Origin of the sequence: Agrobacterium sp. CFBP 3001 (assembly GCF_027871605.1) — a bacterium.
Lineage (GTDB): Bacteria > Pseudomonadota > Alphaproteobacteria > Rhizobiales > Rhizobiaceae > Agrobacterium > Agrobacterium leguminum.
On record NZ_JAQAHD010000022.1, the window covers coordinates 1 to 56576 of the forward strand.

Annotated in this window: 55 protein-coding genes and 1 pseudogene (1 of these 56 running past the window's edge); 25 read left to right on the top strand and 31 right to left on the bottom strand. The window is 61.7% G+C overall.

Annotated features, from left to right (window positions below):
- Positions 1-163, top strand: a pseudogene (locus tag PH605_RS21185) (IS4 family transposase); the annotation flags it as partial.
- A gap of 79 nt (positions 164-242) precedes the next feature.
- Here PH605_RS21185 and PH605_RS21190 read toward each other — a convergent pair.
- Entirely contained in the window at positions 243-1589 is a 1347-nt protein-coding gene (locus tag PH605_RS21190; RefSeq protein ID WP_142845991.1) for a condensation domain-containing protein, read from the bottom strand.
- A gap of 60 nt (positions 1590-1649) precedes the next feature.
- A complete protein-coding gene (locus PH605_RS21195; RefSeq protein ID WP_142845990.1) occupies positions 1650-6098 on the bottom strand; it encodes an amino acid adenylation domain-containing protein in 4449 nt (1482 codons plus the stop codon).
- Positions 6099-6179: 81 nt separating this feature from the next.
- Between PH605_RS21195 and PH605_RS21200 the strand changes: the two genes are divergently transcribed.
- The 6 genes from PH605_RS21200 to PH605_RS21225 all read left to right on the top strand — a co-directional run bounded on the left by PH605_RS21200 (position 6180) and on the right by PH605_RS21225 (position 13549).
- Positions 6180-7355, top strand: coding sequence for an isochorismate synthase (locus tag PH605_RS21200; RefSeq protein ID WP_142845989.1), 1176 nt, complete (start codon positions 6180-6182; stop codon positions 7353-7355).
- An 18-nt stretch (positions 7356-7373) separates the two neighbouring features.
- Positions 7374-8999: a (2,3-dihydroxybenzoyl)adenylate synthase gene (locus PH605_RS21205; RefSeq protein ID WP_078053265.1), complete on the top strand. Its 1626-nt coding sequence runs from the start codon at positions 7374-7376 to the stop codon at positions 8997-8999.
- Positions 9000-9095: 96 nt separating this feature from the next.
- Positions 9096-9965 (top strand): isochorismatase, encoded by an 870-nt coding sequence (locus tag PH605_RS21210; protein WP_078053266.1) that lies wholly within the window; start codon positions 9096-9098, stop codon positions 9963-9965.
- Positions 9966-9978: 13 nt separating this feature from the next.
- A complete protein-coding gene (gene dhbA, locus PH605_RS21215; protein WP_078053267.1) occupies positions 9979-10734 on the top strand; it encodes a 2,3-dihydro-2,3-dihydroxybenzoate dehydrogenase in 756 nt (251 codons plus the stop codon).
- A gap of 63 nt (positions 10735-10797) precedes the next feature.
- On the top strand, positions 10798-11508 hold the full coding sequence (locus tag PH605_RS21220; RefSeq protein ID WP_080858205.1) for a 4'-phosphopantetheinyl transferase family protein: 711 nt from the start codon (positions 10798-10800) through the stop codon (positions 11506-11508).
- Between the two features lie 127 nt (positions 11509-11635).
- Positions 11636-13549, top strand: coding sequence for a PhoX family protein (locus PH605_RS21225; RefSeq protein ID WP_142845988.1), 1914 nt, complete (start codon positions 11636-11638; stop codon positions 13547-13549).
- A 104-nt stretch (positions 13550-13653) separates the two neighbouring features.
- On the opposite strand, the gene PH605_RS21230 is transcribed toward PH605_RS21225, so the two are convergent.
- The 14 genes from PH605_RS21230 to ubiT all read right to left on the bottom strand — a co-directional run bounded on the left by PH605_RS21230 (position 13654) and on the right by ubiT (position 25153).
- Positions 13654-14349, bottom strand: a complete 696-nt coding sequence (locus PH605_RS21230) for a cytochrome c3 family protein (protein ID WP_271040160.1) — start codon at positions 14347-14349, stop codon at positions 13654-13656.
- Between the two features lie 2 nt (positions 14350-14351).
- A complete protein-coding gene (locus tag PH605_RS21235; protein ID WP_142845986.1) occupies positions 14352-14843 on the bottom strand; it encodes a nitrate reductase cytochrome c-type subunit in 492 nt (163 codons plus the stop codon).
- Positions 14813-17317: a periplasmic nitrate reductase subunit alpha gene (napA, locus tag PH605_RS21240; protein ID WP_142845985.1), complete on the bottom strand. Its 2505-nt coding sequence runs from the start codon at positions 17315-17317 to the stop codon at positions 14813-14815. The genes PH605_RS21235 and napA overlap by 31 nt, the downstream gene beginning before the upstream one ends.
- Entirely contained in the window at positions 17292-17579 is a 288-nt protein-coding gene (locus tag PH605_RS21245; protein ID WP_003520944.1) for a chaperone NapD, read from the bottom strand. Before PH605_RS21245 ends, napA begins: the two co-directional genes overlap by 26 nt.
- Positions 17572-18072: a ferredoxin-type protein NapF gene (locus PH605_RS21250; RefSeq protein WP_080857853.1), complete on the bottom strand. Its 501-nt coding sequence runs from the start codon at positions 18070-18072 to the stop codon at positions 17572-17574. Before PH605_RS21250 ends, PH605_RS21245 begins: the two co-directional genes overlap by 8 nt.
- A gap of 7 nt (positions 18073-18079) precedes the next feature.
- The gene (gene napE / locus PH605_RS21255; RefSeq protein WP_003585411.1) at positions 18080-18265 is read right to left on the bottom strand and encodes a periplasmic nitrate reductase, NapE protein; all 186 of its coding nucleotides are present in this window, start codon (positions 18263-18265) and stop codon (positions 18080-18082) included.
- 201 nt (positions 18266-18466) lie between these two features.
- Positions 18467-19654: an NnrS family protein gene (locus PH605_RS21260; RefSeq protein ID WP_142845984.1), complete on the bottom strand. Its 1188-nt coding sequence runs from the start codon at positions 19652-19654 to the stop codon at positions 18467-18469.
- Positions 19651-20403 (bottom strand): ATP-binding cassette domain-containing protein, encoded by a 753-nt coding sequence (locus PH605_RS21265; protein ID WP_142845983.1) that lies wholly within the window; start codon positions 20401-20403, stop codon positions 19651-19653. Before PH605_RS21265 ends, PH605_RS21260 begins: the two co-directional genes overlap by 4 nt.
- Complete coding sequence (locus PH605_RS21270) at positions 20400-21209, bottom strand: ABC transporter permease (RefSeq protein ID WP_142845982.1); 810 nt, start codon at positions 21207-21209, stop codon at positions 20400-20402. Before PH605_RS21270 ends, PH605_RS21265 begins: the two co-directional genes overlap by 4 nt.
- A 5-nt stretch (positions 21210-21214) precedes the next feature.
- The gene (locus PH605_RS21275; protein ID WP_142845981.1) at positions 21215-22198 is read right to left on the bottom strand and encodes an ABC transporter substrate-binding protein; all 984 of its coding nucleotides are present in this window, start codon (positions 22196-22198) and stop codon (positions 21215-21217) included.
- Between the two features lie 147 nt (positions 22199-22345).
- Positions 22346-22729, bottom strand: a complete 384-nt coding sequence (locus tag PH605_RS21280; RefSeq protein WP_125146447.1) for a hypothetical protein — start codon at positions 22727-22729, stop codon at positions 22346-22348.
- Entirely contained in the window at positions 22726-23664 is a 939-nt protein-coding gene (gene ubiV, locus PH605_RS21285) for a ubiquinone anaerobic biosynthesis protein UbiV (RefSeq protein ID WP_125146446.1), read from the bottom strand. Before ubiV ends, PH605_RS21280 begins: the two co-directional genes overlap by 4 nt.
- A 5-nt stretch (positions 23665-23669) precedes the next feature.
- Complete coding sequence (gene ubiU, locus PH605_RS21290) at positions 23670-24647, bottom strand: ubiquinone anaerobic biosynthesis protein UbiU (protein WP_065655256.1); 978 nt, start codon at positions 24645-24647, stop codon at positions 23670-23672.
- The gene (ubiT, locus tag PH605_RS21295; RefSeq protein WP_125146445.1) at positions 24638-25153 is read right to left on the bottom strand and encodes a ubiquinone anaerobic biosynthesis accessory factor UbiT; all 516 of its coding nucleotides are present in this window, start codon (positions 25151-25153) and stop codon (positions 24638-24640) included. Before ubiT ends, ubiU begins: the two co-directional genes overlap by 10 nt.
- A gap of 149 nt (positions 25154-25302) precedes the next feature.
- Between ubiT and PH605_RS21300 the strand changes: the two genes are divergently transcribed.
- Genes PH605_RS21300 through PH605_RS21310 form a run of 3 tightly spaced genes read left to right on the top strand, consistent with a single transcriptional unit; the run spans position 25303 to position 27810 of the window.
- On the top strand, positions 25303-25653 hold the full coding sequence (locus PH605_RS21300) for a DUF488 domain-containing protein (protein ID WP_125146444.1): 351 nt from the start codon (positions 25303-25305) through the stop codon (positions 25651-25653).
- Positions 25654-25708: 55 nt separating this feature from the next.
- The gene (locus PH605_RS21305; RefSeq protein ID WP_161987976.1) at positions 25709-27223 is read left to right on the top strand and encodes a UbiD family decarboxylase; all 1515 of its coding nucleotides are present in this window, start codon (positions 25709-25711) and stop codon (positions 27221-27223) included.
- On the top strand, positions 27220-27810 hold the full coding sequence (locus PH605_RS21310) for a UbiX family flavin prenyltransferase (protein ID WP_125146443.1): 591 nt from the start codon (positions 27220-27222) through the stop codon (positions 27808-27810). The genes PH605_RS21305 and PH605_RS21310 overlap by 4 nt, the downstream gene beginning before the upstream one ends.
- A 4-nt stretch (positions 27811-27814) precedes the next feature.
- Here PH605_RS21310 and PH605_RS21315 read toward each other — a convergent pair whose 3' ends face one another.
- Positions 27815-28492: an NnrU family protein gene (locus PH605_RS21315; RefSeq protein ID WP_142845980.1), complete on the bottom strand. Its 678-nt coding sequence runs from the start codon at positions 28490-28492 to the stop codon at positions 27815-27817.
- A gap of 12 nt (positions 28493-28504) precedes the next feature.
- A complete protein-coding gene (locus tag PH605_RS21320; RefSeq protein ID WP_003504656.1) occupies positions 28505-28660 on the bottom strand; it encodes a hypothetical protein in 156 nt (51 codons plus the stop codon).
- A 137-nt stretch (positions 28661-28797) separates the two neighbouring features.
- Between PH605_RS21320 and PH605_RS21325 the strand changes: the two genes are divergently transcribed.
- The 8 genes from PH605_RS21325 (at position 28798) to PH605_RS21360 (ending at position 35525) form a co-directional block, all read left to right on the top strand.
- Entirely contained in the window at positions 28798-29331 is a 534-nt protein-coding gene (locus PH605_RS21325; RefSeq protein WP_065655251.1) for a cytochrome c oxidase subunit 3, read from the top strand.
- A gap of 4 nt (positions 29332-29335) precedes the next feature.
- Positions 29336-29626: a hypothetical protein gene (locus PH605_RS21330; RefSeq protein ID WP_065655250.1), complete on the top strand. Its 291-nt coding sequence runs from the start codon at positions 29336-29338 to the stop codon at positions 29624-29626.
- 166 nt (positions 29627-29792) lie between these two features.
- On the top strand, positions 29793-30245 hold the full coding sequence (locus PH605_RS21335; protein ID WP_003520968.1) for a c-type cytochrome: 453 nt from the start codon (positions 29793-29795) through the stop codon (positions 30243-30245).
- A gap of 24 nt (positions 30246-30269) precedes the next feature.
- Positions 30270-31616, top strand: coding sequence for a nitric-oxide reductase large subunit (locus tag PH605_RS21340; RefSeq protein WP_020811069.1), 1347 nt, complete (start codon positions 30270-30272; stop codon positions 31614-31616).
- A 64-nt stretch (positions 31617-31680) separates the two neighbouring features.
- Positions 31681-32493 (top strand): CbbQ/NirQ/NorQ/GpvN family protein, encoded by an 813-nt coding sequence (locus PH605_RS21345; RefSeq protein WP_078053324.1) that lies wholly within the window; start codon positions 31681-31683, stop codon positions 32491-32493.
- A gap of 72 nt (positions 32494-32565) precedes the next feature.
- Positions 32566-34464, top strand: coding sequence for a nitric oxide reductase activation protein NorD (locus PH605_RS21350; protein ID WP_142845979.1), 1899 nt, complete (start codon positions 32566-32568; stop codon positions 34462-34464).
- A gap of 143 nt (positions 34465-34607) precedes the next feature.
- Positions 34608-34913, top strand: coding sequence for a DUF2249 domain-containing protein (locus PH605_RS21355; protein ID WP_035257647.1), 306 nt, complete (start codon positions 34608-34610; stop codon positions 34911-34913).
- 78 nt (positions 34914-34991) lie between these two features.
- Positions 34992-35525, top strand: coding sequence for a DUF2249 domain-containing protein (locus tag PH605_RS21360; RefSeq protein ID WP_142845978.1), 534 nt, complete (start codon positions 34992-34994; stop codon positions 35523-35525).
- An 88-nt stretch (positions 35526-35613) separates the two neighbouring features.
- Here PH605_RS21360 and PH605_RS21365 read toward each other — a convergent pair whose 3' ends face one another.
- A complete protein-coding gene (locus PH605_RS21365) occupies positions 35614-36846 on the bottom strand; it encodes an NnrS family protein (protein ID WP_142845977.1) in 1233 nt (410 codons plus the stop codon).
- 236 nt (positions 36847-37082) lie between these two features.
- Here PH605_RS21365 and nirK point away from each other — a divergent pair, with 236 nt between their 5' ends.
- The 3 genes from nirK (at position 37083) to PH605_RS21380 (ending at position 40100) form a co-directional block, all read left to right on the top strand.
- Positions 37083-38225 (top strand): copper-containing nitrite reductase, encoded by a 1143-nt coding sequence (nirK, locus tag PH605_RS21370; RefSeq protein WP_142845976.1) that lies wholly within the window; start codon positions 37083-37085, stop codon positions 38223-38225.
- Positions 38226-38331: 106 nt separating this feature from the next.
- The gene (locus tag PH605_RS21375; protein WP_142845975.1) at positions 38332-39249 is read left to right on the top strand and encodes an SUMF1/EgtB/PvdO family nonheme iron enzyme; all 918 of its coding nucleotides are present in this window, start codon (positions 38332-38334) and stop codon (positions 39247-39249) included.
- A 149-nt stretch (positions 39250-39398) separates the two neighbouring features.
- Complete coding sequence (locus tag PH605_RS21380; protein ID WP_065655244.1) at positions 39399-40100, top strand: Crp/Fnr family transcriptional regulator; 702 nt, start codon at positions 39399-39401, stop codon at positions 40098-40100.
- A 58-nt stretch (positions 40101-40158) separates the two neighbouring features.
- Here the strand turns inward: PH605_RS21380 and PH605_RS21385 are convergent, their stop codons facing one another.
- The 11 genes from PH605_RS21385 to PH605_RS21435 all read right to left on the bottom strand — a co-directional run bounded on the left by PH605_RS21385 (position 40159) and on the right by PH605_RS21435 (position 51823).
- The gene (locus PH605_RS21385; RefSeq protein ID WP_080857834.1) at positions 40159-40554 is read right to left on the bottom strand and encodes a c-type cytochrome; all 396 of its coding nucleotides are present in this window, start codon (positions 40552-40554) and stop codon (positions 40159-40161) included.
- 69 nt (positions 40555-40623) lie between these two features.
- Entirely contained in the window at positions 40624-41184 is a 561-nt protein-coding gene (locus tag PH605_RS21390; RefSeq protein ID WP_142845974.1) for a gluconate 2-dehydrogenase subunit 3 family protein, read from the bottom strand.
- Positions 41184-42869, bottom strand: coding sequence for a GMC oxidoreductase (locus PH605_RS21395; RefSeq protein WP_142845973.1), 1686 nt, complete (start codon positions 42867-42869; stop codon positions 41184-41186). Before PH605_RS21395 ends, PH605_RS21390 begins: the two co-directional genes overlap by 1 nt.
- A 149-nt stretch (positions 42870-43018) precedes the next feature.
- Complete coding sequence (locus PH605_RS21400) at positions 43019-43873, bottom strand: sugar phosphate isomerase/epimerase family protein (protein WP_161987975.1); 855 nt, start codon at positions 43871-43873, stop codon at positions 43019-43021.
- Positions 43874-44002: 129 nt separating this feature from the next.
- Positions 44003-45172: a Gfo/Idh/MocA family protein gene (locus PH605_RS21405; protein WP_142845971.1), complete on the bottom strand. Its 1170-nt coding sequence runs from the start codon at positions 45170-45172 to the stop codon at positions 44003-44005.
- An 11-nt stretch (positions 45173-45183) separates the two neighbouring features.
- Positions 45184-46233, bottom strand: a complete 1050-nt coding sequence (locus PH605_RS21410) for a sugar phosphate isomerase/epimerase family protein (RefSeq protein WP_142845970.1) — start codon at positions 46231-46233, stop codon at positions 45184-45186.
- Positions 46234-46266: 33 nt separating this feature from the next.
- Complete coding sequence (locus PH605_RS21415) at positions 46267-47289, bottom strand: LacI family DNA-binding transcriptional regulator (protein ID WP_142845969.1); 1023 nt, start codon at positions 47287-47289, stop codon at positions 46267-46269.
- A gap of 3 nt (positions 47290-47292) precedes the next feature.
- On the bottom strand, positions 47293-48261 hold the full coding sequence (locus tag PH605_RS21420) for an ABC transporter permease (protein ID WP_142845968.1): 969 nt from the start codon (positions 48259-48261) through the stop codon (positions 47293-47295).
- Position 48262: 1 nt separating this feature from the next.
- Positions 48263-49207 (bottom strand): ABC transporter permease, encoded by a 945-nt coding sequence (locus PH605_RS21425; protein ID WP_046800969.1) that lies wholly within the window; start codon positions 49205-49207, stop codon positions 48263-48265.
- Positions 49204-50697 (bottom strand): sugar ABC transporter ATP-binding protein, encoded by a 1494-nt coding sequence (locus PH605_RS21430; RefSeq protein WP_142845967.1) that lies wholly within the window; start codon positions 50695-50697, stop codon positions 49204-49206. Before PH605_RS21430 ends, PH605_RS21425 begins: the two co-directional genes overlap by 4 nt.
- 103 nt (positions 50698-50800) lie before the next feature.
- Entirely contained in the window at positions 50801-51823 is a 1023-nt protein-coding gene (locus PH605_RS21435) for a substrate-binding domain-containing protein (RefSeq protein ID WP_080857828.1), read from the bottom strand.
- Positions 51824-52127: 304 nt separating this feature from the next.
- Between PH605_RS21435 and PH605_RS21440 the strand changes: the two genes are divergently transcribed.
- On the top strand, positions 52128-52523 hold the full coding sequence (locus PH605_RS21440) for a (R)-mandelonitrile lyase (RefSeq protein ID WP_080857827.1): 396 nt from the start codon (positions 52128-52130) through the stop codon (positions 52521-52523).
- Positions 52524-52687: 164 nt separating this feature from the next.
- Positions 52688-53566, top strand: coding sequence for a hypothetical protein (locus PH605_RS21445; protein ID WP_080857826.1), 879 nt, complete (start codon positions 52688-52690; stop codon positions 53564-53566).
- Positions 53567-53581: 15 nt separating this feature from the next.
- On the opposite strand, the gene PH605_RS21450 is transcribed toward PH605_RS21445, so the two are convergent.
- Positions 53582-54610: a LacI family DNA-binding transcriptional regulator gene (locus PH605_RS21450; protein WP_080857825.1), complete on the bottom strand. Its 1029-nt coding sequence runs from the start codon at positions 54608-54610 to the stop codon at positions 53582-53584.
- A 139-nt stretch (positions 54611-54749) separates the two neighbouring features.
- Between PH605_RS21450 and PH605_RS21455 the strand changes: the two genes are divergently transcribed.
- Together PH605_RS21455 and PH605_RS21460 are read left to right on the top strand one after the other, a co-directional pair.
- Positions 54750-55784, top strand: a complete 1035-nt coding sequence (locus tag PH605_RS21455) for a Gfo/Idh/MocA family protein (protein WP_142845966.1) — start codon at positions 54750-54752, stop codon at positions 55782-55784.
- 12 nt (positions 55785-55796) lie between these two features.
- Positions 55797-56576 carry the 5' portion of a sugar phosphate isomerase/epimerase family protein gene (locus PH605_RS21460; RefSeq protein WP_065655230.1) on the top strand. It continues 123 nt past the right edge of the window, so the window shows 780 of its 903 coding nt (coding positions 1-780); it begins with the start codon at positions 55797-55799; its stop codon lies beyond the right edge, outside the window.

The window sequence follows — 56576 nt, forward strand, 5'->3', positions numbered from 1 at the left end:
CCTGCTCCTGCGATTGGCGCAGGCTGACCAGAAGACCGTGCCAAGCCCACTCGCCTTCGCCCGGCTGGTACGCGCAAACCTCATGCACCGGCGACGCACCGATCGGCTTCTCAACCCGCCACCAGACAAACCCACAAACCAAAACCAGATGGCCTTCCAATAGCCGCAAATTTAAACCGGACAGTAGTGGCACAAGGCCGAGGATGACGTGGAGTATAGGGGAAGCGTTATCGGCCTTCCCCTCAAACCGCCAGACGGAACGCCGTGGACGCCTCCTCCGCCGCAAGCGTCAGCGCCTCCTCGCGCAGCATGGCATCGAGGAACAATGGCAGTTCCTCGCGGTAACGGGCGAAATCCTCCGCTTGCGTCAGCGCCGAATCCGCATCGATATGCAGGTTCAGCTCGCTGCCGTCATCTTCGCCACGGAAGGTCAGGTTGAAACCGTCGCCGGGACCGTTGGCGAGGATGTGCCTGACAACGGTAAGCCCGGCAAAGACCGGCGCGCTGAAGGGCAGGACATTGATGAGCGGCGAGAAGAAGAAGCGCCGGCCCTTCGGGATTTCCCGGTCGGCGGCGATCTGCTCGATGCGGTAGCGGCCATGCAGGCGCTGCTTTCGCAGATTGGCGGCGTTGCGCGTGAGAAATGCGCCGAGGCTCTCTCCCGGCTCGATGGTGAGATGGAAGGGCAAAATATTGACGAGCATGGCCGGCATATGCGCGCCGACGCTGCCCCAACGGCTCATGAAGGGCAGCCACAAGGTCAGCACATCGCGATCCGGCCGCGGCAGGACACGGTGGAGATAAAGGCCGGATAGCAGCACCAGAAGGTCCGGCCAGCCTATCTCCGTTGCGCCGGCCACCTGTTGCAACCGCGTGCTGAAACCCTGCGGCAAGGCCGCGTCCGTATGCAGGCCACCGCCGCCATAGTCCTCGCAATCCTTGTCCAGCACCGGCAGATCGGCGGGTGCGGCAAGATAGGCCGCCCAGAAATCGCGGTCCTTTTCAAAACGCCTGCTTTGCTTGTAGGCATCCTCTTCGGCAAGGAAATCGCCGAAGGGGTGGAAATCCGGACCCGCTTCGCCTTTGCCGCAATAGTGCCCGTAAAGCTGGCCGCAGCGCTGCTCGACCAGCGTCAGGCCATAACCATCAACGACGATATGATGGGCGCGGATGTACCAGAGATAACGATCGTCGGCGATACGGTAGAGCAGCTGCGCCGAAAGCCTGTCGGTTCTGAGATCGAGCCTTGCTTCCACATCCGCGTTCATGCGCCGCAGCGCCTCTTCCAGAGGAGCGGAATCGCCGCGGAGATCGACAAGTTCCACCACCGGGGTACGGTTTGGGTCGCAGCATTGCTGCGGCGTCTCGCCGTCCTCGCCGATGCGGAAACGGATCGACAGGACTTCGGATTCGCGCATGGTGCGTTTGATCGCCTCGATGAGCGCGCTTTCATTCACCGCACCGGAAAGATCGATGTAATGGGCGACGGTGGAAACCGGTTCGTCGGGATGGAAGGAAAACTCCTCCCAGAAATCGAGTTGCGGCTGCGTCAGTGGAAGCCAGCCGCCGGCAGGATCGATATGCGCCATCTGTTTTTCCTTGCACAATTTCCGTTATCGGGCGCGAAGTGCCGCCCGAAATGATTGGGTTCACGCCGCCCGGGCGGCCAGGAGCGAAGTCACCTGTCTGGCGTTGCGGCACCGCAAAAGCTGCTGCGGTGTGAGCTCCACGCCGAAGGCAGTGCGGATTTCAGCCGAGACGGTTTTCAGATGCGAAGGCAGAAGACCGAGCGCCAGCAGGTCGCTGTTCGCATCCACATTAGCCGGTTTTTTACCCAGCACGCCGAGATAGATATCCAGCACCCGGCGGTCGCCCTGATCGACGGCGGGAGCCGCAGGGGCGGAGATTTTTGCCGCTTCCGCAGCACCGGTCAGCAATTCACGGGCGCGACGGCGATCCGGCTTGCCATTGGCCGAGAGCGGCAGATCGTCGACCTTGAGAAACCGGCCGGGCACATGCGATTCCGGCAGATGCTGGCGGGCAAAATTGCGCAGATCGGCGGTCGACAGATCAAGGCCCGGTGCAACGACGTAAAGCACGCCGATGGCCGCCTCGCCCTTTTGTTCGACGCCGTAATCCACCACCAGAACGCGCTGGATGGAAGGATGGCGGATAAGCTCGTTTTCCACATCCGGCAGAGAAACGCGCACGCCGCGCACCTTGACGTAACCATTGACGCGGCTGGCAAACATGATCTTGCCATCCGGCCGGTAACGGCCCCGGTCTCCGGTGCGGAAGGCCCGCACGGGGTTTCCTTCCGGATCGGCAACCGTCACGAAATCCGTCTGGGTAATCGCGCCATCTTCGAGATAACCGATGGCGACATTCACGCCGGCCGTATGGATGCGGCCAACGACACCGGCCGGGCAATGGCCGCCCTGATCGTTGAGGACGAAGTAACGATTGGCGGGCAGCGGTTGGCCATAGGGCACGGCCGCCACATCTTCCGCAACGATCTCGTGCCAGATGCTCCAGATCGTGGTTTCCGTCGGGCCGCCGAGCGATATCAGCCGCAGGCCGGGCTTCAGCCGGCGAAGTTCTTCGATAATCATCGGCTTGATGTAATCGCCGCCCTGCGCCACGAGCCGCAGCGACGCAAGCTGGTCGCCACGGCGGCAGGCGAGAAGCATTTCCAGGATGGCCGGCACCGAGCACCAGAGGGTGACGCCATGTTCGGCCACCAGCTCGTTCCAGCGCACAGCATCCTTTTCCTCGCCCGGTTCCGGCAGCACCAGCGTCGCTCCTGCGACGAGCGCACCGAAAACATCGAAGACGGACATGTCGTGATGAAGTGGCGTGACGGAGATGAACACATCGCTATCCGTCACCGCCCATTCCGCAAGCGTGCTGCCGATGACATTGGCCGTGGCGCGGTTGGAAAGCACGACGCATTTCGGTTTGCCTGTCGTGCCGGAGGTATAGAGATAGTAAGCAGGCTCCTCGCTTTGGGAGAGCGCCGCCACCTCCGCCATGGTAACGGGTGCGCCAGCCGGTGCGGGCGCGGACAGAAGCGCCGCCGGATCGACAGCGTCGAAACCCTGCGGAACGCTGCGGGCGACGATGATCGCCGGGCGGCAATTGGTCAGCAGATAGCGCAGGCGATCTTCCGGCGAGCCGGCATCGACCGGCACCCAGACCGCACCCATCAGCGCTACGGCGAGCGTGATGGCCGTATGTTCCGGGCTGCGCGGCAGGCACACGGCCACGACATCACCGCGGCCGATGCCGCGCGCCTTAAGGCCCGCCATCGCCCCTGCCACCATCTGACCGAGTTCGCCATAGGAGATACGTCGCTTGCCGCTGACGAGCGCCGTGCGCGACGGGTCGCCCTCGAAAAGATGGCCGGCGATCCGTTCCAGAAATGGCGGGCAGGCGAAGTTTCTCTCGTCGCCGTTCAGCCGGTAGTGGGACAGGTCGACAATATCGCGTGCGTTGAAGGAGAAAGCGCCGTTATTGGCGATCCAGGCAATCGCACGCTCGATGGCGGCGAGAATATCCGCCACCATCGCCGCATCGATCGCCTGCTCGGCATAGTCGATATCGAGCACGAGATCGCCCTGCGGATTCTGCGAAAAGCGGAAATCCAGCGCCACCTGTGGCGTCTGGGTAAGCCCGCCGGTCCATTGCATCGTCGATTCGGATGAAAGCGTCGGCCAGGTCAGACCGTTGGTGATCACCACCGGCAAGGCGAGCCCGCCCGGATTGGCATTGAGAAGTACACGATTGAGATCGATACCCGAAAAGGCGAGATGGTTCAGCCCTTCCAGCACATCCGTCTGGAGGCCCGCCGCCCGCTCCGCAAAGCTATTCCTGGCCGCATCCCATTGGACGGCGATGAAGCTGGAGCGGTTGGCGAAGGCGCCTTCCACCTGCGGCGCGACGGGAATGCCGACGACGAGCGCGCCTTCGTTGAGCCAGAGCGAGAGCACATCGAGGATAACGGCCGTCAGCGCCGAATTTTTGAACAGCCGCTCTTTCGCACCGATGCGTGAAAAGGCGGTGAAACGCTGTTTTTCGACAGTCAGGCTCTGGCGGCTGTAACGCGAGGTGGGAATGGTTTCGAGCGGTGCTTTCCACGGCAGTTGCGAGGGCACCTCGGCATCTTTCAACTTTTCAGCCCAATAGGCGGCATCCCCGGAACGGGCCGCCGAAATATCCTCCTTCGGCGTTTCGGCCGTTGCGGCGGCTTCCGGCGGCACGACGCCATCGAAGAGTTCCGCCGCGAGGCTGGCAATGGCCCGTCCATCAAGTATAAGCGCGTCGAAACGCAGGAAGACCACGATCTTATGCCCCGTCGGCCCTGCATCCGGCATAAGAAACACCGTGACTTGCCATGGCGAGGCTGCGAGATCGAAATGTGCATGGGAAAAATCCCGTCGCACCGTGTCGATCCTTGCCTCGGCTTGCGAAAGAGACAGGGCCGAAAGATCGACGAGATCGAGATTGATCTTCGGCTCATCGGCAACCATCTGCACCAGCCGTCGCTCATCGATGCGGGTGCGCAGGCTTTCATGTCTCGCGACCATCGCGGCAAGCCGCGACCGCAGCAGTTCCGGGTCGATATCGCCGCGATATTCGCGGAACTCCTGCATCGCCACGCCGCTCAGCGGCAGATGGGTGCCACGCCCGAGCAGATAGGCCTGTTGCAGGGGTGAGAGGGGACGTTCCATGGGTTTTCCTTTTGCCTCGGCTGCCGTTTCCGACCGCTGCGCGACCAATCGCTCCACGCTTTCGCAAGCGAGATCGGGGCTTTCCGCAATCCGGCGGAGAAGAGTGACGTAGGTTTCGAACAGGGCGCGCAGCCAGCGTTCCGGCAGCGCATCGAGCCGCACATCCCAGTTGATCAGCAACCCGCCATCCAACGCCGCCACCTGCGCATCCAGCGCCACCCCCGGCCCCTGCGAGACGGTGTGGACCATCGGACCGAACACCCGCCCGACCCGTTCCGAAAACAGCTCCCCGCCCGGAAGATCGACCCCGGCGGTGAAAACCACCGGCGAGGTCTGCAAACCACCGCGCTGGCGGGAGAGATCGCGCATCACGCTGACACCCGGATAGGACTGGTGTGCGAGAAGCCCGTTCATCTCATCGAACAGCCGACCAAGCAGCGCTTCAAGCATTTCTTCAGGCCTGATATCGACGCCGAGCACGAGCACGTTGGAAAACTCGCCGACGATCTCATCGACCCTTTCCACCAGCGGCGCGCGCCAGAAACCCGGCACGGAAAGCCGGAATTTTTCCGCGCCCGACGCCTGCGACAGCGCCAGTGCGAAAACACCGAGCAGAAGGGTCGACGTCGTCACGGAAAAACGCCGCGCTGTCCGCTCCAGACTGCCGCGCTCCGCCGCTGAAAGCAGCGTGGCGATCCGGTCCGTGTGAACGGCGCGCAAGGGGTCATCGGACAGAAACGGCAGCGGCGGCGCGTCCGGAACATCGGCAAGCCGTTGCCGCCACCACAGGCGGTCCCTTTCGCGCAGGCCCCTCAAGTCCGGATCGGACATTAGACGTTCCGCCCAGTCGAAAAACGACGGGGTTACCGGTTCGAAAGTCCGGGTTTCGGCTGCGCCTGACGCCGTCTCGTAAAAACGGGCAAGGTCTTCCATCACCATCCGCACGCTGGCCGGATCGACGGCCAGCATGTCTGTGTCCACATGCAGACGGCAACGTCCCCCCGGCAACAGGCTGAGCGAGATCGCCGCCGGTGCGGCAATGCGTAAATCGGCCCGGCGATGGCTCCATTCCTCGCGCTTCGCCTCAAGACGGCGTGCAAGCGCCTCCGAATCAAGCGCGGCCATGTCCTCCACATCGAGGCGGAGCGGCCGGCCGGCAGGATCGACGGACTGAAGCCCTTCAGCATCGATCCTGAGGCTCAGCATGGGGTGACGCCGGCAGAGCCTTTCCACGGCAACGGCCAGTTTTTCCGCATCCACCGCCTGCCCGTCGAATTCGAGGTAAAGATGCGGCGTAACTTTCCCGAGTATTCCATCCGCCTCGCGGCCGACCCAATAGGCCACCTGCATCGGGGTTAAATTTAGCATGTGAGTTTGTACCGGTTGACAAAACATGATTAGCATACTCAAGTATAAGCCATCGTCAACCACTCGCACAGGAGGCATCCCATGAAAACGGGAGCACTCAGGACGAATGACGTCGAATCCGACGAAATTACTGAATTTAATAGAGAATTTCTGTTTACGTCCGGCAACGGGCAATTGCGCGCCAAGGGCATTCGCGAAAAGATAGCGATTCCTGCCCGCGGCGGCGAAGACATTGCCAGCCCGCTGCAGCAGGCACTGGCCGGCGCGTTCGAGCGTGCGCAGCGGGAGGGACAGGAGAACCCAATCGCCATCGGCGCGATCCCCTTCGATGTCAGCGAACCCTCATGCCTATATATCCCATACAACTATGAATGGAATTCCAAGGATGCGGAGCCGATCGTCGCCGATTCGGCCATGCCTGCACTTGTCGGCCAGAACAGCCTGCCGGACGAGAGCGGTTTCAAGCATGCCGTCGAACATGCCATCGTCAATTTCCGCCGTTCCGAAGTCCGCAAGGCGGTGCTTTCCGTCATGCGTGAACTGACTTTCGCCTCCGAGGTCAATGTCGAAAGATTGCTGGCGAGTCTGGCCAAACAGAACCGCGAAGGTTACCAGTTCCGCATTCCGCTGCCCGATGGCGGCGACCTGATCGGCGTCAGCCCGGAACTTCTTATTCGCAAGCAGGGCGAGAAAATCACCTCGAACCCGCTGGCGGGATCGGCAAAACGCATGGTCGATCCGGCGGCGGACAAGGCCAATGCGCATCGGCTCTCGGCCTCGGAAAAGGATCATTACGAGCATAGCCTCGTCATCGAGGATATCCGCTCGCTGCTTTCGCCGGTCTGCGCGGAACTCGATGTTCCCGAAAAACCCTCCCTCATCAATACGGCGGCGCTCTGGCATCTTTCGACCCGCATCGAAGGCCGTCTCGCCGATCCGGAAACCAATGCGCTGCAGCTTGCCTGCCTGCTGCACCCGACGCCAGCCGTCTGCGGCTTCCCCACCGAGCGCGCCCATCGCCTCATCCGCTTCGTCGAGCCTTTCGAGCGCGGCCTCTTCACCGGCATGGTCGGCTGGACGGATTCGCAAGGGAATGGCGAATGGGTGGTGACGATCCGTTGCGGCACCGTGCAGCGGGAAACCGTGCGGCTCTTCGCCGGCGCGGGCATCGTGGAGGCCTCGGAGCCCGAATCCGAATGGGCCGAGGTGCAGACCAAGCTCAAGACCATGCTGAACGCCTGCGGTCTTGCGGCCTAATTTTTCCAGGGACAAACCATGACAATCGAATTCCAACGCTGGCCCGAGGATTTCGTTCGCCGATACCGCGAACGCGGCTACTGGATCGACCGGCCGCTGAGCGGCATTCTCGCCGAACAGGTGGAGCGCCGGCCGGACGCCACAGCGCTGATCTGCGGCGACCGTCGTTTCAGCTACGCCGACCTCGACCGGCAATCCTCCAATCTGGCCGGACATCTCTCCGCCGCAGGCATCGGCAGGGGTGATACGGCGCTGGTGCAATTGCCGAACATAGCCGAGTTCTATCTCGTCTTTTTCGCGCTCATCAAAATCGGCGCCGCCCCCGTCAATGCGCTTTTCAGCCATCGCCGACTGGAAATGACCTCCTATGCGGAGCAGATCGCGCCGAAGCTGGTGATCGCCTCACGCAGCCACGAGCTTTTCGCCGATGACACATTTGTGGAGGCGCTGAAGGCGGTCTCTCCAAAGCTTGCCGTGACCCTGCTGCTCGGCGAAACCGATCCGCAGCGCAGCCTGGAGCAGAAGCTGGCCGCCCCGGCCGAAAATCCACCGGCTTACGCCCCTTCCGCCGCCGATGAGGTGGCATTGTTCCAGCTTTCCGGCGGCAGCACCGGAACGCCGAAACTGATCCCCCGGACGCATAACGACTACGACTACAGCGCCCGGGCCAGCGCGGAGATTTGCGAACTGTCGCCGCAGACCCGCTTCCTCTGCGCCATTCCGGTGGCGCATAATTACCCGATGAGCTCACCCGGCGCGCTTGGGGTGTTCCACGCCGGCGGTGCCGTGGTCATGGCCGCCAATCCGGAGCCGCTTGCCTGCTTCGATCTGATCGAAAAACATCGCGTTGACATTGTGCCGCTGGTGCCGCCGGCGGTGGCGCTGTGGCTGCAGGCGGCTCCCGCCCATCGCGAACGGCTGAAATCCCTCAAGCTCCTGCAAGTTGGGGGCGCAAGCTTCGCCGAAGCGCTCGCCCGCCAGGTGCCGGAGGTGCTGGGCTGCGATCTGCAGCAGGTGTTCGGCATGGCGGAAGGTCTGGTGAACTACACCCGCTTCGGTGACCCCGACCATATCGTCTTCACCACGCAAGGCAGGCCGATCAGCCCGGACGACGAAATCCGCATCGTTGACGAGGACGGCAACGACGTGCCCGAGGGCGAAGCCGGCATGCTGGCGACCCGTGGTCCCTACACGTTCCGGGGCTATTACCGCGCCCCCGAACACAGCGCCCGGGTCTTCGATAAGGACGGCTTCTATTATTCCGGCGACGTCGTGCAGCGCACGCCCGAAGGTTATCTGCGGGTCGTTGGCCGGGTGAAGGACCAGATCAATCGCGGCGGCGAAAAGGTCGCCTCGGAAGAGGTGGAAAACCTGATCCTGCGGCATCCGGATGTGACGCACGCGGCGTTGGTGGCGATGCAGGACGAACTTCTCGGCGAAAAAAGCTGCGTCTTCGTCGTGTCGCGCAATCCCGCGCTTAGGGCGCCGGCCATCCGCCAGCATCTCGCCGGTCTCGGCGTCGCGGATTACAAGCTGCCGGACCGCGTGCGCTTCATCGAGGCCATGCCGCTCACCGCCGTCGGCAAGATCGACAAGAAGCGCCTGCGCGACCTGCTGATGGCCCCCGTCGCCATCAGCGCCTGACAGGCAGCGCCAACCGAAAGGGACGCTCAAAAGGGCGTCCCCAATTCCAAAGATTACGCGCCGCCCGAGCCGGCGCAGCAAAAAACCGAGGTCATCATGACGATCCCCACCATTTCCGACTATCCGATGCCGGTCGCCGCGAGCTTTCCGGCCAACAAGACAAAATGGCAGCCCGATGCGAAACGCGCCGTGCTTCTCATCCACGACATGCAGCGTTATTTCCTGCGGTTCTACGAGGCGGACGGCAAGTTGATCACGGCCCTCATCGACAATCTCGCCAAGGTGAAGGCATGGGCCGTTCAGAACGGCGTGCCGGTCATCTATACCGCCCAGCCGCATAACCAGCCGCCCGGCGACCGCGCGCTGCTGAACGACATGTGGGGACCGGGTCTTACTGTCGTCGATCCCGAATTGCAGAAGGTGGTCGACAAGCTCGCGCCGACGCCCGACGACGTGGTTTTGACCAAATGGCGCTACAGCGCCTTCCAGCGTTCCGATCTTGCTGAGCGCATGAAAGGCTGGGGCCGCGACCAGATCATCGTCGGCGGCGTTTACGCCCATATCGGCTGCATGATGACGGCGGTTGAAGCCTTCATGAAGGATATTCAGCCCTTCATGATCGGTGACGGTGTCGCCGATTTTTCCGAGGCCGAACACCGCATGGCGCTGCAATATGTGGCGACGCGCTGCGGCGTGGTGATCGACACCGCAAGCCTTGTCGGCGCAGGCGAGGCCACCGGCACCCGCGAATGGCTGAAAGCCCGCGTCCTGCAGATGGTGGAGGATGAAAGCGATATCGACCCCGATGAAAACCTGATCTTCTACGGGCTGGATTCGCTGCAGGTGATGAAGCTCGCCGGCGAATTGAAGGAGCGCGGTGTCACCGTCGGCTTCGATGAGCTGGCCCGTGTGCCGACACTTTCCGCCTGGTGGACGCTGATCGAAGAAAAGCGGCTCGCAGCCTGAGCGGACGGACAAGATGACGCAACAGAGATTTACCGGACGGCGCGTGCTGGTGACGGGCACGGCCCAGGGCATCGGCCGCCGCATCGCCGAACGTTTCATCGAGGAAGGGGCCGAGGTCATCGGCCTCGACCTTCTGGCTGACACGGCGGAGGCCCCCTTCCGCCAGATCGCGCTCGACATCACTGACGCGGCGGCGGTGGAGACGGCCTGCAAGGCGATAGAGAGCGAATGGGGCGGGCTCGATATTCTGGTCAATGCCGCCGGAATTTTACGGCTCGGCGACAGCGAAAGCCTGACGCCAGAGGACTGGAAGGCCTGCATGGATGTCAATGCCGCCGGGCCGTTCTATATGCTGCGGCAATGGAGCGGCACCTTCAAGCGGCAGGGGCGCGGCGCCATCGTCAATGTCGGCTCCAATGCCGCCGTCGTGCCGCGCATCGGCATGATGGCCTATTGCGCTTCCAAGGCGGCGCTGGTCAGCCTCAGCCATTGCGCCGCCCTTGAGCTTGCGCCTTATGGCGTGCGCTGCAATGTCGTTTCCCCCGGCTCCACCGATACGCCGATGCTTGCCGGCATGTTGAGCGATCCTTCCGGCAAGGACCGGCTGGTCGCCGGCCTGCCCGATCAGTTCAAGCTCGGCATTCCGCTCGGCAAGATCGCGAGGCCGGACGATATCGCCGATACGGTGCTGTTCCTCGCCTCCGATCAGGCAGGCCACGTGACGATGCAGCAGATCGTCGTCGATGGCGGCGCAACGCTTGCGGCCTGAACAGACGCGGGATGGCGAAAAGCGTGAGCGCATGATCTAGGCCGCTGGATGAAGGTGACGGACATGGCCATTGCAACGGCGTTTCATCGCAAAGCCGTCTCCGGCGATCCACCGGAGGCCATCTGGCCTTGGCCGGACGACAGCTGCGATTGCCATTGCCTCACCCTTCATTACAGCGCCGATGAGGGTTGCGGCGGCGAGGTCCCTCCCTTGCCGCCGCAGCTTTTACACGCCCTGCCCAAACGCAAGGCGGAGTTCATCGCCGGGCGCAGATGCGCGGCCGAAGCCATCCGCCGTCTCACCGGCCGCTCCAGCTTTCCCGGTATGGGTGAGGACCGCGCGCCGATCTGGCCCGAAGGCGTGATCGGCGCGATTTCCCACAGCCATGAGCGGGCGATTGCCATTGCCGGCTCTTCGGGGCGGTTCCGCGGCATCGGCATCGATATCGAAAGGCTCCTGACTGAAGAGGAAGCCTGCGATATCGCCGCGCAGGCCCTGACGGCGCATGAACGCCACAACCTCGGCAACGTCATAGACCCCTTCATGACCGGCCTGATTTTTTCGGCCAAGGAAAGCCTGTTCAAGGCGCTTTATCCGACAGTGAAACGGTTTTTCTTTTTCGAGGCGGCGGAATTATCCGGCTTCGACGACAACGGCTCGGCCTCGCTGCGGCTGACCGCCGACATAGGCGAATGGCGCAGGGGAACGGAGATTCCCTTCCGTTTCTGCCGCTTCGACGGCTTTCTTGTCACCCGCATCCTGATCGGGCGCTGACGAAAAACGCCGCCCCGGCGCAGGGAAAATGACCGCCGATACTGCCCTTTCCGTCATCCGAATGAAATATTCGGACGGTAGGCACCTTGCTGGAATGATTCCAAACAAGCAACGGTGGAGACAGACTATGACCGACATCGATACGAGCAAATTGTCCTGGGACGAGTGGGACGAACTGCAGAACCCGCCGCCGGCCGAAACCGATTTCGACCGCGTTGTCGAAACCGCGATTTCCCGCCGCGGCTTTCTCGGCGGCGTGCTTGCCTTCGGTTCGGCCGCGGCCGCCATGGGCACGCTCGGCAACCTGATGAGCAGCACCTCGGCCGAAGCGCAGGAAGCCGCCGTCGGCCGTTTCCCCTTCAAGCCGGTTGCCGCCGCCACCGACAACACCATCCATGTCCCGGAAGGTTATAACTGGAAGCCGCTGGCGAAATGGGGCCAGCCGCTGTTCTCCAACGTTCCCGATCTCGACCCCGCCAAGGGCGTCAGCGTTGAAAACTCCGACAAGGTCTTCGGCGAAAACACCGACGGCATGGAACTCTTCGTGGTCGGCAGCCACCAGCTGATCGCCGTCAACCATGAATATGTGAACCCCGAAATCAACCTGCCGCACACTGACAAGGGCAATCCGAAGACGGCCGACGACGTGAAGATCCTGCAGAACATGCAGGGCGTCACCGTCATGGAAGTCGCGGAAGACAAGGATGGCTGGAAGATCGTTCTCGACAGCCCCTTCAACCGCCGTATCCACCACAATACGCCGATGAAGCTTTCCGGCCCGGCCGCAGGCTCCGATCTCGTCAAGACCGCCGCCGACCCGAAGGGTGTCGACTGTCTCGGGACCTTCAACAATTGCGGCGCCGGCCGCACGCCGTGGGGCACCTATCTCACCTGCGAAGAAAACTTCAACGGCTATTTCGGCACCACCGACGCCGCCTTCAAGTTGCCTGACGACTACAAGCGTTACGGCATCGTCGCCGAGACGCGCTACGCCTATGAGAAATTCGACGCGCGTTTCGACGTTGCCAAGAACCCCAACGAGCCGCGCCGCGCCGGTTACGTGGTCGAGATCGATCCTTCGGACGCCTCCTCCACCCCGATCAAGCGCACCGCGCTTGGCCGCATCAAGCACGAAAACGCCGCCGTGGTCATCGCCCGCGATGGCCGTGTCGTCGTTTACATGGGTGACGACGAGCGTGGCGAGTTCCTCTATAAATTCGTCTCCAACGGCATTTACGTGCCGGGCGGCGACACCTCGAAGCTGCTCGACGAAGGCACGCTTTACGTCGCGAAATTCTCCGACGACGGCGCTGGTGAATGGCTCGCCCTGACGCCTGAAACCACCGGCATGAAGATCGACGAAATCTGCGTCTTCACCCGTCAGGCCGCTTCCAAGGTGGGCGCAACGACGATGGACCGACCGGAATGGGTCGCCATCAATCCGGTCGCCATCGAAGCCTATTGCGCGCTGACCAACAACAGCCGCCGTGGCGAAATGAAGGACGGCAAGCTGCGCGCCAATGCCGGCGGCGACGCCATGGCGATCAATGCCGCCAACCCGCGCGAAAAGAACGAATACGGCCAGATCGTGCGCTGGTATCCGGAAAATGACGACCATGCGGACGGCAAGTTCAAGTGGGACCTGTTCTGCATGGCCGGCAACCCTTCCGTTCACAAGGACGCCTATGCGGGTTCTTCGAACATCAACGAAGGCAACATGTTCAATTCGCCTGACGGCATGATGTTCGATAGCACCGGTCTGCTGTGGATCCAGACCGATGGCGAGGACACCAATGAAGGTAACTTCGCCGGCCAGGGCAACAACCAGATGCTGGCGGGCGACCCGGCCACCGGCCGTATCGAGCGCTTCCTCACCGCCCCGAAGGGTTCCGAAGTCACCGGCCAGACATGGTCCGGCGACAAGCGCACCCACTTCGTCGGCATCCAGCACCCCGACGCCCCCTTCCCGGATGGCGAAGGCAAACTGCCGCGCTCGACCATCATCGCCATCAAGCGCGATGACAATGTGAAGATCGGCTAAGCCACAGACATATTGGCAACCGGATCGTCGCGACAGCCGCGATCCGGTTCTACTGACGAAAACGCCGTGCGCCCGAAGGGATGCACGGCTTCTTTTTCAGGCGATCAGAAAACGTTCCAATGCACATCCGTCATCGCACGTCTAAGGTCGTCGACGGCAGAGGCCGTCGGCCCCGGCTGGTCGTTGAGCGCCGGCGGCATTTTCCAGCCGGGGTCTATGCCTTCCATATTGGGCAATTCATGAGCGATGCCTTTATGGCAATCGATGCAGGTGGCCTTGCCCGTCAGCAGATATTTGGAATGAATATCGGCGGCGCGCTGTGTCTGTTTGGTAAAGTCCATGGCGGCGGAGGAATGGCAGTTGCGGCATTCCAGACTGTCATTGGCCTTCAGGCGGGACCATTCGTGCTGGGCAAGCTCCAGCCGCTTGTCGAGGAACTTCTTGCGCGTATCGATGGTGCCGAAAATCTTGCCCCAGACCTCCTTCGAGGCCTGCATCTTGCGGGCGATCTTGTCCGTCCACTCATGCGGCACATGGCAGTCCGGACAGGAGGCGCGCACGCCGGAGCGGTTGGAGAAATGCACCGTCCGGGTCAGTTCCTCATAAACATTGGCGCGCATCTCGTGGCAGGAAATGCAGAAGGCTTCCTTGTTGGTCATTTCGAGTGCGGTGTTGAAGGCGCCCCAGAACATGACCCCGCCGACGAAACCGCCAAGGGTGAGAAAGGCGAGGCTGAGCGTGCCGGCCGGTGTCGTCAGAACCGCCCAGAGCCACGCGAGAAGTTTTTTCACACGGGCGATCATCATTCGCTACCCGCCGGTTTGACGCCCATTTCGCTCATGTCCTGAAAGGTGTTGGGCACGAGCGGCCGTGTGTCGGCCTGCGGCACATGGCAGGCCGTGCAGAAATAACGGCGCGGCGAAACATCCGCCAGCATCTGGCCTTCGCGCGTCATGTAATGGGTGACGCTGATCATCGGCGCGCCGGAATCCTGCGTGAATTCGCGCTTGTGACAGGAGAGACAGCGGTTGGCATTGACCGAAAGCTGGTAACCGTCGATCGAATGCGGGATGACCGGCGGCTGCTCCGGATAGGCGCGCATGCGCCTGAAATCGTCGATCACCCATTTCGGCAGGGGTTTCGCAGGTTCGGTCTGCATGGCATCGCCGCGCGGGCCAGACAATTCCGGCACCATCTGCGCAACGGCCCCCGTCGCCAGCGCCACGACGACGAAAGCGGCGATCATCCATCCGTGTTTCCTGATCATGCGACCGGCTCTATCTTGACTGCGCATTTCTTGAAATCCGTCTGCTTGGAGATGGGATCGGTTGCGTCGAGCGTCACCTTGTTGATGAGCTGGCTGGCATCGAACCAGGGAACGAAGATGACACCGGGCGGCATGCGGTTGCGGCCGCGCGTTTCCACGCGGGAGCGTATTTCGCCACGGCGCGAAACGATGCGGATTTCCGCGCCCTGATTGAGCCCGCGCTTGCGCGCATCGTCGGCATTCATGAAACAGCGGGCGCCGGGGAAAGCCTTGTAGAGTTCCGGCACGCGCATGGTCATGGAGCCGGAATGCCAGTGCTCCAGCACGCGGCCCGTCACCAGCCAGGTATCGAATTCCGCATCCGGGGATTCCGCCGGCGGCTCGTAGGGCACGGCGATGATGACCGCCTTGCCGTCCTTGTTGCCGTAGAATTTCACGCCCTCGCCCGGCTTGACATAGGGGTCGTAACCTTCGCGGTAACGCCACAGCGTTTCCTTGCCATCCACCACCGGCCAGCGCATGCCACGCACCTCGTGATAGGCATCGTAGGGCGCCAGATCGTGGCCGTGGCCGCGCCCGAAGGCGGCATATTCCTCGAAGAGACCCTTTTGCAGATAGAAGCCGAAGTGTTTTGCTTCCTGGTTTTCGTATTCGCCGCTGATCTCGCTTAACGGGAATTTGCCGACATCGCTGTCCTTGAAGAGCACCTCGTACAGCGTCTTGCCGCGATAGGCGGGATTGGCGTCCAGTATCTCCGCCGGCCACACCTCATCCGTGGTGAAGCGTTTGGAAAATTCCACCAGCTGCCAGAGGTCGGAGCGCGCCTCGCCCGAGGCCTCGACAAGCTGGTGCCAGACATGGGTGCGCCGCTCGGCATTGCCATAGGCCCCCTCCTTCTCCACCCACATGGCGGCGGGCAGGATAAGGTCGGCGCTCATGGCCGTGATGGTCGGATAGGCATCCGAAACAACGATGAAGTTTTCCGGGTTGCGATAGCCCTGATAGGTCTCGTTCTTGGTGTTGGGACCGGCTTGGACGTTGTTGTTGACCTGCACCCAGTAGAAATTCAGCTTGCCGTCATGCAGCATGCGGTCCTGCTGCACGGCGTGGTAACCCGGCTTTTCCGGGATAATGCCGTGCGGAATGCGCCAGATTTCCTCGGCATGTTTGCGGTGTTCCGGGTTGGTCACCGTCATGTCGGCCGGCAGGCGATGGGCGAAGGTGCCCACCTCGCGCGCCGTGCCGCAGGCCGAGGGCTGGCCGGTGAGCGAGAACGGGCTGTTGCCAGGCTCGGAAATCTTGCCGGTCAAAAGATGGATGTTGTAGACCATCTGGTTGGCCCAGACGCCGCGCACATGCTGGTTGAAACCCATGGTCCACAGCGACATGACCTTGCGGTTCGGGTCCGCATAAAGCTCGGCCAGCTCCTCCAGGAAACCGGCTTCCACGCCGGTCATAGCGGCGGTCTTTTCCAGTGTGTATTCGGAGACGAATTCCTTGAAGGTCTCGAAATCGATCGCTTCGGTCTTGGTCGGATCGGCGGAATTGGCGGCATTCATCTCCACCGGATTGTCGGGCCGCAGGCCATAACCGATATCGGTGACACCGCGCACGAATTTCGTGTGGTTCTTCACGAAGTCTTCGTTGACGCGCCCGGTCTTGATGATGTGGTTGGCAATGTAATTGAGGATGACGAGATCCGTGCCCGGCTTGAAGACCATCGGAATATCGGCAAGGTCCATGCTGCGATGGGTGAAGGTCGAAAGCACAGCCACCTTCACATGGTCGAAGCCCAGACGCCGGTCGGCAATGCGGGTCCACAGAATGGGATGCATCTCCGCCATGTTCGAGCCCCAGAGCACGAAGGCATCGGCATGTTCGAAATCATCGTAACAGCCCATCGGCTCGTCCATGCCGAAGGTGCGCATGAAGGCGTAAGCGGCCGACGCCATGCAGTGGCGTGCATTGGGATCGAGATTGTTGGAGCGGAAGCCGGCGCGCATCAGTTTGGTGGCCGCATAGCCTTCGAAGATCGTCCACTGGCCGGAGCCGAACATGCCAACGGCCGTCGGCCCCTTCTCTTTCAGCACGCGCTTGCACTGCTGCGCCATCACGTCGAAAGCCTCATCCCAACTCACCGGCTCGAACTCGCCGTCCTTGGCGTAGACGCCGCCTTTTTTGCGCAGAAGCGGGGTTTGCAGGCGGTCCTTGCCATACATGATCTTGGACAGGAAATAGCCCTTGATGCAGTTGAGGCCGCGATTGACCTCCGCCTGCATGTCGCCATGGGTGGCGACGACCTTGCCTTCCTTGACGCCGACCATGACGCCGCAGCCCGTGCCGCAGAAACGACAGGGCGCCTTGGACCACTTGATCTGCAATGCGGAAACCCCGCCCGGCACCGGCTGGGCGGCGGCCGGCAGCGCAATGCCCGCCGTTGCCGCCGCAATGCCGGCGGCATGGGCCTTCAATAGATCACGCCGCGTCAGTTCGCTGCTCATCGCCGCTTGTCTCCTCTGTGTCGACGTGTTCGAAAACCATGTTGGCGGCAATCACACCGTCGAGTGTCGAAATATAAGTGAGCGTATCGCCCAGCATGCCGGTGCTCGTGCCGTCTATGACGATGACAATCTTGCCGTTGCCCTCGCCATGAACCTCGACATTGTCGAGCGTTGAAAGCGTTGCCAGCACGGCGTCCCGCATCTGCGGCATCACCGCCACCACGGCGCTTGAAACATGATACCGGCCTGTATTTTCAGGCATATTGCATCTCCGTGGCTCTCTCTTTGATCTCGATCACACTGGCGGGGCAGACGGACACGCAGGCCCCGCAACCGGTGCAGGCATTTTCCAGCAGTTCCGGAACGAAGGGGCCGCCGCGCCGGGGCCGAAACCGGATGGCCTCAGTCGGGCAGGCATCGCGGCAGGCCTGACAATCGATATTGCCGAAGGCGAGACACCCCTCACCGATCGCCATGACATGATCGAAGCGCTGTGCCGCGGGGGCGGCAAAGACAGGCTCGGGACAGGCCTCCGCGCATTTGCCGCAAAAGGTGCATTCCCCGGCGGAGAAATCCACGCAAGGCAAACCGTCCGCCATGGCAATGATGCCGGTGGGACACGCCTCCACGCATTTTGCACAACCGCTGCACGCGGCGAGGTCGCTCAACGCGACCCCGGGGGGACAGATGCGTGGTCTATTTTTTTGCCCGCCGCGCAGGAAATCGCGCCGGCTGAGAGAGACTTCCATCATCATCTCGCCCTCAATGTCCGGGCGGCCCCGGCGGGCCGTAAATGATCTGGAACATCCAGACAATAAAACCATAGGCTCCGACAAATCCGACCGCCAGAATGGGCCAGATTCCGAAGGCCAGAACGGCGAAGGTCACAAGTTCCCTCGTCCGGCTTGGCTTTTCATCTGCGTGCTGAGGCGCGACTATTTTAGGCATATTCGCGTTTCCCTATTTGGTTGGAGTTATAATCGACCAAAAAGAAAGTATGTTCAACCACTTGATTTTATTGATTATTTATTAAAACTAACATTCATCAATATCCCTCCTCTAAGCCACTGATTTCACATTGTGCTTTTGCTGAAAAAATAAACAAATTCGCCGGAACAGTGATGTCGCCGCGGCTGGACAAGGTCTCTCTCATCCGCATGCCCCCGCCTCATCGATGCCAGGCGCGCGCATGAAAGGCAGAAAGCCCTGCAACCAGACCCCGAAGCTCGCCGCCCACAAAACGGCGCTGAGGCCATGGTGATAGGGCGATAATGTTGCGGCAAAATCGAATTCCGGCAGGATGCGGACCAGACCGGCCATCGCCATCAGAAGGGCGGCCGCATGCGCCTGCCATGGCAGATGCGTCAGATTGCGGCCCGTATGCCGCAGCCCGGCAATGATGAAGACGGCCATGATGGCGCATCCCAGCGCCCCGACCGACAGCAGATGCAGCCCCGCGGCGGGCGTGACGGAAAAACCGAGCCGTGTCGCGCCGAGCGCCAGAAAACCCGCGCCCGCAAAGGCGTTGCCGAGGCCAAGCAACAGCACCTCGGTCTTAAAGACGGCACGCCCGATGAACCATTCGGCCAGCCGGTCGAAAAAGGCGGCGCCGGCCGCAAGCGAAAGCCAGGCGCAGACATCGCTCTGCGGAAAGAAAAGTTTCGCCGCCATGTAAAGCGTCACCATGGCGCCTGCCATATGCTGGCGGCCGGGATGAGGCCGGTAAGGCGTGGTCTCGCCGCTCGGATCGAGCGCCAGATTGATGACAACCACATTGATACGCGCGGCGGAAAGCGAAAACAGCACGGTGAAAATGCACAGCGCCGCCTCCAGCAAGCGGGATGCAAGTTCGAGATCGCCGCTCCACCAGGCATAACGCACACCCGCTTCAGCCGCCGTAAACAGAAGAAGCCAGATAAGGAACGCGAGGTGTTTCATCGTGCGCCGCGCCAGCATCGCCCTGCCGATGAGAACAGAGAGCGCGAGCAGAAAGGCGAGATCGAAAAAACCTGCAAACAGGCTCCATGCCTCCATCCCGAGAAGGCCGATAAGGCGGCCCGGCAGCCAGAGACCGGCGAGATGAAGCAGCGTTCGTCCCTGCGCCGGCTTCGTATCCGTCCATTCCGGCACCGCCGAGCCAAGGAAACCGGCAAGCGCCATGCCATAGGTGCCGAAGATCATTTCATGGGCGTGCCATTGCGATGCAGGCACCGTATCGGCGAAAGGCAGTGCATAACCACCGATGACGATCCACAGGAAGGGCCAGCCCGCGCCGTGCAGGGCGGCCAGAGGGAAAAACAGCCGCAGGGCTTCGGAAAGGATGGGGGGCTGCCTCATCGCACCCGCTCCCTTGCTGAAAATAATTCGGCGAAAGCCGGGCTCTCGGACAGGCGCTCCGCTTCGTCGAAAACCGCACGCGCCATGCGCCGGCCCGGCGAACCCGCGGGCTTATGCGCGGCAATGACTCGGCCATCGACGCCGGAGAGCACGATCAGCCTATCGGCAACAAGCAACGCCTCATGAAGATCATGGGTGACGAGAAGGGTGGAAAAACCGCGCCGACGGGCGGCGCCGACCAGAAGCTCCTGCAAATGACGGCGCAAGCCGACATCGACGGCGCTGAAGGGCTCATCCAGAAACAGCATGTCCGGCTCCACGGCGAGCGCCCGCGCCACGCCAGCGCGCTGGCGCATGCCGCCGGAGAGTTCCACCGGATATTTACCGAAATCCGCCGCCTCCAGACCGACCTCCAGCGCAAAAAGGCCCGCTCTTTCGCGCCGCTCCCGTTTCGGCATGCCGGCCGCCGCAAGGCCGTAGGCGATATTGTCGATAAGCGTCATCCACGGCAGCAGCCTCGGCTCCTGAAACACCAGACCCTGCCGGCGATAATGGCGGTGCACGCAGCCACGAACAGGATCGATGATACCAGCTGCGATCTGTAAAATTGTTGTCTTGCCGCTGCCGGAGGGGCCGAGCAGCGCCACGGTTTCCCCCGGCGCTATGCCGAGATCGAAATTCTCGAACAGGCTGCGGCCGAGAAAGGCGTGGCCGACATGTTCGAAACGCAGGATGGAACGGTCGCTCATCGCTTGACACCCCATGGCAACCCGGCGGCGCGCCAGCGTTCCAGCGCCTCGCGCAGCAGATGCAGCAGGCCGTAATCGGTGAGCAGCGCCAGCGCGACGGTGATGGTGAGCCAGGCGCTGACCTGTGCGATGTCGAACAGCGCGCGTGCGGTGGCCAATTCGCCGCCAATGCCGCCTGAATTCGAAAGGAGCTCGGCCATGACGGTTACTTTCCAGGCGCTTCCCGCCGTCGTCGTCCAGGCCGGGAAGAGGTAGGAGAGCACATGCGGCATGGTGACGGTGCGCAGCCGGTAAAACCACGGAGCGCCGAAAGCCTGCGCCATCACCTCCAGCTGACGGTCCCGCTTGGCGACACCTTCCAGCGCACCGGCAAAGGACACGGGAGCCGAGGCGATGATGACGGTCATGACAGCCGTGCCGCCGGACGAGCCGAACCAGATGAGCGCCAGCACGATCCAGCCGATGGGCGGCACGCCGAGCAGAACGGTGACGACAGGCTTCATCAACCGCATGGCCGCGAAGGAATAACCCGCCAGCACGCCCGCCACCGTGCCGATGCCGGCGGCGATGGAAAAGCCGGTCAGAGCCCTGACGGCGCTCTGCGACAGGATGGCGAAGAAATCCGGCCGCGCCGCCAGAAGCCCCATTGCCGTGAAGGTCTCTCCCGGCGAAGGCAGGATGAAGGAGCCATAAATCTCATGCCCGGCCTGCCAGGCGGCGAGAAAACAGAAAATGCCTGAAAGCCCGGCCCAGCCCGCCCACAGATAGCGGCCCATCCAGCCAAGACTTTCGAGAATGCGGTTCATGCCTGCTACACCAGATAAAACCCGTCATCCGGCCGCCGGCCGCCGATGATTGCCGGGTCGGCCCTGGCAAGCTCATCGTAGAATGCCTCGAGATCGGCGCGCGCAGCGCTCGCCTTCAAGGCGCAAAGATGACTTGTCGGGAAGGAGGCCGCGATGATTTCCGGCGGGAAACCCAAGGCATCGGCGGCCGCAGCGGCCGCCGCCTTCGGATCGGCCATGGCGCTGGCAAGCGCCGTCTCCACGGCGCCCTGCAAAGCCTCGATGCCGGCCCTGCCGAGTTTTTGCTGGACCGGCGATGTCAAGGCGAGGCCAGCCTGCGGAATTTCAGCCTTGCCGGCCACCTTCGCCCATTCCCGCTGGATATCGATGGTGCGATGGACGGTCATGAAAAAGGACTTCGCCTTGATGAGCACGGCGGCCGCGGCCGGCTCGCTCAGCAGGGCGGCATCCACCCGTCCCGTCAGCAGCAATTGCACGGCTTCCGGCGGCGAGGCGGCATATTCCAGCGTGATGTCGCCGGGCTTCAGGCCGTTTTCGGCAACAAGGCGGCGCAGCACGAAATCGGGCATGTCGTTCTTGAACGGCAAAGCGAGCGTCTTGCCGGAAAGGCTCTGCAGGGAGTTCAGCGTCCCGTCTTTCGAAACGATATAGAGCAGGCCCGTGGTCAGCACGTTCAACAGCCCGAGGCCGAGACCGCGATTATGGAGATTGGCGACGCCGTAGCTCGGCATCACCACCGCTCCCATGGAGCCGGAGGCGACGGCGGCGCGCATTTCGTCCGGCGTTTTCCAGGCTTTGAAAACCGCTCCGGGTGCGACATCCTTCAGGAACCCACCCTTTACCGCGTGGGCCAGCACGGCCGACGGCGCGGCCGGAGGGCCATAAAAGGTGAGCGGCGCTTCCGCCTTCGCAACATGCGGTGCGGCAAGTGTCGCGACCGCGAACCCCGAAAAAGCCGAAAGAGCCTGACGACGGGTGAGATGGGCCATGGTCCTGATCCTTTCGCGCCGGAAGCGCCCTGATGCGCGTGACGCCCGCTCAGACCGTTTTCCGGTCTCGGCGCGTCACCACCCCGGAAATGACATTTTGCAAGCGCCCGCTCTTTGCGCAGGATCAAACAGGGCCAAAAACAGGAATTATTCACCCTTCTTGAGTGAGAGCGCGTCCCGCAGGAGCCGCGAGCCCTCCTGAGCGGCGGCAGCGATATCGAGAAACATCAGGCTTGCGGTTTCAACCACGCCTTGATCCAACGTGTCGTCTTCGGCGAAATCGCAGAGCATCTCGGTCAGGAGCGCGATCTTGCGCCGCTCCTCGCGGGCGGCGGCCAGAAGCTTGACGATATTGCGCTGGCGCTCGAAATCCTCGAGTTCGCGCAGCGCCTCGTGCACCCTGTCGCGGCAGGCGCAATCAAGCGCGCTCTGCAAGACAATATCGCGCACCAGATGGATTGCCGCCGCGATATCCGCTCCGCCCGGTGCCGCTGGGGGCAGCTTTTGCTCGCTTTGCCCGTTCGTCGTCATGCATTCACCCCATGCGCCGTGTTGCGGGCACGGGCGATCCAGGCCGCCCCTTCCTGCCCGTGGTGAAAACCGTTGGAAAAGGGCACGTCTGGGTAGATTTGCCCGAGACGTGCAAAACCGTCCTCCGCCTCCCGCCTGCCAGCCAGAACATCGTGATGGATTTGCGCCACCGCGACCATGTCGCAGTCCTGCGGCGACAGCCGGAAGCGGGTGATGCCGGCGGCGGCCAGGTCCTGCAATTCGCCAAGCAGCGACTGGCAGGTATGCGACACCGTCTGTACGCCGTTCAGCGCCAGAAACGACTGCCGGTCGAGCGTGCGTACCGGCAATCCATCCGGATCGTCGCCGCAGACGAACTGGCAATTATCCTTGATATTGCCCTTGGCGCGGGCATGGGCGCAGCGCGCCGAAATGGCGAGCGGCAGGCGGCCGAAGGCGAAGATCTCGAAGTCCACATCCGGCGTCTGCGCCACGATGCGCTCCACCGAGGTCATCGGCAGTTCCGGCGGCAGACATATGGCGCTCGCGCCGCGAGACGACAGCAACCGCGCGGTCGCGGCATTATAGACATTCACCATCGGCCCGACGACATGCGGGGTGCCGTGCAGCATGCCGAGCGCGGAAAGATCGTTCGCCTCGACGGGATAGGGACTGTCGACGATCAGGCCGCGCAGGTGGCGGCTTTCCCGCTCCAGCGTCACCAGCGAAAGCGTCGAGAGGATCACCTGTTTTCCGGCACTCTCCAGCCGCTCGATGACCTCTGCCAGATGCGGCTCGGTGAAATGAAACCGTTTGGAGCAGACGGTTTCACCGAGATAGACATGGCTGACGGGCGCTTCATCGGCGATGCGGAAATAGAAATCGCGCCATTTCTCCCCCTGCCAGAGATAGAGGACCGGGCCGAGCGCCAATGTGGCTTTTGCGGGCTTTGCCATCGGCGTCATCTCCAGCGTTTCTCATAAGCGCCGACGGTGGTGCGCTGGCCTTCGCTCAGGAGCCGCAGGCGGGAAAGCAGCCTGCCGCGCTCCTCAGCACCGGCGGCAAGCGCCCGGTGCAGGGTGGAAACCACTTCCGCCACATAGGCCTTTCCGCGCTGGCGGCCCTCGATCTTCAGTGCGCTGACGCCCGCCTCGCGCAAGGCATCGATCTGGTCCATCACATCAAGCGACACCGGATCCTCGAAGGCATAGGACCTGTCATCGGCGATCTCGAAACGGCCTTTGCACAGCGTGGGGTAACCCGCCGCCTCGCCGGCCGGAAAACGGTTGATGGTGTAATCACCAAGTTCCGATACCAGCGCCTGCCCGTCCTGCCGGTAGCGGACGTGGCTTGCCGGCGAGCAGACGCCGTTCATGTTGGGGGATTTTCCGGTGGCGTAAGACGAGAGCGAGCAGCGCCCCTCCGCCATGACGCAGAGACCGCCGAACACGAAGATTTCGATCTCACAGCGGATTTGCCGCGCCAGCCGGGCGATGTCGGGGATAGTCAGGGTGCGCGGCAGCACCACACGTTTCGCGCCGAAGGCATCGACGAGGAAATTCACCGCATCCGCATTGGAGGCGGAGGCCTGCACGGAGACGTGGATACGCTGCTGCGGATGATGTTCCGCCACATGCGCCATCAGGCCGAAATCGGCAAGGATAAGCGCGTCCGCCCCCGCCTTCACGGCATCGGCCGCGCCGCGATACCAGATATCCTCATGCCCGGCGCGCATGAAGGTGTTGAGCGCCACGAAGGTCTGGACACCGCGCTTTTTCGCGTAAACGATGGCCTCGGCGAGTTCCTCGCGGGAAAAATTAAGGCCAGGAAAATTGCGGGCATTGGTTTCATCCCGAAACCCGCAATAGACGGCGTCCGCCCCGGCATCCACGGCCTCGCGGAAGGCGGCAGGCGTTCCCGCAGGACAGATCAGTTCCATGCCTCACCTCCCCGCGTTTCGGATAGAACATGGCCGCGCAGGCGGTTCGCAAGGCCCGTTACCATTGGCGCGAAAGGCCCGGCAAATGCACCGAGATCGCGCGGCAGATCGATGCTGCTATCATCGAGCGCATTGCGTAGCGCCAGCATCGCCTCCATATCGCCGGTGACGCTGAGATCGCGCGAGAAGAACAGCGCATCGGCATCCTGCCGCCCCTCCATCAGCGCGAGCAGCATGAAAAGCGGCCCCTCGACCGCCGCATCCGCCTTCGGCAGGCGGGCCTTGCGGCTGACGGTGATGGCGGGACCTGCCGGCTCGACCACGAAGGCGAAAGGGAGATCGACAGGCAGAAAGGCGTAGCGCTTGCCACGATGTTCGCCGAGCCGGACGAACATATCCGGATGCCGCTTCATGATCTGCGCCAGCATCGCCGCCGTCGCTCGCTGCATCACGGCAATGGGCAGAAAATTCATGGGGCGGGCGATGGCGGCGGGAAAAGGTCTCATGAAAGGTCCTGTCGGCTCAGTTGCGGGCGGCAACCTAACCGCAGCGCGCGGGTGGCGGTTTGAGCGAACGCAAAGACAGGGAAATTTTCGGGTGCGCCTTCACAAAAGCCGCTATAAATCATTCACTTGCCAAGCGAAGGAGGCCGCCCGTGTCCGATTTAAGGGTCAAACGGATTTACGAACCCGCCAGCGACGATGACGGCGCGCGCATTATGGTGGACCGGCTATGGCCGCGCGGCATGAGCAAGGAAAATGCAAAGCTTTCCCTGTGGATGAAGGACATCGCTCCCAGCAACGAATTACGCAAGAACTTCTCCCATATGCCGTCCCGCTTTGAGGAATTCACCCGGCATTATCATGAGGAGCTGGCCGCCAATCCCGATGCCGTGGCGCACATGAAGGAGCTGATGGCGAAGGGCCGGGTCACGCTGCTTTATGCCGCCCACGATATCGAACATAACCACGCCCTGGTTCTCGCCGACTATCTTCGTTCGCACTGAGCCGCATTTGCGGCAGCGCAAGGACATGCCGCACCGCCACCGGCAAACAGGCGGCATGAGAGACGAAGAAACAGAAACGAGACCCATCCGCACCGCCGATCTGCACGGTTTCATCCGGCTGCTGGAAGAACGTGGGCAGCTGCGGCGAATTCGCCAGCCGGTCTCGCTGGTGCACGAAATCACCGAAATCCACCGCCGCGTGCTTGCCGGTGGCGGGCCGGCGCTGCTGTTCGAGCAACCCGTCGACCATGAGGGCAAGGTGCGGGCGATACCGCTGCTTGCCAATCTGTTTGGCACGCGACGGCGCATCGAGTGGGGGCTCGGGGTGGAGACTGGCGGCCTGCCCGCACTTGGACAAACGCTCGCCGAATTGCGCGAACCACGGCCGCCGAAATCCATGGCCGAAGCGTGGGGTAAGCTACCTCTTCTGAGAGCAGCACTTTCCATGCGGCCACGAAACGTCTCGCGCGCGCCGGTGCAGGAAAGGGTACTGACGGGTGACTCAATCGACCTTGCCTGCCTGCCGGTGCAATGGTGCTGGCCGGGCGAGCCGGCCCCGCTCATCACCTGGCCGCTGGTCATCACCCGTGCGCCTGACGATCCCGACGATATCAATGTCGGCATCTATCGCATGCAGGTGCTGGGGCCGGACAGGGTGATCATGCGCTGGCTGGCGCATCGCGGCGGCGCGCATCACCACCGGCTGTGGCAGGCGCGCGGGCTGGATATGCCCGTTACCGTCGCCATTGGGGCCGATCCCGCCACCATTCTTTCCGCCGTGATGCCGCTTCCCGACCATATCAGCGAGCTTGGCTTCTCCGGCCTGCTGCGCGGCTCGAAAAGCCGCATTGCCAGAGCCTTGACCGTGCCGATGCCGGTGCCGGCCAATGCCGAGATCGTGCTGGAAGGCACCGTTTCGGCAACGGAAACGGCACTCGAAGGCCCCTATGGCGACCATACCGGCTATTATAATTCGGTCGAATCCTTCCCGGTCATGACGCTCTCGGCCATCACCATGCGTCGCGATCCGATCTATCTTTCCACCTATACCGGCCGGCCGCCGGATGAGCCTTCTGTTCTCGGCGAAGCCATGCTCGAGATTTTCCTGCCGCTCGTGAAAAAGCAGTTTACGGAAATCGTCGATCTGTGGATGCCGCCGGAGGCCTGTTCCTACCGCGTCATGGTCGCCTCCATCGACAAGCGTTATCCCGGCCAGGCAAAGCGGGTGATGATGGGGCTCTGGTCGATGCTGCCGCAGTTTAGCTATGTGAAGCTCATCATTCTGGTCGATCCCGACATCAATGTGCGCAACTGGGCAGATGTCATCTGGGCGCTCTCCACCCGTTTTGATGCTTCGCGCGATGCAACGATCATCAACGATACGCCAATCGACTATCTCGACTTCGCCTCTCCTAAAGCCGGCCTCGGCGGCAAGATGGGGCTGGACGCCACCCGCAAGCTGCCGCCGGAAACGGAGCGCGAATGGGGCCGCGTGCTATCCATGACGCCTGACGTGATCGCAAAGGTGGATCTTATGTGGCGCGATCTCGGCCTTGGAGAACGGCCATGATCCCGTGCCGCGTCGTGGTCGGCGTCACCGGCGCTTCGGGTGCCGGCATTGCGTTGCGCATCGTCGAGCTCCTTGCCGGGATGAAAAGCGTCGAAATCCATCTCGTCCTGTCGCAATCCGCCAGACGCACCGTGTTGCACGAGGAAGGGGCGCAAGCCATGGGGCGGATGTTTTCGCTCGCCAGCGTCAATCATGCCGTCGACGATATCGGCGCTGCGATTGCCAGCGGCTCTTTCCCGACGGCCGGCATGATCGTCGCCCCCTGCTCCATGCGCACACTTGCGGCCATTGCAACCGGGCTTTCGGACAATCTCCTCACCCGCGCCGCCGATGTGCATTTGAAAGAACGTCGGAAACTTGTGCTGATGACGCGCGAGACGCCGCTGCATATCATCCATCTGCGCAACATGTGCACGGTGACGGAGGCAGGTGCGATCGTCATGCCGCCGGTGCCGGCCTTTTATAACAGGCCGCAAAGCGTCGACGATATTGTCGACCAGCTCGCCGCCCGCGCCATCGACCAGCTCGGCATCGCTTCCGCGCCGCAGGCGCCGATATGGCAGCCGCAAGTGGTGAAGACGTCGTGAGCCATCAAAGATAGGCCATGGGGTCCGCGCCAAAGAGCGCGGCATGGCCGCCGGCCAGCAGCCACCACACCGTCAACCCTGTCAGCGCTGCGGCTAACAGCATCGGCCCATCCACGGCTATGCGGGTTTTGCCGGAAAGGATCGCCGCGAAGGGAACCACAGCGCTTCCGGCAGCCGCCAAGTTCCATGCATTACCCAGTCTTTTCCGCGCGCGTTTTTCGGTCACCGCCATTCCGCCGAGCGAAAACAGTGCAAAGCCGCCGAACAGGATGACGGAGCGCAGATCGCCATTCGGCACGACATGCCCCAACGACCAGCATAGAAAGCCGACGAGTACCGGGTGCCGCGTGATGCGCACGATTGCCCCCGGTCTATCTCCCTTCCGCACGGAAATGGAAAGCGGATTGACGCTGAGGAGGCCGGCCAGCACGAAAAACAGGCCAATCGGCGCTGCCAGAAAGGTGACATGCGCCTGCCAGGGCGCGACGTCCCAGAGCGGAATATACTCGACCGACAGCGCGGCATAAAATACCCAGCCCAGCGTCAGAAGCGAGACGGCGGAATAGGCCCCGAAATAGGCGGGCCTGCCGATGCCCGCGATCAGCCGGCCGCGCACGGCAGGTACGGCGGGAATGGAATGCAGCGCCACGAAAAGCGAAAGAGCGGCGACAAGTTCAAGCATGCGACTGTCTTCTCACTGGTTCAGGAACAGCACCGAAGCAATGGCCACGGAGGCAAGCACGGCGGAAACTGCACCCATGCGCTGCAACACACCCATACGGTACAACAGCACCGCAAAGCCAATGATAACAGGGGTTGCGACAATCAGCCCGACCTGCGCGTCGTTCATGGGAAGCTCCATTTTCCAGAGTTGCGCTTTGTCATGACAATAGGACTTTGCACGCTCCCTTCTTTGACCGACCGCAAAGAAGCGGGGTTTGAGGACGCCTAAGCGTGGCTTGCTGTTTTACAATTACGGACAAGGCAATGGCGATAAATACGGAAGAGGAAAGCGGAAACCTGCTTTTGTGGATTCTGGTCTGGAGCGAACTTGCCGCTTTCGGCGCGCTGACAGGCGCATTCATCATCGCCTTTGCCCTCAATCCCGAGGCCTTCGCCGCCGCGCGCCAACATCTGCAGCCGCAGCTTGCCGGTCTCAATACGCTGATTTTGCTGGCGAGCGGCTGGCAGGCGGCCGTTGCGGCCAGCCGCTACACCGCGCTGGCGGGCAAAAGACGGGCACTTGTGCTTGCCGGCCTGCTGGGCTTCGCTTTCGTCGGTGTAAAACTCCATGAATATTCCACCGAAATCGCCTTCGCCTCCGATCCCGCCTATGGCGCTTTCTTTGAGCTTTATTTCCTGCTCACCGGCTTCCACCTGCTGCATGTCGTCTTCGTGGCGATCCTGCTGTTCATCGTCGCCTGCTGGCCCAAAAACGAGAACATCACGCTGGTGACGAAGCTGTGGCATGTCATCGATCTCGTCTGGATCGTCATTTTTCCTGTTATTTATCTGGTTTGACATCATGATCCACCGCACCTCCCGCCAGCTTGCAAGAAGCTTCGCCATGCTCGCCATTCTCGTTCTTGCCGGTACGGCCGTCGTGACATCGTGGAAAGCGGCGCTTCTGCCGCCGGTCGCCGCCGCCTGCCTGATGCTGCTTTTCGCGCTCCTGAAATCCAGACGCATCATCGACGATTTTCTGGGTTTTGGCGAAAAGCGAGGCCTGCTGCGCACAGCACTTCTGGCATGGCCGGCCATCTTTGCCGCCGCGGCCCTGTTGCGGGCGTTCCTGCAGGGCATTTTGTCGCTCTGAAAAGGCGGACCACACCACCTCTCCACTTGTTTGCCAAAAGGCAAAGAACGCCGGCGGCCAGCGGCTAGAAAGGGGCGAGACCCTAAGCCTGCCGGCAAATTCCGGCGCGAGGGTTCGATCAAGCCAGTCCGCATAAGCGGTCTTCCGGATGGAAAGGACCATTGGCATGGCAGAACGCCTGACCAAAACAGGAGCGCGAAACGTCTTTTACGGCGGCTCCATCTTCTTCTTCGCCATATTCGTCGGGCTGACGGCCCATAGCCATTATTACATGCGCACCACCTCGACGGATGAAAGCACGCTGACGGAAAGCGTCGCGCGCGGCAAACATGTGTGGGAGAAAAACTCCTGCATCAACTGTCACACGCTGCTCGGCGAAGGCGCCTATTTCGCGCCCGAACTGGGCAATGTCTGGAAGCGCTATGGCGGCGTTGAAGACAAGGAGGCGGCGCGCGATTCCATCAAGGCGTGGATGGCCGCCCAGCCCACCGGCATCGAAGGCCGCCGCCAGATGCCGCAGTTCAATCTCACCGAACAGGAACTCGATGATCTGGTCGACTTCCTCGAATGGACGAGCCGGATCAAGACACAGAACTGGCCGCCGAACGATGCGGGTTGAGGCTGACGGCAAGGAGATGACGAGATGAAATACCAGACGCAAAAAGTCGCCATGCTGTATTTTTACGGCGCAATCGGGCTGTTCGTGGCGCAGATCCTGTTCGGCGTCGTCGCCGCCACGATCTACGTGCTGCCCAATACGCTTTCCGAGCTTCTGCCCTTCAACATCGTGCGCATGATCCACACCAATGCACTTGTCGTGTGGCTGTTGATGGGTTTCATGGGCTCGACCTTCTATCTTCTGCCGGAAGAAACGGAAACCGAGCTTTACAGCCCCAAACTCGCCATCGCGCAGTTCTGGATCTTCCTGGTGGCCGCCGCGGTTGCCGTGGTCGGATATATGTTCCGCATCCACGAAGGCCGCGAATTCCTCGAACAGCCCTTTGCGATCAAGGTCGGCATCGTGCTTGTCGTACTGATGTTCCTGTTCAACATCACCATGACGGCGCTGAAGGGCCGCAAGACCACCGTTATCAACATCCTGCTCTTCGGCCTCTGGGGTCTGGCGATCTTCTTCCTCTTCGCCTTCTACAACCCCATGAACCTGGCGCTCGACAAGATGTACTGGTGGTACGTCATCCATCTGTGGGTGGAAGGCGTGTGGGAACTGATCATGGCCTCGATCCTCGCCTTCCTGATGATCAAGCTCAACGGCATCGACCGCGAAGTGGTGGAAAAATGGCTCTATGTCATCGTCGGCCTTGCCCTCTTCTCGGGCATTCTCGGCACCGGCCACCACTATTACTGGATCGGCGCACCGGGTTACTGGCAGTGGATCGGTTCGCTGTTCTCGACGCTGGAAGTGGCCCCCTTCTTCACCATGGTCATCTTCACCTTCGTCATGACCTGGAAGGCCGGCCGCAAGCATGAGAACCGCGCAGCGCTTCTGTGGTCGATCGGCTGCTCGGTCATGGCCTTCTTCGGCGCCGGCGTCTGGGGTTTCCTGCACACGCTGTCTTCGGTGAACTATTACAGCCACGGCACGCAGCTCACCGCCGCCCACGGCCACCTCGCCTTCTTCGGCGCTTATGTGATGCTGAACCTTGCCATGATGGCCTATGCCGTGCCGGAAATGAAGAAACGCGCGCCCTACAACCAGTGGCTTTCGATGACGAGCTTCTGGGTCATGTGCACGGCCATGTCGGTCATGACCTTCGCGCTGACCTTTGCCGGCGTGGTGCAGATCCAGCTTCAGCGGGTCATGGGCGAAAGCTTCATGGATGTGCAGGACCAGCTGGCGATCTTCTACTGGATCCGCCTCGGCTCCGGTTTCGCAGTTCTCATTTCGGCAATCATGTTCATCTGGGCAGTTCTGGTGCCGGGCAAGCAGAAACAGGGCGACGTCGCCCGCCTCGTGCAGCCCGCCGAATGAGAAACGGACCGGCTCTCCTTTTCCCCCGGAGAGCCGGTCCTTACCATCAACCATGGAGATGACCATGAATACGATTTTCCGCCCCGCGCCGCAGCCTTTGCCGGACGCGCCGTTTTACACCCCGCTTGGCAATGAATGCACGCTGTTCGAAAGCGCCTGGGTGCGGCAATTGCCGCTGCTGCTGAAAGGTCCGACAGGTTGCGGCAAGACCCGTTTCGTCAGCCATATGGCAGCGAAACTCGGCCTGCCGCTTTCCACCGTTTCATGCCATGACGATCTTGCCGCCGCTGATCTGACCGGCCGTTACCTGCTGAAAGGCGGCGAAACCGTGTGGATGGACGGCCCGCTGACACGATCCGTGCGCCAGGGCGGCATATGTTACCTCGACGAGATCGTCGAGGCGCGCAAGGATGTGGCTGTCGTGCTGCATCCGCTCACCGACGACCGCCGTATCCTGCCGCTGGAGCGCACCGGCGAGGTTCTGGAAGCGCCCTCCGGCTTCATGCTCGTCGTGTCCTATAATCCCGGCTATCAGAACCTTTTAAAGAGCCTGAAACCCAGCACCCGCCAGCGCTTCGTCGCCATTGAATTCGATTTTCTGCCGAAGGAGCAGGAGATTGCCGTCGTTTCGCATGAAAGCGGGCTGGATGCGCGCGATGTCGAGCCGCTCGTCGATCTCGCCCACCGGCTGCGCGGCCTGAAAGGCCACGATCTGGAAGAAGGCGTCTCCACCCGCCTGCTCGTTTATTGCGCCAGCCTCATCGATACCGGCCTTCCCGCCCGTCAGGCCGTGCGCGCGGCGATGATCGAACCGCTGACCGACGAGCCGGATGTGAAGGCCGCGCTGCACGAAGTCGCGGATGCGGTCATCCGATAAGGCGCATTTATATCCATATCTGAATGCGCGGTATTACCCGCGCATTCCGGCTCGATGCCATGAGGATAAACCATGCTGGATTTTCTGGAACTGGAAGAAACCGTCGGCCGCGCCTGGCACAGGCTGATCGGCGAAACCGGCACATGGCTGCGCTTCCCGGATCATGCCGTGAAGCTGGAAGACATGCAGGCCGTGCTGGCCATATGTTTCCGCGGTTTTGGCGGTGAACACGCGGTGCAGATCGCCCCGGCGCGCGCCCGCACCTCCACACACCGGCTGAGGCTTCGCCAGCGCATGGGTCTCGGCGAAGAAAAGCTTGCCCAGCCCGGCCGCGATCATGCCACGCTGATGCTGCCCCCGGTGCTCGATCTGTTTCCCGACCCGCGCCTCAACCGCGATCTTTATCTCTGGCTCGCTGCCGCCATGGCGTTGATGCCGCTTGAACCAGTCATGGCTGCCGACCCGTTGCGCAACGATCTTGCCCGGCTCAACCGCGCCGCGGAACTGGCCGAGACCGTAACCCGTACTTTTCCCGGCATGAAGACCCGCTATCGCCGGCTTTGCGCCGCCATGCTCGCGGTGCGGCAGAAGCGGCCGCTGCCGCAGGCGGAACAGCAGGTGGAACAGCGGGTGCTTTCCATGCTGGCCGATGCGGCAGGGATCGAAGGCTATCCGCCGCCCGTCGGTATTCTAGCCAAAGCGCCGCCGCGTTATCTGCCGATGCTGCCTGTTCCGCTCTGGCCGGACACGCTGCTGCGCGAAACATCCGAGGCCAGGCAAAGCGAAGACCAGCCGGCGGCGAGCGCAGCACCACAGGGGGCGGAAGCGGCCCGTCATATCGCCGTGCGTGAAAAGGCGGAGAACCGGCAGACGGAACGCAGCCCCTTCATCCTCAACCGTTTCGAAAAAATCCTCGCCATGGCGGAGATGGTCAATGTCGACCGTCCCGGGGACGACAGCGACGATGCCGATGGCAGTGCAGCCGACGAGCTGGATGACATGACGCTGGGTGAAAGAAAAGGGCGGCCTTCCGCCCGCTTCCGCTTCGATCTGGACCTGCCGCCCGAAGCACTGAACCATACCGCGCTGACGGCAGAGCTCACCTATCCCGAATGGGATTATCGCAGCAGCAGCTATCTCGCCGATCATTGCCGGGTCATCGCCGGTCCGGCGAAAGACGCGGAGACGGCACCGGAACCCGACCCGCACACCAAAAGCCTCATCCGCCGGGTCAGGCGGCAATTCGAGGTGCTGAGACCGCGCCACGAGATGCTGCGCGCCCAGCTTGACGGCAACGATCTCGATCTTGACGCCGTGGTTCGCGCCAGAAGCGATATCGCCGCCGGCGGACAGGGCAGCGACCGCCTCCATATGGCCAGTCGCCCGCAGGCGCATGATCTTGCCGTAACGATCCTCGTTGACGTATCACTGTCGACCGATGCCTGGTTCGACAATCGCCGGGTTCTCGATGTGGAAAAGGAAGCGCTGCTGGTGCTTGCCCACGGGCTTTCCGCCTGCGGTGACAGTCACTCCATCCTGACCTTCACCTCCCGTCGCCGTTCCTGGGTGCGGGTGGAAACGGTGAAGGATTTCGAGGAGCCGATGGGCCGCGCTGTCGAGCGGCGCATCGCGGCGCTGAAACCCGGTTTCTACACCCGCATCGGCCCCGCCATCCGCCATGCCAGCGCCAAACTGCATGAGAGGCCGGAGCGCCGCAAGCTGCTTCTGCTGCTGACGGACGGGAAGCCGAACGATGTCGACCACTATGAGGGCCGCTTCGCCATCGAGGACAGCCGCCGCGCGGTCTCCGAGGCGCGGCGCTCGGGCGTCAGCGTCTTCGGCGTAACGGTCGACAGCAAGGCGCAATCTTATATTCCGGCCATGTTCGGCCAGAACGGTTATGCCATCGTCAACAGGATCGCCAAGTTGCCCTCGGCGCTGCCGGCAATCTATCGCAGCCTTGCCGGCTGATTGTCGCGCAGACGGACCTGACGAATCTCAGGTTTGTTTGCGCGGCGACAATGTCTCCAGACCGCCCGGCGCATAGGTTTTTCCAGTCCGCCGGCCGGCCGCACCGCCGGACATCATTCCATCCGCGGCCGTGGAGCCAGCCTATGTCCGAAGCCCAAACCGCAACCAATATCGATGTGCGCATCATTCCGCATCGCGAACGTCATCCGCGCATTTTCGGTGCGCTCGGCGCGTTGACCGAGGGTCAATCGCTGCAGATCACCAGCGATCACGATCCCCGTCCGCTGCTTTACCAGCTCGCCACAAATTTCCCCGGCCAGTTCGGCTGGGAATATCTCGAACAGGGCCCGGAAGTCTGGCGCCTCGATATCGGCCGGCTTGAAGAACAGGCCGAAGGTTCCGAGGACGATATGTCCGGCTGCGAATGCTGCTGCGGATCCGAACATTGACCCCTGCCCCGGCGATGTGGTGAAAAGACCTCTGGCGGCCGGCCCTTGCCGCCGCCAGCCGACAGATGAGGTGATGCAATGACGGAAATGATCAGGGAACTCGATGTCCGGCCGCTTTTGCTGAGCGGCGGCGAGCCCTTTCCGGCCATCATGGAAGCCGTGGCCGGACTTGCGCCGGGTGAGGCGCTGCGATTATACGCCACCTTCCGGCCCGTTCCGCTGTTCAAGGTGATGGCCGAGCGCGGTTTCGACCATCAGGTGAGGGAAATCGGCGGCGGCGACTGGGAAGTGCTGTTTACGCCGCAATCCACTGAAGTGGAGCAGATTTCCGTGTCGCCGGCGCTTGCGGGCAATGCTGAGGAGCCGCAGATATGGCCCGATCCGGTCATTTATCTCGATCTAAGCGACGAAACGGCCGAAGGCCAGGCGAGCCGCACGCTTACAGCACTCGACCGCCTTCCGCCCGGCGCCGTGATCTTCGTGCTGATGCCGCAGGAGCCGACCTTTCTTTACCCGGAGCTTCTGGCCCGGGGCCATCAATGGGCCGGCAATTTCGACGAGGCGCGCACCGCGTTTCGCATCTTCATCCGCGCCGGTGCCGGCGCGCATTAAGCCGGATACAAATCCCTCGATAACGAAACGCCCCGGAAATTGCTTCCGGGGCGTTTCGTTTTTTTTGGCCTCATCGCAACAAAGCAATCTAGGCTTTCAGCGGTTTGCGCTCGCGCATCAGGATCGGCCCATATTCAACGCAGAAGAGACCGAAACCCACGATCCAGAAGAGCGCCGAGCAAGCGTAGAGATGCATCATCGCGCCGGGGAAGAACTCGGCTGCCGGTCTCAGCAGCGCGCAGGCGATCAGCGCGACATAAGCGGCGATGGTGACCCTGCTGGCCGCGAGCTTGCGCCCGGTATGGCCAAGGCTCGCTCTTGTCATCACCGCAAGCATCATGCAGCCGATGACGCCCACGGTGAAGACATGCAGGACGGAACGCGTGTCCATGACGTCAAGAGCCGCCAGCGCCATGGTAATGAAACCGGCGGGAATGAAGGCATAGGCGACATGCAGCACCACCAGCACCTGCTCTGGCCATGTCGTCCAGCCGCGCCAGCGGATAAGACGCACGGCGTGCATGAAAGCCGCCAGAAGCGCCGTTGGCACTGCCACGATGCTTTCGGGCTCTATTGTCCAGACGGCCAGCGCCGCGATACCGATGAGGATGGCTGCGGTGTCGAAACCGTTATAGGGGACTGGAAAATCCGTGCGGCCAAAACGGTTCAGCCAGTTGCGGGTAAAACTCGGCACGATGCGTCCGCCGACGATGATGACAAGCACGGTGTAGGCCGAGACCGCAAGGCGGGTCGCGATCTGGCTATGATCGCCCCCAATCGCTGCAACGTGGAATACGATGTTGGCGACGGAAAGCGCCAGCAGCCCGCCCAGCACCTTCAGGTCCTTCCATTTGCGCCCGGCAATGACCTCACGCGCGCAGATCGCCAGAAGCGCCGGCAGGAAAAGCCCGTCCACGGCTGCGGCGGTGACCAGGCCCACCGTGCCCGGCACAAGCAGGAAAAGCCGGCCGGCGCACCAGAGCGCAAACAGCCACACCAGCGGTTTGCCCGATACCGGCAGCCGCCCCGTCCAGTTCGGCACAGCGGTCAGAAGAAAGCCCGCCAGCACTGCCGAAGCGAAACCGAACAGCATCTCATGGGCATGCCAGTTCGGTGCGCCATAATCCCCGCCGAGGTCGATGAAGCCCGAAAGGGCTGCGATCCACAACACCATCGCCACGATGGCCCAGAGGGCGCCGCCGAGGAAAAACGGCCGGAAGCCGTAAGAAAAGATAACCGGGCCGGTGCGCGCCAGCCCTCTTGGAATGCCGCCCTTTGGCCGGCTGCGCCCTTGGGTGAGAACGGTTTCGCTGCCACTCATTATAATGCTCCTTGCTTGGTCTTGACATATGTCTAGACGCAAGCCCGTCCGGCTTCTTTGCGAACAGGCAAAGAGGCGGTGCGACGCTTCCTCACCGGCCTTCAGCCGCCTGCCAAAATGTCGCAGGGTGCCGAAAGCGAAGTTTGCTCCATCTCAAATTGTATTTCCGCCCCTCCGCTACAAATGCGGTGACAGAGCGAAACATGCTCTGCCCCAAGAGGGATAGGAGAAGAATGATGACGGAAACCTTCCACATCACACGGCGTAATATTCTCGCAGGCGCAGCATTTGCAGGGGCTATAGCTCCCGTCATCATGCCATCGGCAGCGAGCGCGGCAGAGGAAAAGAAGGCCGCAGCCAAGCCATTGACGAGCGCGGAGATTGCAGCGCTACCTCGCGTAAAGGTTGATCTCGTCAAACCGCCCTTCGTGCACGCCCACACGCAGAAAGCCGAAGGTGGACCGAAGATCGTCGAGTTCACGCTCACGATCAAAGAGCAGAAGATGGTCCTTGACGACAAGGGCACCGAGGTCCACGCTATGACCTTCAACGGTTCGGTTCCCGGGCCTCTGATGGTGGTGCATCAGGACGACTATGTCGAACTGACCCTCATCAATCCCGATAGCAACGAGCTGCAGCACAATATCGATTTCCACTCGGCCACCGGCGCGCTCGGCGGCGGCGGGCTCACCATCGTCAACCCCGGTGAAAAAGCGATCCTGCGCTTCAAGGCCACCAAGGCCGGCGTCTTTGTCTATCACTGCGCACCTCCCGGCATGGTGCCCTGGCACGTCACCTCGGGCATGAATGGCGCGATCATGGTGTTGCCGCGAGAGGGCCTGACGGACGGCCACGGCAAGGAGCTTGTTTATGACAAGGTCTATTATGTCGGCGAGCAGGACTTCTATGTGCCGCGGGATGAGAACGGCAATTTCAAGAAATATGAAAGCGCCGGCGACGCCATGGCCGACACGCTGGAGGTGATGCGCAAGCTGACGCCGAGCCACATCGTCTTCAACGGCGCAGTCGGCGCCCTGACCGGGGAACACGCCCTTCAGGCCGCCGTTGGCGAGAAGGTGCTGATCGTCCATTCGCAGGCGAACCGTGATACCCGCCCGCACCTCATCGGCGGCCATGGCGATTATGTCTGGGCGACGGGCAAGTTCCGCAACCCGCCGGATCTTGACCAGGAAACCTGGTTCATCCCCGGCGGCACGGCGGGCGCGGCCTTCTATACCTTCGAGCAGCCCGGCATCTACGCCTATGTCAACCACAACCTCATCGAAGCCTTCGAACTGGGCGCGGCCGCCCACTTCAAGGTGACGGGTGAGTGGAACAACAACCTGATGCAGGCGGTGCTTGCCCCATCGAGCATCTGACGCAAACCGGAGCGCGCCGCCAGCAGGTGCGGCGCGCTCCCCCTTCTGCTATGCGGCCTGAAAGCAGGCCCGAACTCTGGCGTCTTCTCGACGCAGGCAGGTTCCCATGGGCATTCCCGGCAACAGCCACTTCCCAAATGTCGTCTCGCTTCTTCTCCCGCTCTCGCTTGCCACGCTGCTGGCAACGGCCATCGGTTTCCAGTCCGGGATCATCCGCAGCGGCGCCGATCCACGCGCCGCCATGATCGCTCCGCAGGTCGTCACCGTGCCCGCGGGACATTTCACCTATCGGGCGGAGGGCGAATATTTCCGAAACGGTTATGCCGTCGATGGCCCGATGATCGACGTGACGATGCGGCAAAATCTGACGATCATGAAATATCAGGTATCGAGCGCGGATTATGCACGCTGCGTGGCGGAAGGCGGCTGCCAGCAGCCGGAACCCGGCTTTGCAGCGCCGGTCGGTGGTGCGATACCGGCAACCGGCATCAGCCAGGACGACGCCCGCGCCTATGCAAAGTGGCTGAGCGAGCGGACAGGCGAGGTCTGGCGCCTGCCGAGTGACGCTGAACTGGCCTTCGCCGCCGGGTCGCTTTTCCCGGATGAGACGCTCGGTGTGGCTGCGGACACTGAAAACCCCGCTTTGCGCTGGCTGGCGGATTACGAGCGGCAGACCAGCCGCAAGGCCTCGGGCAATCCCGTTCCGCAATCCTATGGCAGCTTCGGCGAAAACGAATATGGCCTTGCTGATTTCGGCGGCAATGTCTGGGAATGGACCTCGAGTTGCAGCCGCCGCGTGACACTCGGCAAGGATGGCGAGGTAGTCGATACCGTCGCCTCCTGCGGCATTCCCGTCGCCTCGGGAAAACACCGGGCGGCGATGAGCGCCTTCGTCAAGAACCCGAAGAGCGGCGGCTGCGCCGTCGGCGTGCCGCCGGATAATCTGGGTTTCCGGCTGGTGAAGGATACGCGCTGGTATGCGCCGCTTCTCGAAAAGCTTGGCGCAACCGCTCTGTTTTCTTGATAATCGTCAATAAAAACAATCGGTTGATTCATATCATTTGATCTTCTTCAGCCCGTGATAGTGCTGTATTGTGAGGATACAGAAGAGGCCGACACCCGGGTGCCCATTGCGGGAACCAGGGCGGCGGCCAATCACCGGAGAGGGTGCAAGTGAAGATTGACCGAAGCGTCATCCGGTCGCTGGCCTTGTTTGCCAAGATGGCCGACGATGAGCTGGACGGGCTGCTGACCCACGCCACATCCCGGCTGGTGCCGCCGGGCGAAGCCATTTTCGAGCAGGGGCAGCCGGCCACGCATTTCTTCCTGCTCATTCACGGCCGCCTGAAGGTGACGCAGGTGACCCATGATGGCCAGCAGATCATCGTGCGGGTGGTGCATCCCGGCGATCTCTTCGGTTTTGCCCGGGCGCTGCAAAGGTTGGATTATCCCGGCACCGCCACGACGGCTGCCGAAAGCGTCATACTCTCCTGGCAGACGGACCTCTGGCCGCAATTCGTCGAACAGAACCCGCATCTTGCCGTTTCCGCCATGCAGACCATCGGCCAGCGTCTCGAGGAAGCCCATACACGTATCCGCGAAATGTCGACGCAGGAAGTGGAGCGCCGGGTGGCCCACGCGGTGCTGCGCCTCTCCCAGCAGGCGGGGCGCAAGGAGCTGGACGGTATCCGCATCGACTTTCCAATCTCGCGACAGGATATAGCCGAAATGACCGGCACGACACTGCACACCGTTTCCCGCATCCTCAGCAGTTGGGAGAGTAAGGGGCTGGTGCAGGGCGGACGGCAGAAGCTTCTGGTCTGCAATCTGCCGGGCCTCGCGCAGCTGGCGGAGGGCGAAGTGAGCCAGGTGTAGCGCGCAGGCGCCTGACCTTCGCCAGGAGTTTTACCTCCACCGAGCAGCCGCGCTGCTCTCACTCAGCCGGCTTCGAAGCGGCGCTTTCGATATAGGCGATGAGATTGTCCAGATCTTCCGGCTTGCTGATGCCGGCCAGCGCCATCTTGTTGCCGGGTATTTTCTTTTTGGGCGCGCTCAGGAAATCCCGCAATTCTTCCGGTGTCCAGACGAGACCGTCCTCGCCCGCTTTTTTCATCGCAGCCGAATAAGTATAGTCAGGCACGCCGCCCGCTGCACGGCCGATGATACCGTTAAGCTGCGGGCCGACCCTGTTTTTCGCACCCTCGCCTATGGCGTGGCAGGCGGAACAGCGCTTGAAGACCGCCTCCCCCTTGGCAACATCGCCCTCCGAAAGAGCGGGAACGGTGCTTGCGGTCAGCATAGCCGCCGCGATGATTACTGTCTTGCGCATCGTGTCATCCTTGTCTTGCCGCTTGAGTGTGGCCCGTCTGCAAATGCGGACGGGCCAACGGTTCTCTCTTCAGGTCGTGCCCCAGGCGGGCGTGCCCTTCTTGTAGGGAACGCGATCTTCGAAACCGCCGGGAATTTCGTCGTAGACGAGAACTTCCGTGGCCCCGATCTTCGAGGTGAAGAAGCCGAGCAGCGTCAGTTGCTTGACCAGCGTGAAGGCGTGCGGCTTTGCCGGCGTCTGTTCCGCCTTGGCCTGCTTGTCCAGCGCGGCAAGCAGCGCCTGCCGCTGTTCCGGCGTCAGCTCCAGAAAGCCCTTCTTGTGTTCGGCCTGACTGCGCTTCTCGATGTCGGAAATCGCCGAAAGGAAAAGTGTCCGCTGTTCGTCGGTATAACAATCGGCCGCATAGACGGCCATGAATGCTCCCACTTCAGCATCCTTTGCGCCCGGCGTGGAGGTGCGGGGAATAATGGTTTCCGCCACCTCGTCCAGAAAGCGGATTTCTTCGGCGGTGAAGACGTGGGTAGCGCCGGCGGGCTTGGTGGCGTTTTCAGCAGCCGTGAGGACATCCGCGCCGATCAGCGGAAGGCCGGTGGCAATGGCTATCAGTTTCAGCAGTTCGCGTCTGTTCATCACAGGTTCCCCTTCTTGCGTTCGGAAACGGCAAAATCGGCGGCACGCGCCGTCAGCGCCATATAGGTCAGAGACGGGTTGACGCAGGAGGCCGAGGTCATGCAGGCGCCGTCCGTCACAAAGACATTGGGCGCATCCCAGACCTGGTTGTTGCCGTTGAGGACGGAGGTTTTCGGGTCGCGCCCCATGCGGGCCGTTCCCATTTCGTGAATGCCCATGCCCGGCGCATAGCTGCCCCGCGATGGTTTGACGTTCTTGATGCCGACCGCCTCGAACATTTCGACGGCGTCATTGACCATGTCTTCGCGCATGTCGAGTTCGTTCTGCTTCATCTCGACATTCATGGAGAGGACCGGAAGGCCCCACTTGTCCTTCTTGTCATGATCGAGCTTCACGCGGTTGTCGTGATAGGGAAGCATTTCGCCGAAGGCGGTCATGCCGATGGTCCAGCCGCCCGGATCGGTCAGTGCCTCCTTGTAGTCGGCGCCGATATTGAGTTCGGCGATCTCCCGCTCCCAGCGCGAACGGCTGGCGGAGCCCTGATACCCGAAACCGCGCAGATATTTACGCTTGTCGTCACCGGTATTGCGGAAACGTGGAATGTAGAAGCCCGCCGGACGGCGGCCCTTGAAATAGAAGTCCTCGAAACCTTCCACCTGACCTGTCGCGCCCATGCGGAAATGGTGGTCCATCACGTTATGGCCGAGCTCGCCGGAGCTGCTGCCGAGACCGCCTTCCCAGACATCGGTGGCCGAGTTCATCAGCACCCATGTCGAGTTCAGCGTCGAGGCATTGAGGAAGATGATGTCGGCGGTGTATTCGTAGGTCAGGTTGGTTTCGGCATCGATGATCTCGACGCCGCGCGCCTTTTTCTTGTCCTTGTCGTAGAGGATTTCCTTGACGATGGAGAAAGGCCTGAGCGTCAGATTGCCGGTGGCGACCGCCGCAGGCAGGGTCGAGGCCTGCGTGCTGAAATAGCCGCCGAAGGGACAGCCCAACCGACACTTGTTGCGGAACTGACAGCGCGTGCGCTCCTGATCGGGAAGTTCCTGGGTGATGTTGGCGCAGCGCGAATTGATGAGGTGGCGCGTGCCCTTGAACGCCTTCTTCAGCCGGCTGGCCACATCCTGCTCGACGAAATTGAGCGGAATGGGCGGCAGGAATTCGCCATCAGGGAGAATTTCCAGCCCCTCGCGGCTGCCGGAAATGCCTGCGAAGCGCTCGACATAGTCATACCAGGGAGAAACGTCTTCATAGCGGATTGGCCAATCAACGGCGATGCCTTCTTTCGCATTGGCCTCGAAATCGGTCTGCGACCAGCGATAGGTCTGGCGGCCCCAGAGCAACGAGCGACCGCCGACATGATAACCGCGGAACCAGTCGAAGCGCTTTTCTTCGACATAAGGCGTTTCCTGCTCATCGGCCCACATGCCGAGCGTTGCTTCTTCCAGCAGGTAATCGCGGCTGAGAACGGGGTATTTCGCCTTCATCTCCTGCGTTGCGCGGTTGCGATGGGGGTAATCCCAAGCTTCCTTCTCGGCATTCTGATAGTCGGTTATGTGCTCGATATTACGGCCGCGCTCCAGCATCAGGACCTTCAGGCCCTTTTGCGTAAGTTCCTTTGCGGCCCAGCCTCCACTGATGCCCGAGCCGACAACAATCGCATCATAATGATTGTTTGCCATGATAACTCCTCCGATGTGAGCTTGGAAAAAACGACAGGACAAAGCGCTTCCCGTCGCGGCGCGGCGGAAAATGGTCATGCGTCTGTCGAACCTCATGCTCCCCGCCGAAACCGGCCGCCGGGGAGCGGTTCTGGTTTTACTTGCAGTGTTTACTGAACGGTCGGCAGGTGTTCATTGAGGAACGCGTTGCCCTTGGTCACCACCGCTTCGGCATCGAGCGGAAGGTCGTGCTCAAGGATGAACCATTTTGCGCCGGCATGTTTGGCCGCCGGCAGGATCGTTTTCCAGTCGAGAACGCCGGTGCCGAGTGTGGCGAAGCCGCGCTCGTTTTCCGCCGTGCCGGCCGGTGCATTGTCCTTGGCGTGGATGGCGAAAACCTTGCCCTTCAACGTGCCGAGGAATTCGGCCGGATCATTGCCGCTGCGCGCCACCCAGGCGACATCGACTTCGGCCTGCAGTTTCGGGCCGGCGGCATCGAGCAGCAGCTCAAGCGCCGTCTTGCCATCGAATTTGACCATCTCGAAGTCGTGGTTGTGATAGGCCATGGAGAGGCCTGCTGCGGAAAGCTTGTCCGCGTAACCGCCAAGCTCCTTGCCGAAGGCGGTCCAGCCGGCAGCGTCCTTCGGGCGGTCTTCCGGCTTCAGGAAAGGCACGGTTACGACCGGGTTGCCGACAGCCTTCTGCTCGGTGATGACCGCATCGAGATTGCCGCGCAGCTTGTCGATCGGCACATGCGAGGAAATGACCTTGATCTTGTGCTTTTCCAGCAATGTGTTCAGTTCGCCGGCGCTGACCTTCTGCATATCCACCGTTTCCACGGCGGAGACGCCGGCGCGGTTGAGAATGGCAAGCTGTTCTTCCAGCGTTCCGGAATTGCGCAGCGTGTACATCTGCGCCGCAATCGGCAGCACCTTGCTGTCATCGGCAAAAACCGGATTTGCGAAACCGGCCGCCAGTCCAACGACGAATGCCATGCCAGCGAATTTTGACTTGAACGTTTTCAAACGCGTAACTCCCTTTCCGTTTGATCAATGTGACGACACGCGTGCCCTCGCCTTTCCCGGCCGTCTGGCCGGGTCATGTCGGGCACCGCCTCCTGTGCCCTGCGTCGTCCGTGCCCGATATTGGGCGAGCTAGATGTCGATCCCGACCCAGGACGAGGTCCGACTGGACCGGACGGCCGCATCGATGAATGCGAGACCCGCAAGGCCGTCCTCTATGCCGGGATAAATCACATCCCCGGCGGCCGTTTTTCCCTCCCTCTTTGCGATGATTGCATCTGCGGCTTCGCGGTAGATCGTCGCAAAACCCTCGAGATATCCTTCCGGGTGCCCCGATGGCACACGGCTGACGCGGTTGGCGGCATCGCCTGCACCCGCGCCATTGCGGGTGATCAGCCGCTTCGGCTCGCCATAAGGCGTGAACCACAGCTCATCCGGCACCCGGTGGTGCCATTCAAGCCCGCCCTTGTCGCCATAGACCCTGAGCGACAGGGCGTTTTCGTTGCCAACCGCGATCTGGCTCGCCCAGAGCATGCCTTTTGCGCCGCTTGCATAACGAAGCAGAATATTGGCGCTATCATCCAGCTGTCGGCCCGGAACGAACGACGTCAGATCGGCATAAAGGCTTGTCGGGATTTCACCCGTCACAAAGGCGGCGGCGTTGAAGGCATGAGTGCCGATATCGCCGATTGCACCGCCTGCGCCGGAACGGCTGGGGTCCGTGCGCCATTCCGCACCCTTTGCGCCTGTCTTTTCAACGGCTTCGGTCAGCCAGTCCTGCGCATATTCGGCCTGAACGTGGCGCAGCTTGCCGATATCGCCGTTTGCGATCATCTCGCGCATCTGCCGCAACATCGCGTAGCCGGTGTAATTATGCGTCAGGACGAACAGGCTGTCGGATGCCCTGACGATCTCGGCCAGTGCCTTCGCTTCCTCCAGCGTCGCAGTAACCGGCTTGTCGCAGATGACGTGGATGCCGGCGTCGAGAAAGGCCTTGGAGGGGGCAAAATGCAGATGGTTCGGCGTGACGATAGCGACCGCCTCGATGCCGTCCTCCCGACCAGCCTCGGCCGCCGCCATGTCCTCGAATGAAGCATAGGACCGCTCCGGCGCAATGCCGAGCAGGGTCGCCGAAGCGGCAGCACGTGCCGGGTCGGAGGAAAGCGCACCGGCCACCAGCTCGTAACGGTCATCCAGCCGGGCCGCGATGCGGTGCACAGCACCGATAAAGGCGCCCTGACCACCACCGACCATGCCGAGACGGATACGGCGGCTATCGAATTTCTTTGTAGCGGAGGACATGGCTATCCCTTTCAAAGTCCGAGAAGGCGGCGATTGGCGGCATCATCGATGCCACTCTTGGCGAAATCGTCGAAAGCCCGTTCGGTCACGCGGATGATATGGTTTTCAATGAAGCCGGCACCTTCGCGCGCGCCGTCTTCCGGATGCTTCAGCGCGCATTCCCATTCCAGCACCGCCCAGCCGTCGAAATCATATTGGGTGAGCTTGGAAAACACCGCGCCGAAATCGACATGCCCATCGCCCAGCGAACGGAAACGTCCCGGCCGGTCGACCCAGCCTTGATAGCCGCCATAAACGCCGGAACGGCCGGTCGGATTAAACTCGGCATCCTTGACGTGGAAGGCTTGGATACGCTCATGGTAGATGTCGATAAAATCCAGATAATCCATCGCCTGAAGGACGAAGTGGGAGGGATCGTAGAGGATGTTGGCGCGCGGGTGATTGCCGGTGGCTGCAAGAAAGCGCTCGAAGGTAATGCCGTCGTGCAAATCCTCACCGGGATGCAGTTCGTAGCAGAGATCGATGCCATTCTCCTCGAAGACATCGAGAATGGGTGTCCAGCGCTTGCCCAGTTCGGCAAAGGCCATTTCGACAAGACCAGCCGGACGCTGCGGCCAGGGGTAAACGAAGGGCCAGGCGAGTGCGCCGGAGAAACTGGCGTGGCTTTTGAGGCCGAGATGCTGCGAGGCTTTCGCCGCGTATTTTAGCTGGTTGACCGCCCATTCCTGCCGCGCCTGCGGTTTGCCGCGCAGTTCAGCGGGCGCAAAACCGTCGAACATTTCATCATAAACGGGATGAACGGCGACGAGCTGGCCCTGAATATGGGTCGAAAGCTCGGTGATCTCGATACCCATTTCCGCCAGACGGCCCTTGATATCGTCGCAATAGGTCTTGGATGCAGCGGCCTTTTCCAGATCGAAGAGTTTGGGATCGGTCGGCACCTGAATGCCCTTGTAACCCAGCGAAGCCGCCCATTGGCCGAGATTGTCGAGCGTGTCGAAAGGGGCCTCGTCTCCGGCAAATTGCGCGAGGAAAATCGCCGGGCCTTTGATCGTCTTCATGTCCTTACACTCCTTGCATTTACAGTCTTGCCGCTACCGATGCGGCGGGCGGTAGGGCGCGACCGAGCCGCGCACCACCAGTTCCGTCTCCAGCACGATGGTTTCGGCCGTGCGTTTGCCGTTTAGCCGGTCCACCATCAGCGCCATGGCCTTGCGGCCCATCTCCTGGCGAGGCTGACGCACCGTCGTCAGCGGCGGTTCGAAGGCATTGGCAAAAATGATGTCGTCGAAGCCGATGACGGAGACATCGGCCGGAACCGAAACGCCGCGCGCACGCAACTCGCTGATCGCGCCAATCGCCATCTGGTCGCTCGATGCGAAAATCGCGGTGAAGGCAATGCCGCCTTCGAGAAGGCTGCCAATCGCCTGACGGCCGGCCTCGATGCTGTAATCGCCCGTCACCACCAGTTCGTCGGCATAGGCGATGCCGGCTTCCGTAAGTGCCGCGCGATAACCATCGAAACGCTCCTGCGCCAGACTTTCCGGGACCGGACCGGCCAGATGCACGATCCTTTGATGTCCCGCCTCGATGAGGTGGCGCATGGCGTTTTTGGAGGCGGCGCGGTTATCGACCTTGACGGTCGGCAGCGCGAGGCCGGGCACCGTTTCCGACGCGATCACAATCGGCGGCAGCGCATCACCCTGTTCGAGAAGCTCGGCGGGAAACTGGCCGGTCATCAGGATCAGGCCGTCGGCATGTTTCTGCCGCACCATGTCGATATGGGTCGCCACGCGGTTCTCATCGTTGCGGGCGTCGCCCATCAGCACCTTGTAGCCCGCTTCGCCCGCCGCTTCCTCAACGCCCTTGTAGATTTCGAGATAAAACGGGTTGCCGATATCGCGAACGAGAAGGATGACGGTGTTGTTGGATTGGCGGCGGAAGCTCGCCGCCTGCGCATTGGGAACGAAGTTTGCCTGCCGAACGGCGTCGAAAACCTTCTTTCGGGTTTCCGGGCGAACCTTGTCGGGTTGCTGCAGCGCCCGCGATACGGTCGCGATGGAAACGCCCGCGAGAGCTGCCACTTCCCTGATATTCGAACCTTGGTCTTTGCTCATCTGTCACACACGCAACTGCTTTTGGCGGCCATAAAGCAGCATCAGCGCTAGCAACGTGACACCGAATATGATCTGCCGTGCCCATACATCGAGGTTGAGCGTTATCAGTACGCTTTGCAGAATGGTGAGCGCAACTGCCCCGGCCATGGTTCCGACATATCCGCCCGCACCGCCGGCAAGCGAAGTGCCGCCGATGACAACAGCGATGATCGACGGAAGCACATATTGGTCGCCGACGGAGATGAAGGACGTGCCGGTGTAACCGATGACGCACACCCCGGTCAGCCCGGCAAACAGGCCGGAAAGCCCATAAAGCAGCGTGCGGATCAGGGAAACCGGCAATCCGGTGAGCGTCGCCGCCCGCTCGTTCGCGCCGATGGCATAAATGGCGAAACCGAAGGCAGTGCGGCGCAGCACGAAGAGCATGATCGCGGCGATGCCCAGCCAGACGAACAACACGCCGGGAATGCCGAAAATGAGCGGCCGGTTGATGAAGCCTGCCAGCAGGGGTGCTGCCGCACCAGAGGGAACGCCCTGCGAATAAACGACCAGCCCACCCTGAATAACCGCCGTCATGCCAAGCGTCATAACCAACGGCGGAATGCGCACGAAGGTGATGCCGAGGCCGTTGATGAGGCCGATCAGGAAGGGGATGCCGCCTGCAACGAGAATGGCAAGCGGAATGCCCGCATTCTGGCCGTTCATCATATTGCCGGCAAGGACGGCGCCGAGCGAAATCATCGCGCCGACGGAAAGGTCGATGCCTTCACGGCCGCCGAGGATGACGAGGTTCTGGCCCGCCGCGACAATGCCGAGAATGGCGGCAATCGTCAGCAGCCGCACAATCTGCGAGCCCTGTGCGAAGCCGGGCGACAACAATTCGCCGACCAGCAGCAGGAAGACCGATGCGCCAATGGCGATAGTCAGGGGATCGGTGAGGAGGGTTTTGATTTGCAAGCCGGGATTGGTCATATCAACGCCTCGTCACCAGAACACCGCCGGCCAGCGCCGTCAGCACAATCAAACCCTGCACCAGTGTCTGGTACTCGAAGGGCAGGCCCGCAAAGAAAATCACATTGCCGATCATGCCGAGCACCAGCGCGCCGGCAATCGACCCTGTCGAGCTGCCGAAACCGCCCGAAAGTGCGGTGCCGCCCAGAACCACGGCCGAGATGGAAGACAACGCCAGACTTGCACCGAGCAGCGGATCGCCCGAGGCCGTCTCTCCCGTCAGGCACAGCGCTGCCAGCGCCGAGAACAGGCCGGAGATCATGTATGCGCCGATGCGGATACCCGAGAGGCGCAGACCCGTCTGGAAGGCACCGGTGCGATTGCCGCCGACGGCCAACAGGTGCGTATGAAACGGAATGCGCGACACGATGAGGGTGAAGGCAATGCCCCCAATCAGCACCCACAGCACGAAGGGCAAGCCGATGAAGCTGCCGGAATAGGTCTGCCAATAGGCTTCCGGCACCGGAAGGCCCGCCTGTGGCAGCACCCAGATCGCCAGCCCGGCGAAGATGATGCCGGTTGCGAAGGTGGTGACGATTGGCTGGAAGCGCAGGCCGGATATGAAAAGGCCATTGACCAGTCCACACAGCAGCCCGACAGCCGCACCCGCCGCCATGCCGGCGAAGACAGCACCCGTCGTGCCGCCAAGTGCGGCGATGACGCTGACGGTGACGACATTGGCAAGCGCCACGATACTACCAACCGACAGATCGATATCGCCCGCAAGAATGACATAGGTTTGGCCAATGGCGACCAGGATCAGCGGCAGAAACGTCGTCAGGTTCGATTGCAGCACGGAGGGCTGAACGAAGGAAGGTTGCAGAAACGTGTTCACGGCGATGAGAAGCGCCAGTACGACGAGGGTGATGACCCATGGCTGCCTGCGCAGAAAACCGGAGGCGCTCATGCGGCATCTCCATAAGCGGCGCGGGTCATGTTTACGGATGTCATGTCGGCTCCGGTCAGTTCCGCAGAAATGCGTCCACCGTTGAACACAAGAATGCGGTCAGCATATTCGAGGATTTCCGCATCCTCCGAGGAATAAAGAAGGATGGTCGCGCCAGCATCGGCCTGTTGCCGCATCAGGGCGAAGAGATCGGCCTTCGCGCCAAGATCGATGCCCTTGGTCGGATCGTCGAGCAGCAGCAGTTTCGGTGCGGTGGCGAGCCAGCGGGAGATGAAGATCTTCTGCTGGTTGCCGCCCGAAAGCGTGCCGATCGGCATATCGAAGCCGGCGAACTTCGTTTTCATGTCATCCGCGACCTTCTGCACGCGCGGTTTCAGCGTCGCGGGACGGACAAGCCGCATCTTTTCGCGCACCATCAGCGCCGCGACGAGATTTTCGAAGATCGACCGGCCCTGCAGGGAAGCGTCACGCCCGCGGTCGCCAGAGACATAGGCGAAACCACTGTGAACCGCCTGCGAAGGCTTGCCGATGGTGATTTCACGACCCTCAAACCGGATTTGGCCTGAGGCAAATGGGTTGGCACCGAAAAGACCCTTCAGCAAGGCCGACTGGCCCTGACCCTGCAGGCCGGCCAGACCGACGATTTCGCCCGGATAGGCTTCCAGAGTGACACCGCGAACGCCCTCACCCGCCACATCCGTAAGCTTCAGGCTCGGCGCAGCAGCCGAACGCCCGTTTTGACGGGCAGGAGCGGCCCGAACATCGCCGACCATGTCATGGACGACGGCCTCACGGGTGGTGGCTGCCGTATCGAGTTCGGAAATCGTCGCGCCGTTGCGCATCACGGTGATGCGGTCGCAGACGGCGAAAACCTCGTCGAGACGATGGGAAATCATGATGGTGGAGACACCGTCGGCCTTCTTGGCCCGGAGTATCTCGAAAAAACGCTGGGACTGGCGGCCATCGAGCGCCGCCGTCGCCTCGTCCATGATCATCAGGCTGGCATTCTGCGCGAAGACCTTGAGGATTTCGACGAGCTGGCGCTGATCTGGCGGCAGATTGCCGACGATTGCATCGGGCTCCAGGCCTTCGCCAGCCACGCCATCGAACAGCGCGATCAGCCTCGCCGCTTCGGCCTTCAGGGCTTTGCCGTCGACAAAGATGCCGCGTTTCGGCTCACGGCCGAGGAAAATATTGTCGGCGACCGAAAGCTGCGGAACGAGGCTGAGTTCCTGATAAAACAGCGCAATACCGGCATTTTCGGCGTCCCGCGGGCTTTTGAAGCGCACGTCTTCGCCATTGAACCGGATAGCGCCGCTGGTCGGCGCGACCGCGCCCGCAACGATCTTGCAGAGCGTGCTCTTGCCGCAGCCATTGGCGCCCAGAAGCGCGTGAATTTCACCGCGACCAACCGTCAGCCTGCCGTCGGAAAGCGCGCGTACCGCGCCAAAATTCTTCGTTATGCCGGCCGCTTCCAAAGCGTTCGCCATCGCATGTCCCCGAATAATGCTTGTCACAGGCGGATGGCGAAGGCCCGGTCCGCACTCGAAATTGTGGTTCGGGCCGGCGTTCGCCGCCGACCCGAAACGGCTCTTACTTGAAGAACTCGCCAGCCTGCTCCGGCGTCACGGTCGCCGTGACGGACCAGTAGCCCGGCTTGCCATCGGCAGCCTTGATGTTGTTCGCAAGGTTGTCATTGCTGACGAAGGGGATCGGAATATAGATGGCGTTACCATAGGTGCCGCCGAAAACGCCGTCCTTGAATTCCTTGCCCTGCAGCTTCAGGACCGCGACGTTGAGCGCGCTGGCCATGACACCCGGAGGATTGACCGAAGCGCCGGAATTGAACTTTTCCTTTTCCCAGCGGGTCATGAAGTCCTTGCGGATTTCACCGGTCGCGGCAATGTCCTTGGTCTTGCCGGCGGCTTCGATGGCGCGCCATGCGCCGTCCGCCATGCCGTCCTGCACCCACACGCCGCTGATATCGGGATAGGTGGCGAGCAGGTTCTGCATGGCCTGCTGGCCCTGCGCCTGATCCCAGCTCGCATTGGCTTCGTTCAGCACCTTGATGTCAGGGTATTTCTTGAACACTTCGCGATAACCGGCAACGCGGGCTTCGTTGGCGGGGTTGCCGGCGATGCCGTTGATGGCGACGACGCTTCCCTTGCCCTTCAGCGCATCCGCAAGCCATTGCGCGGATTGCGCCGCCCATGCCTTCTGGTCGATGCCGACATAGATCGCATCCTTAGAGGACACTTCGGCGTCGGTGGCGATAACGAGAATGTTGCGCGCCTTGGCCTGCGCGAAGATCGGATCGAAGGCCGTCGGGCTGCCCGGATTGATGAGGATAGCATCGACGCCCTGGTTCATGAAATTGCGGATATGGCCGATTTGCCCCTGCACATCAACATTGCCGCTCTGAACGACAACCTCAACCTTGACGCCCTTTTCGCCCCACGCTTTGGCGGCAGCCTGAGCCTCTTCGATCATCTGCGTGCGCCATTCGCTGCCGACGAAAGAATTGGAAAGACCGATCTTGAAGCTCTGCTCCTGGGCATGCGCCGACGTGCCCGCCGCCAGCACCATCGCGGCAGCAGCCATCAAATGTCTAAACATGAAATTTGCTCCTCCAAGCACGGTTTTTAACTAATGAAACCGTTTACATCGGCAAATGTAACCGTTTTCATAAACGAGTCAATCCCGAGAATAATTTTTATCGCAGGGTGTGGAACGGTGGCGGATGAGCAGTTCCTACTTACGGAAAAGGCTTGAAAAATCGCGACATGGGCCAAAACCAACGCGGCACGGAGCTTCGGAAAACGCCCTTGGCCGACAGATCACGCCGATTTTCATTTCACTGTGGACAATGGGAGGATTCCCGCTTCAAATCGCCTCGAGTCAGCCATCAGGAGAACGACCAATGGAAATATTGCGCGCAGGAACACGGGCATCGGCGAAAGGCCCGGAGGCATGGTTCACGGGGCAGGTCCGCATCGATCCCCTCTTCAACCCCTTTGATACCGAGCGGGTTCAGGGCGCTCAGGTCACCTTCGAACCCGGCGCCCGCACCGCCTGGCACACCCATCCTCTCGGCCAGACCCTGATTGTGGTTTCCGGCTTTGGCCGGGCGCAGCGCGAAGGCGGCCCGGTGGAGGAAATCCGTCCCGGTGATACCGTCTGGTTCGCGCCGGGCGAAAGGCACTGGCACGGGGCCGCACCCGATGTCGCCATGACCCATATTGCACTTCAGGAGGTCAAGGATGGCAAGGTGGTGGACTGGATGGAACAGGTGACAGATGACCAATATGGCGGCTGACGCGGCAGCGCAGTCCGAAGGCTGATCCTGCGGACCGTGAGTGTGCCTCTGCCCTGCACCGCGACTGCTGGAACGCTAAAAAACATCAGCGGCGATATGGCCGGAATGATATATGCCGGTGTAAAACCCCCTCGTCCTGTCGATGGAAACCTTGGGGGTATTGAATGAATTCCGGGCGTCGTGGCGTTCTCGCATTTCTGGGCGGCCTTGTGCTGGCAAGGCCGTCTCTCGGCGCAGCATCGGGCAAGCCTGCGGCTTTTGCCGAATCCCGTTCCGAATACAAACCCCGGCATATCCTCTGCTTTCTTGGCACGAAAAATGGGCTGGCGGCGCTGCGGAAGAGCGCCCGCGCCGCCATCGATGATTTTGCGCCCGATTTCAGTCTCGACGAGGATTATTCACAGGATGAGGCGGACGACCGGATGGAACGTTCGTTCAATGTCTGCTGGGATCGCGTCGACCCCGATGCCTACCAGCCGGAGGATGAGGCAGCCGTCGCCACGCACGGCTCGGTTCTTTATGTGCTCAGCCCATCCATGGATGCCGAAACAGCCGTGAAGACATCCGCAAACGCCCTCAGATTCGTACAGCACATGCTCGATCACGGCGCTGTCGCCGTGAAGGGTGAAAGTGCGGGCGTCGCCCATGGCGCAAGGCGCTGGAAGCAGCTTTACGAGCAGTCGCGTGGCGAGGCGGCGGCCGATGACGGGATGGCGCTTGCCAGAACCTGTCGTCTGGCTTTCGCACGCCGCCCCATAGGAGACGATGCCGAAGGCATGACGAGCGTCGGGTTTCACCTGATCGGCTTGCCCGATGTGCAGGTGCGCTTCACCAAAAAAGACGGGGATGAACCGTCTACCAACGCCGAACAGCTGAAGATAGCCGCGTTGATAGACGATATCGCCGAGCAAATGGCGCGTGAAGGCGTTGAAGCCACTCTGAAGGGCCGTCGCGCCTCCCTCGCCGACGACACACGGTATGAGGAGGACGAATATAAATTCAATCCTTTCGGCGTCGTGAGCGTTGATGGCCTCAAGCTTTAACGCCCGCCTGCGGCCTTATGGGGCAGGATCGCTCTCGCCGGCCACCAGAAGCATGGGCCACACGCAATGGCGGGCCTGATTGGGGTAAAAGGGCGCGTAGGCCGGCATGGTCGATAGCAGCGTCTGGGCCACCGTCACGCCGAGATCATGCAGGGACATGCGGAAACTGGTCAGCCGAGGTTCCAGAAACTGGCCGCGCGGGCCATCGCGGAAGCCGATGACGGCGAGATCGCGCCCCGGTTTCAGCCCCACTTCCGCAAGCCGGCGATAAAGACCGACCGCCATCAATTCGTAGATCAGCACGATCGCCGTTGGCCGGGGCCGCATCTGCAGCCACTCGCTGGCGGCATGATAACCGCCCTGCTCGCTCGATTTCGCGCGGATGACCAGCGAGGAATCGTAAGCGATGCCATTGTCTTCCAGCGCGCGCCTGTATCCTTCGAGAAAAACGTAACCGAGATTGATATCGCTGTCGGGCACCGCCACCGCAATCGAACGATGACCGGCAGCGGCAAGGCGGTCGACCGCATTTTTCGCGACGCCCTCGAAATCGAGATCGATCCAGGCGTGAGTGTCGCTGGAAGCGGTCCGTCCGAGCGCCACGAAAGGCAGCCGGGTCTGCTTCAGGAAATCCACACGTTTGTCTATCCGTCGCGTCGCGGAAATGATCATCGCATCCACCATGCGGCGCGCCACCATGCGCTTCAGATATTCATCCGGATCCTCTTCCCCCGGACAGGGCAGAACGATGAGATCGAGATTATGTCCGGAAAACACGCTTTGCAGACCGTCCGTCACACCGAGGAAAAAGTTGTCGGAGTTCTCCACGGTCTGCGCGTCGCTGCCGGTCATCAGGCCGATGACATTGGTGGTTCCCTGCCTGAGGCTACGGCCGGACTGGTTGGCGACATAACCCAGCTTTTCCGCCGCTTCCAGAACACGCCGCCGCGTTTCTTCGTTCACATCCGGCTTGCCGTTCAGGGCACGGGAAACAGTGCCTATCGATATCTCCAGATAATCGGCAAGCTGACGAATTCCTTTCATGCACTCCCCTCCCAGGCCCGGCGCGCAATCGACGCGCCCCTTAACGGTCTTGACATATCTAACATCATCGGCATAGTCTCGTAAACGTTTACGACACTCTGCGCAAAGAGGAGTTTGCGAAAGAGTCCGGGGAGATGAGATGACATTCAATGCCGTTTTATGCGGGTGCGGAGCCATGGCCAAAGGCTGGCTGCGCGCCATTCAATCCACGCCGGAAATCGCCGGCGCGATCCGGATCGCCGGGGTGGTCGACCTGAACGAGAACACGGCACGCGCGCTTGCCGAGGAATTCGCCCTTACCGACGCGGTCATCGGCACGGATCTGCGCGAGGTTCTCGCTGAAACGAAAGCCGACATCCTTTTTGATATCGTCATCCCACAGGCACGCTTCGCCGTGGTTGAGGCCGGTCTTGAGGCCGGGTGCCATGTGCTCAGCGAAAAGCCGCTTGCCGCCTCGATGGAGGAAGCCGCCACGCTGGTCGAACTGGCGAAAAAGGCCGGTAAAATTCATGCCGTGGTGCAAAATCGGCGGTTTGTGGCGGGAATCCGGCGGCTGCGCCGCGCGCTGGAAGACGGCGTCATCGGCGATTTGACGGCCATCCATTGCGATTTCTTCCTTGGGCCGCATTTCGGCGGCTTCCGCGAGGAGATGAAAAACGTCCTGCTTCTCGACATGGCGATCCACACGTTCGACGCGGCCCGTTTTGTCGCCAATGAAAAACCCCTCTCCGTCTTCTGCGTGGAGAAGAACCCGGCCGGCTCATGGTATGCCCATGGCGCAAGCGCCAACGCCATTTTCGAGTTCTCGAATGATGTCGTCTTCACCTATCGCGGCTCCTGGTGCGCCGAAGGCGAGCGGACCAGCTGGGAAGCGCGCTGGCGACTGATCGGCTCCAAGGGCATGATCGTCTGGGACGGCGAAGACAATTTCTCCGCCTCCGTGGCCGGTGACGACCAGGGGCTTCTGCGTGGATTTAAGACCGTAAACGTTTCCGAAGACGTTTCCGAGAAGGATACGCGCGGCCATGCCAGCGTCATTCTCTCGTTTCTTGAGTCCATCCGCACGGGCGAGATGCCGGAAACGGCCTCCTTCGACAACATCAACAGCCTTGCCATGGTGATCGGCGCGATCGAAAGCGCCCGCCTCGGCCAGCGTGTCTCCATTGCAGCATAAGGACTGAAAGACGTGAGTAATCCGGCAACATCCATCCGCATCGGCACCATGGTCAGCGCCACCAAGGGACAGGCGGCCGAACGCATCGGCCAGATCGCCGATCTCGGCTTTGAAAGCTTCGAGCCGTTCTTCTGGCAGACGACCAACGACCAGAACCTTGCCGAACTCGGCAAGCGCTGCCTTGACGCCATCGGCGACCGCGACATCACCATCGGCACGCTCGGCATGTTCGGCAATCCGCTGGAGGAGACAGACATCGACCTTGAGACATTGCAGGGCTGGAAAGACTGCATCGACAATGCCCACCATTTCGGCGCGACCTGCGTTGCCGGTTTCACGGGCCGGCTTCGTGGCAGGCCGCTGCCGGAAAGCCTTCCCCGATACCGGCAAATCTGGAGCGAGCTTGCAAAACGCGCCGCCGACAAGGGCGTGAAGATCGCCTTTGAAAACTGCGCCATGGATGGCAACTGGCAGACCGGCGACTGGAACATCGCGCACAATCCCGACGCATGGGAACTGATCTTCAACGAAACCCCGGACGAGCATATCGGCATCGAATGGGAGCCCTGCCATCAGATGGTCTATCTGATCGACCCGCTGCCGCAGATCCGCAAATGGGCGGACAAGATTTTCCATGTGCACGGCAAGGACGCGACCATCCGCTGGGATGTCATTCGCGAGCACGGCATTTTCGGCAAGGAAAAATTCGTCTTCATGCGCACGCCGGGTTTCGGCGACAGCAACTGGACGGACATTATTTCCGAACTGCGCCTCGCCGGCTGGTCCGGCTCC

Excerpts from the sequence above, each read along its gene's own strand:
- dhbA (WP_078053267.1), top strand. The coding sequence starts at position 9,979 with ATGACGCAACAGAGATTTACCGGACGGCGCGTGCTGGTGACGGGCACG.
- PH605_RS21195 (WP_142845990.1), bottom strand. The coding sequence starts at position 6,098 with ATGCTAAATTTAACCCCGATGCAGGTGGCCTATTGGGTCGGCCGCGAG.
- PH605_RS21200 (WP_142845989.1), top strand. The coding sequence starts at position 6,180 with ATGAAAACGGGAGCACTCAGGACGAATGACGTCGAATCCGACGAAATT.
- PH605_RS21305 (WP_161987976.1), top strand. The coding sequence starts at position 25,709 with ATGAGAGACGAAGAAACAGAAACGAGACCCATCCGCACCGCCGATCTG.
- PH605_RS21210 (WP_078053266.1), top strand. The coding sequence starts at position 9,096 with ATGACGATCCCCACCATTTCCGACTATCCGATGCCGGTCGCCGCGAGC.
- PH605_RS21330 (WP_065655250.1), top strand. The coding sequence starts at position 29,336 with ATGATCCACCGCACCTCCCGCCAGCTTGCAAGAAGCTTCGCCATGCTC.
- PH605_RS21320 (WP_003504656.1), bottom strand. The coding sequence starts at position 28,660 with ATGAACGACGCGCAGGTCGGGCTGATTGTCGCAACCCCTGTTATCATT.
- PH605_RS21315 (WP_142845980.1), bottom strand. The coding sequence starts at position 28,492 with ATGCTTGAACTTGTCGCCGCTCTTTCGCTTTTCGTGGCGCTGCATTCC.
- PH605_RS21395 (WP_142845973.1), bottom strand. The coding sequence starts at position 42,869 with ATGGCAAACAATCATTATGATGCGATTGTTGTCGGCTCGGGCATCAGT.
- PH605_RS21390 (WP_142845974.1), bottom strand. The coding sequence starts at position 41,184 with ATGAACAGACGCGAACTGCTGAAACTGATAGCCATTGCCACCGGCCTT.
- PH605_RS21260 (WP_142845984.1), bottom strand. The coding sequence starts at position 19,654 with ATGAGGCAGCCCCCCATCCTTTCCGAAGCCCTGCGGCTGTTTTTCCCT.
- PH605_RS21385 (WP_080857834.1), bottom strand. The coding sequence starts at position 40,554 with ATGCGCAAGACAGTAATCATCGCGGCGGCTATGCTGACCGCAAGCACC.
- PH605_RS21455 (WP_142845966.1), top strand. The coding sequence starts at position 54,750 with ATGACATTCAATGCCGTTTTATGCGGGTGCGGAGCCATGGCCAAAGGC.
- PH605_RS21410 (WP_142845970.1), bottom strand. The coding sequence starts at position 46,233 with ATGAAGACGATCAAAGGCCCGGCGATTTTCCTCGCGCAATTTGCCGGA.
- PH605_RS21190 (WP_142845991.1), bottom strand. The coding sequence starts at position 1,589 with ATGGCGCATATCGATCCTGCCGGCGGCTGGCTTCCACTGACGCAGCCG.
- ubiV (WP_125146446.1), bottom strand. The coding sequence starts at position 23,664 with ATGGCAAAGCCCGCAAAAGCCACATTGGCGCTCGGCCCGGTCCTCTAT.
- PH605_RS21235 (WP_142845986.1), bottom strand. The coding sequence starts at position 14,843 with ATGCGCAGTCAAGATAGAGCCGGTCGCATGATCAGGAAACACGGATGG.
- PH605_RS21345 (WP_078053324.1), top strand. The coding sequence starts at position 31,681 with ATGAATACGATTTTCCGCCCCGCGCCGCAGCCTTTGCCGGACGCGCCG.
- ubiU (WP_065655256.1), bottom strand. The coding sequence starts at position 24,647 with ATGGAACTGATCTGTCCTGCGGGAACGCCTGCCGCCTTCCGCGAGGCC.
- PH605_RS21265 (WP_142845983.1), bottom strand. The coding sequence starts at position 20,403 with ATGAGCGACCGTTCCATCCTGCGTTTCGAACATGTCGGCCACGCCTTT.
- PH605_RS21325 (WP_065655251.1), top strand. The coding sequence starts at position 28,798 with ATGGCGATAAATACGGAAGAGGAAAGCGGAAACCTGCTTTTGTGGATT.
- PH605_RS21340 (WP_020811069.1), top strand. The coding sequence starts at position 30,270 with ATGAAATACCAGACGCAAAAAGTCGCCATGCTGTATTTTTACGGCGCA.
- PH605_RS21220 (WP_080858205.1), top strand. The coding sequence starts at position 10,798 with ATGGCCATTGCAACGGCGTTTCATCGCAAAGCCGTCTCCGGCGATCCA.
- PH605_RS21270 (WP_142845982.1), bottom strand. The coding sequence starts at position 21,209 with ATGAACCGCATTCTCGAAAGTCTTGGCTGGATGGGCCGCTATCTGTGG.
- ubiT (WP_125146445.1), bottom strand. The coding sequence starts at position 25,153 with ATGAGACCTTTTCCCGCCGCCATCGCCCGCCCCATGAATTTTCTGCCC.
- PH605_RS21335 (WP_003520968.1), top strand. The coding sequence starts at position 29,793 with ATGGCAGAACGCCTGACCAAAACAGGAGCGCGAAACGTCTTTTACGGC.
- PH605_RS21440 (WP_080857827.1), top strand. The coding sequence starts at position 52,128 with ATGGAAATATTGCGCGCAGGAACACGGGCATCGGCGAAAGGCCCGGAG.
- PH605_RS21405 (WP_142845971.1), bottom strand. The coding sequence starts at position 45,172 with ATGTCCTCCGCTACAAAGAAATTCGATAGCCGCCGTATCCGTCTCGGC.
- PH605_RS21425 (WP_046800969.1), bottom strand. The coding sequence starts at position 49,207 with ATGAGCGCCTCCGGTTTTCTGCGCAGGCAGCCATGGGTCATCACCCTC.
- PH605_RS21360 (WP_142845978.1), top strand. The coding sequence starts at position 34,992 with ATGACGGAAATGATCAGGGAACTCGATGTCCGGCCGCTTTTGCTGAGC.
- PH605_RS21350 (WP_142845979.1), top strand. The coding sequence starts at position 32,566 with ATGCTGGATTTTCTGGAACTGGAAGAAACCGTCGGCCGCGCCTGGCAC.
- PH605_RS21245 (WP_003520944.1), bottom strand. The coding sequence starts at position 17,579 with ATGCCTGAAAATACAGGCCGGTATCATGTTTCAAGCGCCGTGGTGGCG.
- PH605_RS21415 (WP_142845969.1), bottom strand. The coding sequence starts at position 47,289 with ATGAGCAAAGACCAAGGTTCGAATATCAGGGAAGTGGCAGCTCTCGCG.
- nirK (WP_142845976.1), top strand. The coding sequence starts at position 37,083 with ATGACGGAAACCTTCCACATCACACGGCGTAATATTCTCGCAGGCGCA.
- PH605_RS21445 (WP_080857826.1), top strand. The coding sequence starts at position 52,688 with ATGAATTCCGGGCGTCGTGGCGTTCTCGCATTTCTGGGCGGCCTTGTG.
- PH605_RS21280 (WP_125146447.1), bottom strand. The coding sequence starts at position 22,729 with ATGACGACGAACGGGCAAAGCGAGCAAAAGCTGCCCCCAGCGGCACCG.
- PH605_RS21250 (WP_080857853.1), bottom strand. The coding sequence starts at position 18,072 with ATGATGATGGAAGTCTCTCTCAGCCGGCGCGATTTCCTGCGCGGCGGG.
- PH605_RS21205 (WP_078053265.1), top strand. The coding sequence starts at position 7,374 with ATGACAATCGAATTCCAACGCTGGCCCGAGGATTTCGTTCGCCGATAC.
- PH605_RS21310 (WP_125146443.1), top strand. The coding sequence starts at position 27,220 with ATGATCCCGTGCCGCGTCGTGGTCGGCGTCACCGGCGCTTCGGGTGCC.
- napA (WP_142845985.1), bottom strand. The coding sequence starts at position 17,317 with ATGAGCAGCGAACTGACGCGGCGTGATCTATTGAAGGCCCATGCCGCC.
- PH605_RS21450 (WP_080857825.1), bottom strand. The coding sequence starts at position 54,610 with ATGAAAGGAATTCGTCAGCTTGCCGATTATCTGGAGATATCGATAGGC.
- PH605_RS21355 (WP_035257647.1), top strand. The coding sequence starts at position 34,608 with ATGTCCGAAGCCCAAACCGCAACCAATATCGATGTGCGCATCATTCCG.
- PH605_RS21225 (WP_142845988.1), top strand. The coding sequence starts at position 11,636 with ATGACCGACATCGATACGAGCAAATTGTCCTGGGACGAGTGGGACGAA.
- PH605_RS21375 (WP_142845975.1), top strand. The coding sequence starts at position 38,332 with ATGGGCATTCCCGGCAACAGCCACTTCCCAAATGTCGTCTCGCTTCTT.
- PH605_RS21275 (WP_142845981.1), bottom strand. The coding sequence starts at position 22,198 with ATGGCCCATCTCACCCGTCGTCAGGCTCTTTCGGCTTTTTCGGGGTTC.
- PH605_RS21420 (WP_142845968.1), bottom strand. The coding sequence starts at position 48,261 with ATGACCAATCCCGGCTTGCAAATCAAAACCCTCCTCACCGATCCCCTG.
- PH605_RS21430 (WP_142845967.1), bottom strand. The coding sequence starts at position 50,697 with ATGGCGAACGCTTTGGAAGCGGCCGGCATAACGAAGAATTTTGGCGCG.
- PH605_RS21365 (WP_142845977.1), bottom strand. The coding sequence starts at position 36,846 with ATGAGTGGCAGCGAAACCGTTCTCACCCAAGGGCGCAGCCGGCCAAAG.
- PH605_RS21435 (WP_080857828.1), bottom strand. The coding sequence starts at position 51,823 with ATGTTTAGACATTTGATGGCTGCTGCCGCGATGGTGCTGGCGGCGGGC.
- napE (WP_003585411.1), bottom strand. The coding sequence starts at position 18,265 with ATGCCTAAAATAGTCGCGCCTCAGCACGCAGATGAAAAGCCAAGCCGG.